General features: G+C 37.3%; 45 protein-coding genes, 1 tRNA gene and 1 riboswitch (1 of these 47 only partly in view). Of the genes, 45 read left to right on the forward strand and 1 reads right to left on the reverse strand.

What is annotated here, in order from left to right; genetic code table 11:
- From pyk to glnA (J5J05_RS00875), 24 genes are all read left to right on the forward strand, one after another.
- Positions 1-263 carry the 3' end of a pyruvate kinase gene (gene pyk / locus J5J05_RS00760; RefSeq protein ID WP_208558748.1) on the forward strand. Its footprint begins 1495 nt before the window's first position, so the window shows 263 of its 1758 coding nt (coding positions 1496-1758); its start codon lies beyond the left edge, outside the window; its stop codon occupies positions 261-263.
- Positions 264-443: 180 nt separating this feature from the next.
- Entirely contained in the window at positions 444-1328 is an 885-nt protein-coding gene (locus tag J5J05_RS00765; protein WP_208558749.1) for a CvfB family protein, read from the forward strand.
- A gap of 103 nt (positions 1329-1431) precedes the next feature.
- A complete protein-coding gene (locus tag J5J05_RS00770) occupies positions 1432-1890 on the forward strand; it encodes a Fur family transcriptional regulator (protein WP_208558750.1) in 459 nt (152 codons plus the stop codon).
- 13 nt (positions 1891-1903) lie between these two features.
- Positions 1904-2812 carry a site-specific tyrosine recombinase XerD gene (gene xerD, locus J5J05_RS00775; protein WP_208558751.1) on the forward strand — a complete coding sequence of 303 codons (909 nt, stop codon included), beginning with the start codon at positions 1904-1906 and terminating at the stop codon, positions 2810-2812.
- Positions 2813-2853: 41 nt separating this feature from the next.
- Positions 2854-4023 carry a phosphopentomutase gene (gene deoB / locus J5J05_RS00780; RefSeq protein WP_208558752.1) on the forward strand — a complete coding sequence of 390 codons (1170 nt, stop codon included), beginning with the start codon at positions 2854-2856 and terminating at the stop codon, positions 4021-4023.
- A gap of 47 nt (positions 4024-4070) precedes the next feature.
- The gene (locus J5J05_RS00785) at positions 4071-4892 is read left to right on the forward strand and encodes a purine-nucleoside phosphorylase (protein WP_208558753.1); all 822 of its coding nucleotides are present in this window, start codon (positions 4071-4073) and stop codon (positions 4890-4892) included.
- Between the two features lie 253 nt (positions 4893-5145).
- The gene (gene lysA, locus J5J05_RS00790) at positions 5146-6486 is read left to right on the forward strand and encodes a diaminopimelate decarboxylase (protein ID WP_208558754.1); all 1341 of its coding nucleotides are present in this window, start codon (positions 5146-5148) and stop codon (positions 6484-6486) included.
- Positions 6487-6507: 21 nt separating this feature from the next.
- Positions 6508-6864, forward strand: a complete 357-nt coding sequence (locus J5J05_RS00795; RefSeq protein WP_208558755.1) for a GNAT family N-acetyltransferase — start codon at positions 6508-6510, stop codon at positions 6862-6864.
- A gap of 27 nt (positions 6865-6891) precedes the next feature.
- Complete coding sequence (locus J5J05_RS00800; RefSeq protein ID WP_208558756.1) at positions 6892-7638, forward strand: segregation/condensation protein A; 747 nt, start codon at positions 6892-6894, stop codon at positions 7636-7638.
- Between the two features lie 26 nt (positions 7639-7664).
- Complete coding sequence (gene scpB / locus J5J05_RS00805; RefSeq protein ID WP_208558757.1) at positions 7665-8228, forward strand: SMC-Scp complex subunit ScpB; 564 nt, start codon at positions 7665-7667, stop codon at positions 8226-8228.
- Between the two features lie 20 nt (positions 8229-8248).
- Positions 8249-8980 carry a pseudouridine synthase gene (locus J5J05_RS00810; RefSeq protein WP_208558758.1) on the forward strand — a complete coding sequence of 244 codons (732 nt, stop codon included), beginning with the start codon at positions 8249-8251 and terminating at the stop codon, positions 8978-8980.
- Between the two features lie 151 nt (positions 8981-9131).
- The gene (locus J5J05_RS00815) at positions 9132-9893 is read left to right on the forward strand and encodes a response regulator transcription factor (RefSeq protein ID WP_341868487.1); all 762 of its coding nucleotides are present in this window, start codon (positions 9132-9134) and stop codon (positions 9891-9893) included.
- Positions 9894-9902: 9 nt separating this feature from the next.
- A complete protein-coding gene (locus J5J05_RS00820) occupies positions 9903-11726 on the forward strand; it encodes a HAMP domain-containing sensor histidine kinase (RefSeq protein ID WP_208558760.1) in 1824 nt (607 codons plus the stop codon).
- Positions 11727-11802: 76 nt separating this feature from the next.
- A riboswitch (FMN riboswitch) is annotated at positions 11803-11924 on the forward strand.
- A 186-nt stretch (positions 11925-12110) separates the two neighbouring features.
- Positions 12111-12722: an ECF transporter S component gene (locus J5J05_RS00825; RefSeq protein WP_208558761.1), complete on the forward strand. Its 612-nt coding sequence runs from the start codon at positions 12111-12113 to the stop codon at positions 12720-12722.
- Between the two features lie 110 nt (positions 12723-12832).
- A complete protein-coding gene (locus J5J05_RS00830) occupies positions 12833-13894 on the forward strand; it encodes a YpbB family protein (RefSeq protein WP_208558762.1) in 1062 nt (353 codons plus the stop codon).
- The gene (locus J5J05_RS00835) at positions 13884-15338 is read left to right on the forward strand and encodes a RecQ family ATP-dependent DNA helicase (protein WP_208558763.1); all 1455 of its coding nucleotides are present in this window, start codon (positions 13884-13886) and stop codon (positions 15336-15338) included. The genes J5J05_RS00830 and J5J05_RS00835 overlap by 11 nt, the downstream gene beginning before the upstream one ends.
- Before the next feature lie 48 nt (positions 15339-15386).
- A complete protein-coding gene (locus J5J05_RS00840) occupies positions 15387-15989 on the forward strand; it encodes a LysM peptidoglycan-binding domain-containing protein (protein WP_208558764.1) in 603 nt (200 codons plus the stop codon).
- A gap of 35 nt (positions 15990-16024) precedes the next feature.
- Entirely contained in the window at positions 16025-16711 is a 687-nt protein-coding gene (gene cmk, locus J5J05_RS00845; protein WP_208558765.1) for a (d)CMP kinase, read from the forward strand.
- 88 nt (positions 16712-16799) lie between these two features.
- Positions 16800-18200 (forward strand): 30S ribosomal protein S1, encoded by a 1401-nt coding sequence (rpsA, locus tag J5J05_RS00850; RefSeq protein WP_425270338.1) that lies wholly within the window; start codon positions 16800-16802, stop codon positions 18198-18200.
- A 138-nt stretch (positions 18201-18338) separates the two neighbouring features.
- Positions 18339-19652: a ribosome biogenesis GTPase Der gene (gene der / locus J5J05_RS00855; protein ID WP_208558766.1), complete on the forward strand. Its 1314-nt coding sequence runs from the start codon at positions 18339-18341 to the stop codon at positions 19650-19652.
- Between the two features lie 324 nt (positions 19653-19976).
- The gene (locus J5J05_RS00860) at positions 19977-20252 is read left to right on the forward strand and encodes an HU family DNA-binding protein (RefSeq protein WP_208558767.1); all 276 of its coding nucleotides are present in this window, start codon (positions 19977-19979) and stop codon (positions 20250-20252) included.
- 132 nt (positions 20253-20384) lie between these two features.
- Positions 20385-21542 (forward strand): NAD(P)-dependent malic enzyme, encoded by a 1158-nt coding sequence (locus J5J05_RS00865; protein ID WP_208558768.1) that lies wholly within the window; start codon positions 20385-20387, stop codon positions 21540-21542.
- 162 nt (positions 21543-21704) lie between these two features.
- Entirely contained in the window at positions 21705-23045 is a 1341-nt protein-coding gene (gene glnA, locus J5J05_RS00870) for a type I glutamate--ammonia ligase (RefSeq protein WP_208558769.1), read from the forward strand.
- Positions 23046-23351: 306 nt separating this feature from the next.
- Complete coding sequence (gene glnA, locus J5J05_RS00875; protein ID WP_208558770.1) at positions 23352-24695, forward strand: type I glutamate--ammonia ligase; 1344 nt, start codon at positions 23352-23354, stop codon at positions 24693-24695.
- A gap of 166 nt (positions 24696-24861) precedes the next feature.
- On the opposite strand, the gene J5J05_RS00880 is transcribed toward glnA (J5J05_RS00875), so the two are convergent.
- Positions 24862-24935 (reverse strand) — tRNA-Arg (locus J5J05_RS00880).
- A 153-nt stretch (positions 24936-25088) separates the two neighbouring features.
- Between J5J05_RS00880 and J5J05_RS00885 the strand changes: the two genes are divergently transcribed.
- From J5J05_RS00885 to clpX, 21 genes are all read left to right on the forward strand, one after another.
- Positions 25089-25577 (forward strand): hypothetical protein, encoded by a 489-nt coding sequence (locus J5J05_RS00885; protein WP_208558771.1) that lies wholly within the window; start codon positions 25089-25091, stop codon positions 25575-25577.
- 125 nt (positions 25578-25702) lie between these two features.
- Positions 25703-26263 (forward strand): CDP-alcohol phosphatidyltransferase family protein, encoded by a 561-nt coding sequence (locus J5J05_RS00890; RefSeq protein ID WP_208558772.1) that lies wholly within the window; start codon positions 25703-25705, stop codon positions 26261-26263.
- Positions 26264-26341: 78 nt separating this feature from the next.
- Positions 26342-26914 (forward strand): NADPH-dependent FMN reductase, encoded by a 573-nt coding sequence (locus J5J05_RS00895; protein WP_244244542.1) that lies wholly within the window; start codon positions 26342-26344, stop codon positions 26912-26914.
- An 85-nt stretch (positions 26915-26999) separates the two neighbouring features.
- Positions 27000-27440: a MarR family winged helix-turn-helix transcriptional regulator gene (locus tag J5J05_RS00900; RefSeq protein ID WP_208558773.1), complete on the forward strand. Its 441-nt coding sequence runs from the start codon at positions 27000-27002 to the stop codon at positions 27438-27440.
- An 18-nt stretch (positions 27441-27458) separates the two neighbouring features.
- Positions 27459-28076 (forward strand): alpha/beta hydrolase, encoded by a 618-nt coding sequence (locus J5J05_RS00905; protein WP_244244543.1) that lies wholly within the window; start codon positions 27459-27461, stop codon positions 28074-28076.
- Between the two features lie 117 nt (positions 28077-28193).
- Entirely contained in the window at positions 28194-28559 is a 366-nt protein-coding gene (locus J5J05_RS00910) for a DUF2187 family protein (RefSeq protein ID WP_208558774.1), read from the forward strand.
- Between the two features lie 241 nt (positions 28560-28800).
- Positions 28801-29256 carry a fatty acid biosynthesis transcriptional regulator FabT gene (fabT, locus tag J5J05_RS00915; protein WP_208558775.1) on the forward strand — a complete coding sequence of 152 codons (456 nt, stop codon included), beginning with the start codon at positions 28801-28803 and terminating at the stop codon, positions 29254-29256.
- Complete coding sequence (locus tag J5J05_RS00920) at positions 29253-30239, forward strand: beta-ketoacyl-ACP synthase III (RefSeq protein ID WP_208558776.1); 987 nt, start codon at positions 29253-29255, stop codon at positions 30237-30239. Before fabT ends, J5J05_RS00920 begins: the two co-directional genes overlap by 4 nt.
- 21 nt (positions 30240-30260) lie before the next feature.
- Positions 30261-30488 carry an acyl carrier protein gene (locus tag J5J05_RS00925; RefSeq protein WP_208558777.1) on the forward strand — a complete coding sequence of 76 codons (228 nt, stop codon included), beginning with the start codon at positions 30261-30263 and terminating at the stop codon, positions 30486-30488.
- Positions 30489-30513: 25 nt separating this feature from the next.
- On the forward strand, positions 30514-31467 hold the full coding sequence (gene fabK / locus J5J05_RS00930) for an enoyl-[acyl-carrier-protein] reductase FabK (protein ID WP_208558778.1): 954 nt from the start codon (positions 30514-30516) through the stop codon (positions 31465-31467).
- Between the two features lie 154 nt (positions 31468-31621).
- Positions 31622-32557: an ACP S-malonyltransferase gene (fabD, locus tag J5J05_RS00935; RefSeq protein ID WP_208558779.1), complete on the forward strand. Its 936-nt coding sequence runs from the start codon at positions 31622-31624 to the stop codon at positions 32555-32557.
- Positions 32558-32574: 17 nt separating this feature from the next.
- Positions 32575-33312 (forward strand): 3-oxoacyl-[acyl-carrier-protein] reductase, encoded by a 738-nt coding sequence (fabG, locus tag J5J05_RS00940; RefSeq protein WP_208558780.1) that lies wholly within the window; start codon positions 32575-32577, stop codon positions 33310-33312.
- 16 nt (positions 33313-33328) lie between these two features.
- Positions 33329-34570 (forward strand): beta-ketoacyl-ACP synthase II, encoded by a 1242-nt coding sequence (gene fabF, locus J5J05_RS00945; RefSeq protein ID WP_208558781.1) that lies wholly within the window; start codon positions 33329-33331, stop codon positions 34568-34570.
- A 3-nt stretch (positions 34571-34573) separates the two neighbouring features.
- Entirely contained in the window at positions 34574-35059 is a 486-nt protein-coding gene (accB, locus tag J5J05_RS00950) for an acetyl-CoA carboxylase biotin carboxyl carrier protein (RefSeq protein ID WP_208558782.1), read from the forward strand.
- 33 nt (positions 35060-35092) lie between these two features.
- Positions 35093-35524: a 3-hydroxyacyl-ACP dehydratase FabZ gene (fabZ, locus tag J5J05_RS00955; RefSeq protein ID WP_208558783.1), complete on the forward strand. Its 432-nt coding sequence runs from the start codon at positions 35093-35095 to the stop codon at positions 35522-35524.
- Between the two features lie 73 nt (positions 35525-35597).
- Positions 35598-36971 carry an acetyl-CoA carboxylase biotin carboxylase subunit gene (locus tag J5J05_RS00960; RefSeq protein ID WP_208558784.1) on the forward strand — a complete coding sequence of 458 codons (1374 nt, stop codon included), beginning with the start codon at positions 35598-35600 and terminating at the stop codon, positions 36969-36971.
- 2 nt (positions 36972-36973) lie between these two features.
- Complete coding sequence (gene accD / locus J5J05_RS00965; RefSeq protein WP_208558785.1) at positions 36974-37849, forward strand: acetyl-CoA carboxylase, carboxyltransferase subunit beta; 876 nt, start codon at positions 36974-36976, stop codon at positions 37847-37849.
- Positions 37850-37884: 35 nt separating this feature from the next.
- Positions 37885-38667 (forward strand): acetyl-CoA carboxylase carboxyltransferase subunit alpha, encoded by a 783-nt coding sequence (locus tag J5J05_RS00970; RefSeq protein ID WP_208558786.1) that lies wholly within the window; start codon positions 37885-37887, stop codon positions 38665-38667.
- A 118-nt stretch (positions 38668-38785) separates the two neighbouring features.
- Positions 38786-39724: a tetratricopeptide repeat protein gene (locus J5J05_RS00975; RefSeq protein WP_208558787.1), complete on the forward strand. Its 939-nt coding sequence runs from the start codon at positions 38786-38788 to the stop codon at positions 39722-39724.
- 209 nt (positions 39725-39933) lie between these two features.
- Positions 39934-41241: a trigger factor gene (tig, locus tag J5J05_RS00980; RefSeq protein ID WP_208558788.1), complete on the forward strand. Its 1308-nt coding sequence runs from the start codon at positions 39934-39936 to the stop codon at positions 41239-41241.
- 202 nt (positions 41242-41443) lie between these two features.
- Positions 41444-42700: an ATP-dependent Clp protease ATP-binding subunit ClpX gene (gene clpX, locus J5J05_RS00985; RefSeq protein WP_208558789.1), complete on the forward strand. Its 1257-nt coding sequence runs from the start codon at positions 41444-41446 to the stop codon at positions 42698-42700.
- The last annotated feature ends 100 nt before the right edge of the window (positions 42701-42800 follow it).

The following is a 42800-nucleotide window of genomic DNA, read 5'->3' on the forward strand; positions in this document are numbered from 1 at the left end:
AAGCAAACGAAAAAGCAGTAGAAGGCGGTATCTTAGTTGTTCAAAACACAGACAAAGATTACCTTCCAGCTATTGAAAAATCAGCAGCAATCGTTGTTGAACAAGGCGGATTGACTTCTCATGCAGCTGTTATCGGAATCGCAATGGGTATTCCTGTAGTTGTATCTGCTGAGAACGCAACAAGCTTAGTTGAACAGAATGAATTGATCACTGTTGATGCTCGTCGTGGTATTATCTACCGTGGCGCGACAACTGCCATTTAAAGTTAACAATTACGAACAAGTAAATTAAAGATGATCACAATCAGACGATGAGATTATAAAGATCTTGAAGTAAGTTGAGTTTCAGATGGGTTAACTGATCTGGAGTAGAAACAAGACTTACTTCGGGATTTAATCTCATCGTCTTTTGTAGTATTTAAGTAAGAGAGAAAAGGGAGTGGAATGATGTCTATTTTAGGTAGTAAGATTATGGGAATCGTTACAGATAAAAATGAAAAAGCAACATTTGTGCAAAATAATGGGATGACTTACCAAGTAGTCTCTGAGAATGAAGAAGAACTAGTATTAGGACAAACAGTCGAAGGGTTTTGTTATATCGATAAAGACAACAATCAATTATTTACCACTGAAATACCAGAAGTTAGAGTGGGCAGTTTTGGTTGGGGAGAAGTGATTGATATTAAGCGATCACTTGGTGTTTTCGTCAATGTAAATTGGCACAATAAAGACTTAGTGATTTCTTTGGATGATTTACCCTTTGAGGGACATCTTTGGCCTAAAAAAGGTGATAAGGTCTATCTTACAGTTACTGTCGATGATCAAGACCGCATGTGGGGCCAATTAGCAGAAGAAGAAGATTTCTATGCTATTTCTCAGACAGGTGAAAAAGAAGCACATAACAGCGAGATTAATGGTTATGCCTTTAAGTTGAAAAAAGCCGGCACATATTTTATTACAGAAGATCATTTCATTGGATTTGTTCATCCATCTGAACGTGAGCGTGAACCTCGTCTTGGAGAGTATATCAGTGGCCGTATTATCGGTGTTAGAGAAGATGGTGTTTACTATGTTTCTTTACTTCCTAGGGCTTACGAAGTACTTGATGATGATGCAGCTATGTTGCTAGAAGTATTACGGCGATCTGGTGATCAGTACTTCAAATTCAATGACAAGAGTGACCCGCAAGCAATTAAAAATCAGTTTGGCATTAGTAAAGGACAATTTAAACGCGCTTTAGGTAGACTAATGAAACAACGTCTGATTGAACAAGATGCTCATGGTACTAAACTCATCAAAGACCCACTTGAAGAAGAGACTGAAGATTAAAAGGATGATGGTTGTAACTGAGTTCTTTCTAGATTATACTGATTATAATTAAACTGAATGTTTATGAGATAGATTATAATGGTTCTGATCTAAGGGGATAGCGATGGAAAAGACGGGAATGGCAATACAAGTTATCAAGGAGAAATTATATCAATCTGGATTCAAACTGACACCTCAGCGAGAAATCATCGTAAAGGTCTTGATTGAAAAAGAGCATTTGAGTGCAGAGGAGATCTATATGGCTGTTCGAGCAAAGCATAGCGGTATTGGATTAGCCACAGTGTATCGAACAGTAGAATTGTTGACTGATCTAAAACTCATCAACAAAATTACTTTTCAAGATGGTATTGCTCGATATGATTTGAATCATAATGAACATCATCATCAGCCTCATTATTTGTTATGTCTTAATTGTGGAAAAATAGATGAAGTTGAACAAGATATGCTGATTGATATTGAAAAAGAAATAGAAAAGAACCATCAGTTTAAAATTAAAGATCATCGATTGACCTTTCATGGTATATGCCAAGATTGCCTTAAGAAAACGGATAGCAATCAATAAGGAGTAATGCTCAGTGACGGCTGAATTAGGATTAGAAGCCTTAGAAGAATACTTGACCTTTCTTAAAATAGAGAGAGGTCTTTCTAAAAATTCAATAGAAAGTTACCAACGCGATCTGATGCAGTATATTGTCTTTTTAAGAAAAGAAGCAGTAACTGATTGGGATCAAATTGATCGATATCTGATATTGAATTTTTTAGAAGCCCAAAGGAATGGACACAAATCGGATAACTCACTTATTAGAATGATTTCAAGCTTAAGAAGATTTCATCAGTTCCTTAAACAAGAGAATATCGCTACAGAAGATCCTATGCTGTATATTCAAACGCCTAAAAAAGCACAGACATTACCAAAAGTTATTTCTGCCAAGCAAGTGGAGATTCTCTTAGCTATACCAGACGTTTCAAATAAAATCGGGATCAGAGACCGTGCGATACTAGAAGTCATGTATGCCACCGGAATCAGAATTTCTGAACTTGTTAACTTGCGTTTGGATGAATTACACTTATCTATGAATCTGATCCAAACAATCGGTAAAGGCGATAAAGAAAGAATTTTGCCGATTGGAGATCAAGGAGTTAAGTGGCTGGAATACTATCTTGAGTATAGCCGTCCTAAATTGGCTATGAAATCTGCACAGATTTCTCCCTATGTTTTTTTGAATCCGCGCGGGACGCAATTGAGTAGACAAGGTGTCTGGAAGAAAATCAAGAAAATGGTTCTAGAAGCAGGGATTACACAAAACGTTACACCTCATACATTGAGACATTCATTTGCTACACATTTATTAGAAAATGGTGCCGATCTTCGTGTTGTCCAAGAATTGTTAGGGCATTCGGATATCTCTACCACTCAAATTTATACCCATATCACAAAACATAGACTGAAAGAAGTTTATGATACGTATCACCCAAGAGCTTAGGCAAAATAGCTTAAGCAAATAATCAATAGGAGGAATTAAGCATGAGCTTTAATCGTGTACATTTAATCGTAATGGATTCAGTTGGAATCGGAGAAGCACCAGATGCTAAGGACTTTAACGACGAGGGGTCACATACATTAGGACATATAGCAGAACAAACAGACTTATCATTGCCAAACTTAAAGACGTTAGGTTTAGGAAATATTGCTCCGTTAGAAGGTATTGAAGAAACCCCAACAAGTATTGGTTATTACACAAAACTTGAAGAAAAATCAGTTGGTAAAGATACAATGACTGGGCACTGGGAAATTATGGGATTGCATATAAAAAAACCTTTCCGCGTTTTTCCAAATGGTTTTCCAGATGACCTGATCAATCAAATCGAAGAGCATACAGGCAGAAAAATCGTTGCGAATAAACCGGCGTCGGGTACTGCGATTCTAGATGAATTCGGTGAACACCAAATAGAAACAGGGGACTTGATCGTCTATACTTCAGCAGATCCTGTTTTACAGATTGCGGCGCATGAAGATGTCATACCATTAGAAGAGCTTTATGAAATTTGTGAGTATGTTCGTGAAATTACAAAAGATGACCCATATATGATCGGCCGTATCATTGCTCGTCCTTACGTTGGGGAACCTGGCGCGTTTACAAGAACAAGCAATCGCCATGACTATGCATTGAGCCCATTTGGCGATACAGTCTTGGATTCGTTAAAAGCTAACGATAAAGATGTTATTGCGGTTGGTAAGATCGACGATATCTTTAACAGCCAAGGAATCACTGAATCTGTTCGTACAAAATCTAATATGGATGGCGTAGATCAACTGATTAAAGTCATGAAAAAAGATTTCAACGGATTGAGTTTCACGAACTTGGTAGATTTCGATGCACTCTTCGGTCACCGTAGAGATGTTGAAGGATATGCTAAAGCGTTAGAAGAGTTTGATGCTAGAATCCCTGAAATCATTAGCGAATTGAAACAAGATGATTTGCTGATCATCACTGCAGATCATGGTAATGATCCGACACATCCAGGAACGGATCATACTAGAGAATATGTACCATTGATGATTTATTCCCCAAGTTTTAGTCGTAATGGTGCATTATCACAAGGTTATTTTGCTGATATCAGTGCAACGATAGCAGAAAACTTTAACGTTGAAGGAACAGGTTTTGGTACTAGTTTCTTGGGAGAATTAAAGTAGCCAGTGCTCATGAAAAAATGAGCATCATGTCATAGGAGGAACGATAGATGGAAAAAGAATATATTGAAAGTGTTCAAAAAGCAACAGACTATTTGAAAGAGAACGGGATGGATCAACCAGTAGTTGGATTGATTCTAGGTTCTGGTTTAGGAGAGTTAGCGGAAGAAGCTGCTGATCCTATTGCGATACCTTATGAAAAAATACCAGGATTCCCTGTCTCAACTGTTGAAGGCCATGCAGGACAATTAGTTTACGGAGAACTAGGTGGGAAAATGGTCTTGGCTATGCAAGGACGATTCCATTTCTATGAAGGATACGCTCTTGAAGATGTTACTTTCCCAGTACGAGTAATGAAGGCTTTAGGCGTGGAAACGCTAGTTGTTACAAATGCTGCTGGTGGTGTTAACGCAGACTTCAATCCAGGCGACTTGATGATTATCACTGATCATATTAATTTTACAGGCGTTAATCCATTAATGGGTAAAAATGATCCTCAAGTTGGCCCAAGATTTACGGATATGTCTGAAGCATATGATAAAGGCTATCAAAAATTGATTCGTAGTTGTGCTGAAGCCAATGGAATAGACATTAAAGAAGGGGTCTACTTCGGTCTGACTGGACCAACATACGAAACACCAGCCGAAATCCGAATGATTCGTACGATGGGCGGAGATGCAGTAGGCATGTCTACTGTTCCTGAAGTAATCGTGGCACAACACGCAGGACTGAAGGTAGCAGGAATCTCTTGTATTACAAATTATGCGGCAGGTATGCAGAGCAATTTGAATCATGATGAAGTTGTAGAAGTGACGACACGTGTTAAGGAATCCTTTAAATCACTTGTGAAAGATTTCGTTTCTAAGGTTTAATACGTTACAAGTCTATAAGAGCGTAATTTCTTTAAAAGATAGATAAAGATGCTTCTAATGTATCTTTATCTATCTTTTGCTATGTGTTCAGTTAAATAAGAAGATGATGGATACAGTGTTTTTTTAATGTGCGTTTGATTTTTCGCGTATATATCTGTATTATTGTCATGAGTATGTAAAATTAAAAAGTACTGAAAAACGTCTAGAATATAGCTTTTCAAATTCGAGACTAAAGAAATGTGGGAATAAAATAATGGATCAGTTTAATCATCAACAATTTCCTGAATTTCCAGGAAATATGAGAATCAACGATAAGAATCATCTAGAAATAGGTGGTGTAGACACAATATCTCTTGCTGAAAAGTATGCAACACCATTATATGTCTATGATACTGGACTCATCAAATCTAGACTAAATGAATTCAAAGATGCATTTTCTTCATATGAGAAGGCAACGCAAGTAGCTTATGCAAGTAAAGCTTTTTCTTCGCTTGCACTTTACGAATTATTAGCGAAAGAATCAATTTCACTAGACGTTGTTTCTGGAGGCGAGTTATTTCTTGCTATAAAAGCAGGATTTCCTGCTTCGAAAATTCATTTTCATGGAAATAACAAATCGCATCATGAACTAGTGGAAGCTTTGAATGCAGATATTGGTTGTATAGTAGTTGATAATTTCACTGAATTAGATATGATCAATCAATTAACAACTTTACATCAAAAACAAATGAAAGTACTCATAAGAATCACGCCGGGTGTAGAAGCACATACACATGAATATATTACTACCGGTCAAGAAGATTCAAAATTTGGATTTGATTTAGCATCTGGACAAGCCAAAGAAGCAATCGAACTCGCACAATCTTTGAAATACATTGATCTTATCGGTTTGCATGCGCATATCGGATCACAGATTTTTGAAACGGTTGGGTATGAAGTGGTTATCGAACGGTTATTACAGCATACTGTAGATTGGAAAAAACAATTTGGATTTGATTTGAAAGTGTTAAACGTTGGTGGAGGTTTTGGTATTCGTTATACGAAAGAAGATGCGCCTTTACCAATTAAAGATTATGCAATGAGTATTATGAATAGCGTGAGAAAGCAGGCAGATAATTTCGAATTAGAGCTTCCAGAAATTTGGGTTGAGCCAGGTAGAAGTATCGTTGGTGAAGCTGGTACGACGCTATACACTGTGGGAACACAGAAAATGATTCCAAACGTTAGAAAATATGTTTCTGTTGACGGTGGTATGGCAGATAATATTAGACCCGCTCTTTATGATGCGAAATACACTGGTGTATTAGCGAATAAAGTATACGCAAAATATGATTCAACGGTTTCTATTGCAGGAAAAGCTTGCGAAAGTGGCGATATGTTGATTTGGGATCTGGACCTTCCAGAGATTGAACAAGGAGATTATTTGGCGGTATTAAGCACCGGAGCATATGGCTATTCAATGGCAAGCAACTATAATCGACTACCACGTCCAGCGGTTGTGTTTGTAGAGGATGGTATTGATTTTCTAGCGATCAGAAGAGAAACCTATGAGGATTTCTTGAATCTGGAACAATCGTTTGAGATAAAATGCTGATCCACTTTAAGGAGGTAGAAGATGCTAACAGATTATAAAGCGGATTATAATAAAATCACAATGGGATTATTGTCTTACGTTCCCGATTTAAAAGATACCGTCAGACTGACCAAAGAAGTCGATTGGTACAAACAAGCAGATAATCGACAGTTGTTTTTATGGAAAAGTGATGAAACGAATGACTTTGCCGGTGTGTTGGGCATTGAAATCGAAGATGAGTTTGTACTTGTTAGACATATCGCGATTAATCCTTCTTATCGAGATGAAGGACTCGCACACGAAATACTAAACGCACTAGCTGCTAAGTATGCACCACGTCAATTAGTGGGTACCATTGAAACAGGATCCTTAATTACTAAATGGCATACAGAACATTAATGTCAACTAACTAAAAGGAAAATCAGCATGAGTGAAAACTGGGAAGTTAACTTAGACGTATTTGAAGGGCCATTGGATCTATTATTACATTTGATCAATAAATATGAAATTGATATATATGATATACCAATTGCTAAAATTACGGCTCAATATATGGATTATCTACAAGCTATGAAGATCTTGCAGCTAGATGTTGCGGGAGACTATTTGGTGATGGCAGCAACTTTGATGTCTATAAAAAGCCAGCTTTTAGTACCGAGAAACGACGGATGGGATGATGAAGGAGAAGATTTTATCCCAGAGCAAGAAGATCCTAGAGAAGAATTAATGGAAATGTTGATTGAATATAGGAAATTTAAGCATGCAGCTGTTCAGCTAGATCAGAAGCAATCTGAAAGATCTGTTTTTTTCACAAAAGAGCCAGCAGATGTATCTGAGTTTCAAAAAAATGTGCCTTTAAAAAATGGGGAAGTTCAACTCCAAGATTTAATCGCAGCTTTTAAGACGGTCATGAAAAGAAGCGAGATGAGAGAACCAGAGCAAACTACGATCGAAACTGAAGAAGTTACGGTAGCCGATCGTATGGAGTGGATCGAACTTGAGTTGACGAATAGTGTGCAGAAGAAAAGAACTTTTCATCAGCTCTTTCGCTACTATTCTCGAAAAGATATCGTTGTCACTTTTCTTGCACTGTTAGAATTGATTAAAGAAAACAAAATAACATTCACACAAGAGGATACTTTCTCGGATATTGAATTATTTTTTGTTGGATAAAATAAAATTGAATAGGAGGGGATTGAATGAACGAAACGGCAGTATATGAAGCGTTACTCTTCGTGGCAGGAGATGAAGGCCTGACATTGAAGGAAATGGCTAAGCTGACCAATGCCACCACTGAACATGTGCTTGTTTCACTAAAGAAATTATTGCATGACTACAATACAAAAGAAACAAGTGCATTAACGATTATTGAAACGGCAAACAAGTACCGCTTAGTCACCAAAGAAAGCTATTCTTCTGTTGTTAGTGCTTATGCTCAATCTCCTTTAATGCAGAAACTGAGTAAAGCATTGCTAGAAACGTTAGCGATAATCGCGTACAAGCAACCCATTACCCGCATGGAAATCGAAGAAATTCGTGGCGTACAGCTAGCAACAGCACTGCATAAACTAAGGATTCGTGATTTGATTCAAGAAGTTGGTAGATTGGAAGCACCAGGGAGACCTGTATTGTATGGGACGACAGATTATTTTCTTGACTACTTCGGTTTGAATGCATTATCTGAATTACCTGAGTTGAGTATTGAGGAAGAAGTAGAAGAAACATCACTATTTTTTGAAAGTTTCCAACAGTCATTTGAATAGAAAATAGAAGGAGGAGTTACATGGATAGATTACAGAAAGTCATGGCGCATGCAGGCATAGCTTCAAGAAGAAAATCTGAGAGCATGATCGAAGCAGGGCGCGTAAAAGTAAATGGAGAACTCGTTACAGAACTAGGTTATCAAGTTAGAAAATCAGATACGATTTCAGTAGATGATATTCCTATTCAAAAAGAGAAACCAGTTTACTTTTTATTAAACAAACCAAGAGGGGTCGTTTCAACAGCAAATGATCCTAAGAATAGAGAAACAGTAGTAGAGTTGCTACATGAAGTTGAAGAACGTATATATCCAGTAGGTCGTTTAGATTACGATACGACAGGCGTACTATTGTTAACAAATGATGGAGAATTAGCGAATAAATTAATGCATCCGAAATATGCAGTCGAAAAAACATATATCGCAAAAGTGAAAGGTCGAATGACCCGAGAAGACATCATGCATTTAGAAAAAGGTGTAGTGTTCGATAAAGTGAAATCGTCTCCTGCTAAAGCAAGAATCATCAATTATGATAGAAAAAAAGATTTTTCGACAGTAGAGTTGACGATTCACGAAGGTAAAAATCATCAAGTCAAAAAAATGATGCAAGCAATTAAACATCCGGTAGAGAAATTGACAAGAACCCAATATGGATTCTTAACTGTTGAAGGCATGCAATCAGGCGTTTGGAGAGAACTGAAGCAGTTTGAAGTCAACAAATTAAAACAATTAGTTGATGAAGAAGAAACATATTAGTTCAATCATTAGATAAGTTCTAAGGTAAAGTTGGAAATAGTGGCACTATATCCTTATCTTAGTTATAATTAAACTTAAGCAACGTACCCAAGTTTTATCAATGTATTTTAATCTTAAGTCAATAGTATCGAGCGCTAAGGAGTGTCTAATCGTGACGGATGAAAAATTACAAGACAGTGTAGAGCAGCAAGCAAAAAAATTACTGGTAGTAGATGACGAAAACCGAATTAGAAGATTATTAAGAATGTATTTAGAAAAAGCTAATTATGAAATCGATGAAGCTGAAAATGGCAAAGTCGCCTTACAGTTAGCTTTAGAAAATGATTACGATCTAATATTACTTGATTTGATGATGCCTGAAATGGATGGCATTGAAGTTGCAGAAGAATTACGTAAAGAAAAAGAAACCCCTATTATGATGTTGACAGCAAAAGGTGAAGAATTAAATCGTATACAAGGATTTGAAGTGGGTGCTGATGATTATATCGTCAAGCCATTTAGTCCTAGAGAGATCGTGCTCAGAGTATCTGCGATTTTGAAAAGAAGTCAGACAGGTGGCGGCAGTGTGAATAAATCTGCTGAAGTGTCAGACACCCTTACTTTACCGCATCTTGAAATTGACAATGATTCTAGACGCGTGACAGCAGATGGACGATCGGTCAACTTAACCCCTAAAGAATATGACTTATTACATTACCTTATGTCTTCACCAGATCAGATTTTTGGTAGAGAACAGTTACTCAGAGAAGTATGGAAATATGAGTTTTTTGGAGATTTGAGAACAGTTGATACACACGTTAAACGCTTACGTGAGAAATTGAAAAAAGAGTCTCAAATAGCTGCTAAAATGATTGAAACTGTGTGGGGGCTTGGCTATAAACTTAATTCATACCCTCATGAAGAAGAGGAGTAGGAGCAGAGTATGAAGCTGAATATCGTAGCCATTAGAATTTGGCTGATTACTTCTGGACTAATCCTTTTTTCACTTATTGCCACATCGCTATTTTATGCCCACTTTTATTCTGAACAAATCAAGCAAAATTATTTGAATGACTATGAATCTTTTATGCAAAATGTAGAAGAACTTTCAAATAGCGATCCTGATTATATAATTGAATATCTTCAGGAAGCTAATGTCATCCATTCGAAACTGAATTTTGCCATGCGTTCTGATAGTCAAGATGTTCATAACGAAGCAGAGTGGAACCTCCAGTTTTCTGATGATGTTTATCAGAGAGTAATCAGCAATCCAAAATTGGTAGCAGACATCGAAGCAAACCAAGAAATTCATGTACGATCTGATTCAAACCCCGAGTACAAAAGCAAGATTCCATATATTTTCCATATCAAACATATTGAGTATCAAAATGAACAATTGACTTTTTATGCTTATGCAGATCTTTCTTTCGTTGCTGCGATTGAACGAACAGTCGCGATTGCATTAGTTATACTTATCTTATTTAGCATTTTCTTGAGTTATCTTTATTACCTTTATCTTCGCAGAAATATTTCTGAGCCAATCAATGCAATGACGAATATCGCTTTTGATTATGCCAGAGATGATTTCAGTCATCAATTACCTGTTTCTGGAAGAGATGATTTGTCTGAACTTGCAATGGCCATGAATAAAATGGGTCATTCACTTGAAACAAATCGAACGGTTGTTAGACAAGAAAAAGAGCTTTTGTCTCATATCATGACGAGTATAGATACAGGTATATTGTACTATGATTCTGATCAAACCTTGATTCTTTCTAATCCTGCTGGCGAACTATTTCTTACTCAATATCAAGTTGAAAAAGGGAATTTTTCTAGTAAAGATGATTATGTAGATATTGAACTTAATCTTAAAGAAGCTGTTGAAACCAAAAAATTCTCTCAATTCAATATAGAAATGGTTGAATTCTATTATGAAGTAACGATTTTACCGCTCATAGAAGATGATACGTTAGAAATTCGTGGAATCCTGGTTTCTACAAAAGATTTAACACATGAACATCGATTAGATAAAATGCGTGTAGATTTTATCAATAACATTTCACACGAGCTGAGAACACCATTAGTAATGGTCCAAGGATATAGTGAGGCAATTATTGATGATATTGCTGAAACGATTGATGAGAAAAAAGAAATGGCTCAAATCATTAGTGATGAGTCACAACGTATGAATCGAATGGTTAATGAAATGCTTGATCTATCAAGAATGGAAGCAGGATTTATTGAGATTGAGAAAGATTCGATTGATTTAAACCGATATCTTAGCACATTAGTTGCTAGGTTCAAGAAGATGGCGTCTGAAGTAAATGTTACGATTAATTTAGATGTTCCAGACGAAACCATTTTATTATCGATCGATAAAGATAAAATGGATCAAGTTTTTGTGAATTTAATCAATAATGCCATCAGACATACGGGTATGACCGATAAAGCCGCTAAGACTGTTACTTTGAGACTTTTTGAGGATACGAACCTTGAAGAGATCATCTTGGAAGTTAGTGATACTGGCACAGGTATCCCTAAAGAAGATGTACCTTATATTTTCGATCGTTTCTTTAAAGCAGACAAATCCAGAAAAAATTATTCAGACAATGCTACTGGTACGGGTATAGGATTGTCCGTGGTACAAAGTATTATCGAAGCACATGGGGGAAGATTAAGTGTTGAGTCAACACTTGGAAGAGGCTCGACTTTCATCATTCATCTACCGATTCATCCAGACGGAATGAATCCATATGATACCTTTTAAAGTATGCTATTGACTTTTTCAATGGTTCTTGTATAATATAAGTGTGCTTATAAAATATAAGTAAAAAAATAATATGATTCATCTTCAGGGGCAGGGTGCAAATCCCGACCGGTGGTAAAGTCCACGAGCGAAACAGTGTTTTGCTGAACTGGTGTAATTCCAGTACCGACAGTATAGTCTGGTATAAAGAAGATGGAGCTTTTTGACTGATATACTACGTCTATTTAGCTCTGTTCATTTCCTGAAGTGGATTTGAACAGAGTTTTTGTATTTCTAGAGTACAATAGCTCTTTTAAATCCATTTCGGATTGACAGGAACAATAGATGTAAGCATCAATAAGTTCAATACCCTAACCAGGATGAATCCTTCTAGGAGGATTTTTAATGTCAAGCAATAAAACACAAAAAGTAGTCGGTATCGCAGTATTAGCTTCACTGGCATGGATCATCTCTATGTTTGCATTTCCTATTTTACCAACAGCATCATTTCTTAAGATCGATTTTAGTGATCTACCTATTCTGTTTGGCATGTATATGTATGGTCCAGTAGGTGGGATAGCGATAGCATTTATTCGTTCGCTATTATCCTATGCACAATCTGGTGGAGAAGCAGGCTTACCTATCGGAGATGCTGCACAATTTATCGCTTCATTGTCCTTCACATTACCGATGTATTTAATTATTACAAAACTTGGTATGAGATTGAGACATAAAATTGTTGCTACGATTGCGAGTACATTGTCTTTGAGTGCGGTAATGGCACTCTTGAATTATGTATTTTTGATTCCAGCTTATCTTGCTGTGATGGGATTTTCAGTTGGACCGATAAGAGAATACTTACTTCTATCAATCGTTCCTTTTAATCTGATTAAAGCACCGATTGTATCAGTTGTCTTTTTCGTAGCATTCCAAAAATTGAAACCTTGGTTAGTTAAATCAAGAACAAAGCTATATATAAAGCATAATAAACATTATGTATTTGATAACGAGAATTAATGAGTATCATTCAACTAACACGATTTAAAAGGTGGGTCTTTATGACCGCCTTTTTTTATTGAAATCAAGTAAGAGAGCGTGTATTCTGAAAAGAAGAAGGAGGCGTAAAGATGAAACAGTACCGTTATTTCTTGATGTTTATACTCAAATTATTCAATAAAGATTATCCTTCGAAAAGCTCTCAATTGATTCATGTCTTTAACGGTAGAAGAACCCCTTCTATATTGTACAAAGTAGAAAATGAGCAGTTGCATCCCGCATTTGGGCTATTTAAAGAACTCACTAAAGAACAACTTCAAAAGTTGATCAATCAACTTGTCAGAGAACAGTTGCTTGAAGGTACAGAGCAAGATGGCTACATAAAAACGGAAAAAGGAATAAACCAAGTAGCCCAGTATTTTAATCAGCACGCTTTTCCAGACTCAATCACATCTTTAGAAAATGCAACGCTTAGAACACCTTTTTATTACCAGTTTCAATTACTAGGACAGATATTTTCTGAAAAGCGATATGAAAATAATAAATATAGTCCAACAATAAAGGATCCAGTCCATCAAGAATCAATAAAAATGTGGTTATCTAATCAACCTGAAAAAATGGATCAACTAGCACAACAATGGTCAAATGAGTTGTATCGTCTGCTGAATGCACTCTCTGAAGAAGAAGCATACATAGTTGTGGGGAAATTAACTGGTCATCCATTTGTAGGTAGAACCAATCGACAATTAGCAGAAGAGCTCGATATGGAACCATTCGAACTAATTATTCGAACCGAACAAGTAATGGAAACAATCATTAAGAAAAGTCGATCTGAAAAAGGAACGTTACTAAACGACTTCGTTGACTATCTCGATAAAAGAACTTACTTTGGTCTATCCAAGAGTACACTTGATACCTACTACATGATAGGAGAAGGTAAAGGTTTAGAAGAAGTTTCAGAAATAAGAAAGTTAAAAATCAGTACGATACGTGAGCATATATTGGAAATCTATTTGATTCATCCAGATTTCGACTTCACACCTTTTATTCCGAAAGAAATTTACATGAAGTTAAAACAATCATTCCTTCAGCAGCCATCTTATATGTTTAAGCAAGCGAAAGTCGAACAACCTGATATGTTATTTATGTGGTTCAGACTGATTGAAATCGAAAGGATTCGAAATGGTAGATAAAACACTAGAACAAATACTTTTAAAAAAATTCAACTATCGTACTTTTAGACCAGGTCAAGAAGAAGCTATTTTAGCCGCGTTACAAAGTCAAGACTCTTTAGTCATGTTGCCAACTGGAAGTGGTAAATCGATTTGCTATCAATTACCAGGGTATATGAAAGAAGGGCTAGTGGTTATTGTTTCTCCATTATTGTCATTAATGCAGGATCAAGTTGAAAAACTCAAAGCTAATGGTGAAAGACAAGTAGCGGCTTTAAACAGCCTTTCCTCAAGAGCTGAGAAGAATCGAATCTTCAAGCAACTTCACTTACTAAAATTTTTATATATTTCGCCTGAAATGATTCAATTCGACTTCCTGATGCAGAGATTAAAACAATTAAAAATAGCGCTGTTTGTAGTAGATGAAGCCCATTGTATATCCCAATGGGGAATGGATTTCCGACCAGATTACCTTAAAATGGGCGAGATCAGACGTAAATTGAATAATCCAACGACGATGGCTTTGACTGCGACTGCCACTGAGTCTGTTCGTAATGAAATTAAAGAATCTTTGCATATGAATCATGAAGAAACTCAAGAAATCATACATTCAGTAGATCGGAAGGCCATTAAACTAAAAGTAGCTATTTGTGATGGTAATAAAAAAGAACGACTAACAGAACTAGTAAACCAACTGAAAGGCGCTGGGGTCATTTATTTCTCTAGTAAAAAATTAGCTGATGAAATTGCTGAAACCCTTCGCACTGATCATGGTCTCAAAGCTGAAAGTTACCATTCAGATTTGACTGTAGATGATAAAGTGAAAGTTCAACAACAATTTATAGATAACACAATTCAACTTATCTGTGCTACGAGTGCTTTTGGTATGGGTATTGATAAACCGGATATTCGTTTTGTCATCCATTACCATATGCCTGCTAATCCAGAAATGTATCTGCAAGAAATTGGCAGATGTAGTCGAGATGGAAAAGAAGGGATAGCAATTTTGTTATTCGAAGCTGGAGACCAATACTTGCAGATGCGGCTGCAAGAAAATGCCTTACCGGACGAATCGCTATTGAATTATATCTATAAAAATAACCTTAAAATCAAAGCCGAACAAGCTGATCCAAAAGTGCAGATTGGGCAGTTTTACGTTAATGCAGAGATACCATACAATGTTGCACTTTATCAAATACAAAACAGGGAAAAACTAAAACAAAACCAGCTTGATTATATGTTGAAATATGTCTATCATACTGGATGCAAAAGAGCTTTTTTACTCCATTATTTTGATGAAGCTGTCATGAATAAACCAGCTAATTGTTGCAGCAGTTGTGACCCTAGCCTTGAGCAACATTTTTTTAGTGAAGATATAGAACGGACGAATAAAAACACTGAAAAACTAGACTGGAAAACACGCTTTAAACAATTGTATAAAATTGATGAAGAATCTATGAATTAAGCTAAAATATGATACAATAACTATGATAGAATTGAAGGAGGAAAAACCATGAGTAAGAAAGATCGCGAGTCAATGGAAGAACTCTGGTCAAAACGATTTGATGATGAAGTCGATTACGACGAGCAAGCTATGTCTCGAAAAGCTAAAAGAGAACGCGAGAAAAGCATTTCTCCTATATTGACGGTTACGGTCGTCTTTTTGGTTTTAATTATTGTGGTTACTTTAGGTACATATGCTTGGTATAGTAGCAAGGAACCTAATTATGGTACACCTGATGAACCTAACGTAGCACAAAAAGGAAATGAAAAAGAAGATACAGATTCTGAAGCTGATCCAGAACCAGAACCAGATCCCGAACCAGAACCAGATCCCGAACCGGAGCCAGCACCAGATCCGGAACCAGAACCAGAACCAGAACCCGAGCCAGAACCCGAACCGGAGCCAGCGCCAGAACCGGAGCCAGCACCTGAACCCGAACCCGAACCCGCAGAAGAAACACCAGCACCAGTCGGAGAAACGTACACGGTTAAAGCAGGCGATAATATGTACAGAATTGCATTAAATCATGGCATGACTACACAAGAATTAATGCAATTGAATGGTTTATCAAGTGAAACAGTGTTCGTTGGTCAAGTATTAAAAGTTCGTTAATCCTTTTAAATTAAATGTGAAAGTGTGAAGATGTATTGAATAATCAATTGACTGTTGCTATTGATGGACCTGCCTCATCAGGGAAAAGTACGGTAGCTAAAAAAATTGCAGACGACTTGAATCTGATTTATGTGGATAGTGGTGCAATGTACCGTGCAATAACATTAATGGCACTTAGAAAGAGTATTGCCTTAGAAAATCAAGAAGCGCTTGTGAATGAATTGAAACATTCCTCGATTGATTTCAAAAGAACAGAAGATGGACAAAGAGTCTATTACAATGAAGAAGAAATCACGATGGCAATCAGACAGAACGACGTAACCAACGCCGTGTCTGTAGTGGCAGCTCATCCAGACGTTCGAACTGTTCTAGTTGAAAGACAAAGAGAAATGGCATCAAGCAAAAGCGTGATTATGGACGGTAGAGATATTGGGACGGTCGTTCTACCAAAGGCAAGCCTAAAAATCTTTTTAATCGCCAGTGTCGATGAAAGAGCAGAAAGACGATATAAAGAGAACAAAGAAAAAGGAATCGATTCTGATTTAACAATATTAAAACAAGAAATCAGTGAACGGGACTACAAAGATTCAACTAGAGAAGTATCCCCTTTGAAAAAAGCAGAAGATGCTATTGAGATAGATACGACTGCCATGTCGATAGAAGAAGTTGTTGAAAAAATCAAGAAAATAATTTTTGAAAAACATCCTGAATTCGACAAATAAGCTGCTCCAAATGTTTTAGTGGAAAAATAAGCTTATTTTATGTACAATTAAAAGAGTAGAAATATTGGTATTGGGAGGCACAATTATAATGACAGACAAAGAAAATTCAAACGAATTAGAAAATAACGCAGTAGATCAAGAATCACAAGATGTTGCAGAAGATCAAGTGATCGTTAATTCTCCTGAAGGTACAGATCCAGAAGACGTACTTGCAGAGAATGAAGATGCACAAGTTCAAGCAGCTGTTGGTTCATCAGATGCTGACTCAGAGTCAATGTCTGATGTGTTGAGAGATGTAGTAGATATTACACCAGGTGACTTAGTGCAAGGCGAAGTTCTCGTTATCGACAATGACAAACAAGTTATCGTAGGACTTGGTGGAGGACAAGAAGGAATCATTCCTCCTAAAGAACTATCAACTGAACGCTTCGAACATCCTTCTGACGTTGTTAGTGTTGGAGATGTTATCGATGTAGTGGTTTTACGTGATGTTAAAGATAAAGAGCAAGGCAGTTTCGTTTTATCTAAAAAACGCGTAGACCAAAGAAAAGTCTGGGAAGAACTACAAACTGTATATGATAATGGTGGAACGATCGAAGCACCTGTTACACGTGTTGTAAAAGGTGGTTTAACTGTAGATGCCGGCGTGAGAGGATTTGTTCCTGCCTCACAAATGGACGTTTCATACGTTAGCGACTTGAATCAATTTGAAGGTCAAACGTATACATTTAAAATTCTTGAAATTGATCCAAATGAACGTCAATTGATTCTTTCTAGAAAAGCATTGATGGCTGCAGAACAGTCTAAAATGAAAGAAGAAGCATTTGATGCATTAGAAGAAGGTTCAACAGTCAAAGGGACAGTCGTTAGATTGACAAACTTTGGTGCTTTCGTCAATTTAGGTGGCGTTGATGGACTCGTTCATATTTCTGAGATTTCTCACGAAAGAATTGGACATCCAAAAGAAAAATTAGCTACCGGTGATGAAGTAGAAGTTAAAGTATTAGGTGTAGACAGAGACAAAGAACGTATCTCTCTATCTATTAAAGATACTTTAGCTGGACCTTGGGATAATCTTGAAGAAGAATTACCTGAAGGATCTGTTGTCACAGGAACGGTTAAACGTGTAACTGACTTCGGTGCTTTTGTTGAAGTTAAACCTGGCGTTGAAGGTCTTGTTCACATTTCTGAAATGGCACACAAACATGTTGAAACACCACATGAAGTTGTCGCTAAAGACGAAGAAATCCAAGTGAAGGTATTAAGCGTTAGTCCTTCAGAAGAACGTATCTCTTTAAGTATTAAAGCACTTGAAGAAGCGCCTGAACAAGCACCAAAACCAGCAAGTAAACCAAAAAAATCTGCATCGCCTAAACCACAAGCAGCAAAATCTTCATTCGGTGATGATGACGAAGATGGTTCATTCACTTTAGGTGACCAAATCGGCGATCAATTATCTAGCCTTATGAACAATGACGATCAAGAGTAAGCATACTTTATCTTTTAATTCATTAAAATGATAGCACCCAAACCCGCTGAAACGATTTTCTGTTTTGCGGGGTTGGGTGTATGTTTTTGAAAACCGATATTTATCCTACACAAAATTCAAGAAAGAAGGTGAACGTTTATGACAAAACCTGTAGTAGCAATAGTAGGACGTCCGAACGTTGGAAAGTCTACAATATTTAATCGTATAGTTGGAGAACGTATCTCCATAGTTGAAGATGTTTCAGGCGTAACACGTGATAGAATTTATGCAAGTGCAGAGTGGTTAGGAAAAGAATTTACGTTGATTGATACTGGTGGAATCACAATGGAAGATGAGCCATTGAACGCGCAAATTAGAAACCAAGCTCAAATCGCTATTGATGAAGCAGATGTGATCATCATGCTAGCAAGTATACGCGAGGGTGTCACTGATGCAGATGAACAAGTTGCACCGATGCTTTACCGTTCTGGGAAACCAGTTGTCTTGGCCGTCAATAAAGCAGACAATCCTGAATCAAGAACATATAGTTACGAATTCTATTCTTTAGGTCTAGGAGATCCATTTCCTATATCAGGTTCCCATGGTTTAGGTCTAGGAGATTTACTGGATGCGGTTATTAAAGAGTTTCCAGAAGATTTGGAAGATGATTTTGATGAAGGAACGATTCGTTTCAGTTTAATTGGTAGACCTAATGTAGGGAAATCTAGTTTAGTGAATGCAATTATCGGTGAAGACCGCGTGATTGTTTCAGATATAGCTGGTACGACAAGAGAAGCTGTTGATACGAAATTTGAAACAGAAGATGGTAGAGAATTTGCCATCATCGATACAGCCGGTATCCGTAAAAAAGGTAAGGTTTATGAGAGCACAGAGAAATATAGTGTGTTACGAGCAATGAGAGCGATTGAACGCTCTGAGGTCGTCCTTTGTGTCATTAATGCTGAAGAAGGTATTAGAGAACAAGATAAAAAGGTATTCGGTTATGCGCATGAAGCGGGTAAAGGAATCATCATTGTTGTAAATAAATGGGATACAGTGGAAAAAGAAACGAACACACTGAGAGACTTCGAATTAGAAGTAAGAGAAGAATTCAGATACTTGAGTTATGCGCCTGTGGTATTTGTATCTGCGCTGACCAAAAAACGCTTAGATAAATTACCTGATTTGATTGAAAAAGTTTATACGAATCAGCACTTGCGTATTCAGTCTTCTATTTTGAATGATGTGGTAATGGATGCCGTTGCAACGAATCCTACACCGACAGATAAAGGACGTAGATTGAAAATCTACTATACAACACAAGTTAGTGTAAGCCCACCGACCTTTATCATTTTTGTTAATGACCCTGAATTACTTCATTTTTCATATAAACGATATCTAGAGAACCGTTTCAGAGCTACTTTTGATTTTGAGGGAACGCCGATACACATTATAGCCCGCAGACGTACGTAGAGACTAGTCTAGCTATTTTAGGCAATCTTCAATATCAGACTAGGTTAATGCGATTAAGACTGTCTATGCTTGCAATCGAAAGAATAAGAAATCTTTCAATAAGTCAAGAGAAAAACACTAAGTCAATTAAAATAAAGTTTAATGATTCTTTTCAACAAAATCATTGCAGTATCAACGTTTCTATGGTATCTTTTTAAATGAAATGTCGTAAGAAGACTATTTCACCCAACACATTCATTTTTTTATTAAAGGGATGTTTTGAAAGATCGTGAGTCACATTTGAGGGCTTACATGGATCTTCTTATGAGGAGGTGAAAATGTACGATGGCTAATAAAGCAGAATTAATCGAAAAAGTTTCAGCAGCTACTGACCTTACTAAAAAGGACGCTACTGCTGCAGTTGAATCAGTATTCGAAACAATCAAAGAATCACTAGCTAACGGAGAGAAAGTTCAAGTAATTGGCTTTGGTAACTTTGAAGTTCGTGATCGCGCTGCACGTAAAGGACGTAATCCTCAAACTGGGGAAGAAATCCAAATCCCTGCAAGCAAAGTACCTGCATTCAAAGCGGGTAAAGCGCTTAAAGATGCAGTGAAATAGTACGTAGAAAAAGTAGATACTTTTATAGAGTCTCTGTTCCCTTGTGGAACGGAGCTCTTTTTGTTTTAGTGAAGTATTGATAAACACATGAAAATTAGTATACTGAAAACAGTAGTATGAAAATGAGGAGAGATGAAAATGGATGCGAAAGAAAAAGCACTTGAAATCAGTAAACAATTAGGTGGTAAAATAGAAGTTACATCTAAAGTCAGTATCAATTCAATGGAAGACCTAGCGATTGCATACACACCCGGAGTAGCCGCTGTAAGTGCAGAGATCGCTAAAGATAAAGAAAAGGCTTATACATATACATCCAAAAAAAATCTTGTAGCGGTTGTTACAGATGGCTCTGCCGTCCTTGGTCTGGGTAACATTGGTCCTGAAGCGGCGATACCGGTTATGGAAGGAAAAGCAGCACTTTTCAAGCGTTTTGCTGGGGTAGATGCGGTGCCACTTTCTTTGGACACCCAAGATGTTGACGAAATCGTTGCACATGTCAAAGCGATTGCACCTTCTTTTGGTGGGATCAATCTCGAAGATATTAGTGCACCAAGATGTTTTGAGATTGAGCGTAGATTAAAAGAAGAACTCGATATACCTGTATTCCATGATGACCAACATGGTACGGCTATCGTTGTATTGGCAGCAACAATCAATGCTTTAAAACTGGCTGATAAAGAGATCAGTAAAGTGAAAATCGTTATTAACGGTGCTGGTGCAGCTGGAATAGCGATTGCTAAAAAGTTGTTGCTTGCTGGTGCAGAGAATTTATTACTTGTTGACCAAAAAGGAATCATCGCTTCAAACGACTTACAAATTGATGATCGTCATATAGAAATAGCGGAGATGACCAATCAGAAAAATATTCAAGGTGATTTAAAGAAAGCGCTGGAAGAGGCTGATTTGTTTATTGGTGTTTCAGCACCGAATGTTCTGAAAAAAGATTGGATAAAATCAATGAATCAAAAACCCATTATCTTCGCTATGGCAAACCCTCAACCTGAAATTGATCCAGCGGAAGCAAAAGAAGCGGGTGCCTATATCGTAGGAACGGGGAGAAGTGACTTTCCAAACCAGATCAATAATGTATTAGCCTTTCCTGGGATATTCAGAGGGGCATTAGATGCTAGAGCTAGAGACATTACAGACAGCATGCAATTAGCAGCTGCAAAAGGAATCGCGCAAGCCATTCCCGATAATGAATTAACAACTGAAAATATTATTCCGAACGTATTTGATGAGCAAGTAGTAGAAATTGTTGCGAAAAGTGTCATGGAGGCTGCCGATTGAATCCACTAGAGGATAATGCGTAAACTAGCGTTCTAAAAAGCAACAGGAATGAAATTAGTGAAAACGTGTTAAATAAACATATGATTTGACAACGGGGGTGCGCATCCTTTAGTCTAATAAAGGATAAAATTAAAGGAAATTCGAAAGGATGAGTGTTGACCAATGTCCTCCATAACCAAAGAGGAAATTCTAAAACAAGCTAAAAAAGCAGAGGTGCGCTTTTTAAGGCTAATGTTTACAGATATCGACGGAATTATTAAGAATGTAGAAGTGCCTGTAAGTCAGTTAGAAAAAGTAATGGATAACGAAATCGCTTTTGATGGTTCTTCAATCGATGGATTTGTAGATATCGATCAAAGTGACATGAAGTTGCATCCAGATCTGGATACATGGTTAGTTTTTCCATGGGAACTAGAAACAGTAAAAGGTACCATCGCACGATTCATTTGTGATGTTTACAATCCAGATGGGACACCTTTCGCAGGTGACCCAAGAAGTAATCTACGTCGTGTGCTAACGGAGATGAATGATGCTGGATTTACTGAATTCAACTTAGGGCCAGAACCAGAATTTTTCTTATTCAAGCTTGATGAAAATGGAAATCCAAGTAAAACACTGAATGATAACGGTGGATACTTTGACTTAGCACCAACTGACTTGGCAGAAAATTGCCGTAGAGATATTGTTTTAGAATTGGAAGCACTTGGCTTCGAAATCGAAGCAAGTCACCATGAAGTTGCACCAGGTCAACACGAAATCGACTGGAAATATGCAGATGCTATTGAAGCATGTGATAACATCCAGACATTTAAATTGATTGTTAAAACAGTTGCTCGTAAGCATGGCTTGCACGCTACCTTTATGCCTAAACCAACTGCTAATATTAGTGGTTCAGGTATGCATTTCAACATGTCTCTCTTTACAGAAGAAGGAAATGCATTTTTTGATGAGAATGATGCTGAACAACTCAGTAGCACAGCTTATCAATTTATCGCTGGGATTTTAGACCATGCGAAATCTTATACTGCCATTTGTAATCCAATCGTTAACTCATATAAACGATTAACACCAGGATTCGAAGCGCCTGTATATGTCGCTTGGTCTGGGACGAACCGTACACCGCTTGTTCGTGTACCGGCTTCTAGAGGCATGTCTACTCGAGTAGAGTTAAGAAGTGTCGATCCTAGTGCGAATCCTTACCTAGCTTTAGCTGTGTTACTTAAAGCTGGATTAAAAGGAATTAGCGAAGCGAAAACAGCGCCTAACCCAGTAAACAGAGATATATTTAATATGGATCAAATCGAAAGAAATGAAAATAATATTGAATCCCTTCCAAGAACGCTTTACGAAGCGGTTCAGAACCTTAAGCAAGATCAAACGATTCAAGATGGGTTAGGACAACACATCTACGAACGATTTGTTTCAGCTAAGGAACAAGACTGGGCTAATTACTCGCTAGCAGTTTCAGAGTGGGAAACTAAGCGCTATTTTGAACTATACTAATAATCAAATTGACTTGAATTAAATAAATTAGGCGACGTAATAGATGAAAGTGGTTTAATCGTTAAATCACTGAATATTCTATTATGTCGCTATTTTTGTATGCTGGAAAATAAGTGGTATAGCTCGGTTTGGTTAATTATCGAAACGTGATAGGGCTTTCATTCTAATTAAGTAAGGTAAATGCTCCTTTGCCTTTTACTTGTTCAGTTGGTGTTGATTCTGTTATAAGAGGGTGCTATTCTTCGTAAGTACTCATTAAGCACTCATAAAATTAAATGAACCATTCAACTATTAGGAGGAAATAAATTGACAACGACCACTAAAGAATACATAAAAGACCAGGTAAAAGAAAAAAATGTACGCTTTTTAAGACTGATGTTTACAGACATTTTGGGGATCATCAAAAACGTAGAAGTACCTATCAGTCAGTTAGATAAAGTTTTAGACGGCCAAATGATGTTTGATGGCTCTTCTATTGAAGGATTCGTTAGAATTCAAGAATCAGATATGTACTTAAGTCCCGACTTAGATACTTGGTTAGTATTCTCATGGGAAACAGATTCTTCTAAAAAAGGAAAAGTTGCAAGATTGATTTGTGATATTACCAATCCAGATGGTACACCATTTGTTGGAGATCCACGTACGAACTTGAAACGTATTTTAAAAGAAGCGGAAGATATGGGCTTCACTGAATTCAACTTAGGACCTGAACCAGAATTCTTCTTGTTTAAATTGAACGAAAACGATGAAGTAACAGAAAACCTAAACGATAATGGTGGTTATTTCGATTTAGCACCAAATGACCTTGCGGAAAATTGTCGCAGAGATATTGTGCTTGAATTAGAAGATTTAGGTTTTGAGATTGAAGCAAGTCACCACGAGGTTGCACCAGGACAACATGAAATTGACTGGAAATATGCGAATGCTGTAGAAGCTTGTGATAATATCCAGACATTTAAATTGATTGTAAAAACTGTTGCTAGAAAATATGGTCTTCATGCTACATTCATGGCTAAACCAATCTTTGGCATCAATGGTTCAGGTATGCACTGTAATATGTCATTATTTAATGAGAGTGGCAATGCCTTCTTTGACGAAAATGGTCCAATGCAGCTAAGTGATACGGCTTATAAATTTATGGCTGGACTAATGGAACATGCTGCTGCTTTCACTGCGGTGACGAATCCAACGGTTAACTCATATAAACGTCTTGTACCAGGATACGAAGCGCCTGTTTACATCGCTTGGTCTGGGAGAAACAGAACACCAATGATTCGTGTTCCAGAGTCAAGAGGACTTTCTACTCGTTTAGAAGTACGTTCAGTAGATCCTACAACGAATCCTTACCTAGCATTAGCCGTAATGCTAAAAGCTGGCTTAGACGGAATCAAACGCGATTTGAAAGCTGTCGACCCAACAACAGATAATATTTATGAAATGGATACTGCAGAGTTAGATGATAAAGGCATTGAATCTTTACCAGGAAGCCTTCATGAAGCCGTTCAAAATCTAAAAGAAGATGCTGTTATTATTGAAGCACTTGGTGAACATATCTTTAAAAACTTTGTCGCAACAAAAACAGTAGAATGGGATCAATACAAAGCAACAGTAAGCCAATGGGAAAAAGATCAATATTTAAATCTATATTAATCGAATATTCTGATGGAAAAGAGGATGCCAATAGAGGTATCCTCTTTTTGCTTTTTCAACCATTCATAAGATGAATATTTATTAATCTAATAAATCAAAAAAAAGCCCTCTTCAATAAAGAAGAGGGCTAACATGCTTACTATAGAATGTCTATAGTATATATTGACGTTCTGAGAGGGATTCGAACCCCCGACCGTTCGCTTAGAAGGCGAATGCTCTATCCAGCTGAGCTATCAGAACAATAACAGCAACAGAGATTATTATATAAGGTTATTGGATAAAAGTCAACAGATATTCAAGAATTTTATTTTATTATACAAGTCTTCTGATTTGTTGGAGGGAAATTACTCTGATAGTATTGAGTTAACAACAGTATTATTAGGAGGAAACAAAATGAAATTAATCTCAACCTTTCAGTTAGTCGATGACGTTTCGGCAAAAATCAACGATCTAACCATTGAGAATCAAATGGTCAAGAAACACTTGACGGTATTTACGAAGGAAGAACAAGTGGAATCATTACATGAAGCGGTAGATGTTAAAGTAGAGGCGATAGATAAAAATGAAACTTCAGCTACTAGTGCTGGAGATGCTTACAAATTGAATGACTCAGATGCAACACTATTTGCAGATACGATTCAAAGAGGCGGGTATGTGATTCTTCAAGACGAAACTGTGAATAAAGAGAAAACGTTAGATAACCAGAAAGAACCTGCTAGAGAAGATGAAGATGAGAAAGGCGATTTTGAAAAAGCGATGGATGACCACCTATCTGCACCAGGTTTCGGCGTCGATTTTAAAGAACCAGGAACAGACGCTGAAACGCATGAAGATAATTTTAATCCTGACAATCGCAGTCAAGAGCGTACAGGCGACGAATAAGATCTTGATGAACTTAGAGACTGAACAATGCTAATAAGAAAAATCTATACTGTGACCAAGATTTTGGAGAAGGAGATACCGTTTGGTGTCTCCTTTTTTGATATCAAATAGAGGTGATTATAGTGATGAAAATCAATAAAGAAGAATGGTTGAAAGTACCGAATCTATTATCTTATTTTAGACTGGTTTTAATTCCTATCTTTAGCTATACCTATGTGCAAGCAGAGTCTGTGCAAGATTATTTTTTAGCAACAGGTATTTTATTCTTATCAGGATTAACAGACGCACTGGATGGTATCATCGCTCGTCGATTTAATCAGATAACGGTCTTAGGTAAAGTACTTGATCCGATTGCAGATAAGCTAACGCAATTAGCAGTTGCGGGTGTACTAATGATCAGATGGCCCATTATCCGCTATTTATTTATATTGTTTATAGTCAAAGAAATGAGTATCTTTTTAATCAGTTATTTTCTTTTGAGAAAAGGTTTGATGATGAATGGTGCCAAATGGTTTGGAAAAATAGGTACAATCGTCTTTTATGGCTGTATGTTTATTTTGGTGAGTATGCCTGAGATGAGTTCATCAAATGTGTTAACGGTCGTCATAATCACAAGTTTCTTTCAAGTGGTCGCCTTCTTAGGGTATTTGAGCGTATTATATAGAATGTTCGCTGGAACAAAATAACCTTATTTCGATGGATAAGTTTTTAATATTTTTTTATAGAATGTTATACTATAACCGATAATTAAAGGAGGAAGTAAAATGTTGGAAATTGGTATAGTAACAGGATCAATTAGAGAAAACCGAGTCAATCTGGATGTTGCAAAATGGGTTAAGCAATTAGCAATTGAACAAAGTGACGTAGAGTTTGAAATCGTTGACATAAAAGACTATGATTTACCGGTCTTCGCGGAGCCGACTTCTCCAGCTTTTACAGATGAGTTAGTGGAGCGTGAAAAACAGTTGCCATGGTCCAAAAAGATGACTGAAAAAGATGGGTATATCTTCATTACCCCTGAATATAATCATGGTATACCGAGCGCTTTGAAAAATGCATTAGACTTTTTATACGAAGAACTGAATGATAAAGCAGCCGGAATCGTTAGTTATGGTTCGTCAGGAGGCGTACGCTCAGCAGAACAGCTAAGAAATGTTCTTTCTGAATTCCAAGTTGCACATGTTAGAACGAATCCAGCATTATCTATTTTTTACGATTTTGATTACCCTGAGTTAAAACCAACTGATGCGCAAACTAAAACAGTCATCACGATGATCGAACAGTTAATACCTTGGACAGAAGCCATGAAAGGTGTCCGTGAAAAGAAACAAGCTTAAGTAGATAAAGCATTTACGCGTAAATAGCTGTTGTAAATTATTACGAATTCATATATTATTAAGCATAAAATGAGTAGGTGAAGAGATGACTAGAAATGAAGATTCTTTGAAAGCTTTAACAACTATCTTAAGAGCTGCTTCAAGTGTTGAAAGAGTTGTAAAAGAAGACATGACTTCTTATGACTTGAATGCAACAGAGTTCACAGTGATGGAGTACCTATACAATAAAGGAAAACAGCCTATACAGATGATTGGTAAAAAAATCCTTCTCGCATCAAGTAGTATCACATATGTGATTGACCGATTGGAAGAAAAGGGATTGGTCAAGCGTGTAGCAGACGTCAAAGATAGACGAGTGACTTTTGCGGAACTGACGGAAGATGGCCATAAGAAAATGGCAGAAATTTTTCCGCAACATGCTGAGACGATTGAAAAGTTATTTAAAGAGCTTTCTGATAGTGATCTTAATAAGTTGAGAGCTCTATTGAAAGAAGTCGGATACAAAGCAGCTAAACTATTAGAGTAAGTAGCAGGAGGAAAATGCATGTCTATTGATTCATTCAAACATATTTACAGCGAGCCACTTATGGGGAATAAAACGATTTTTCTTCTATTGCATGGTACTGGCGGAGATGAGAATGATCTTATTCAATTAGCAAAAATGATCGATCCTCAAGCGGGCATTTTAAGTTTGAGGGGAAACATTGACGAGAATGGAATGAATCGATTCTTTAAAAGAAAAGCAATGGGTATTCTAGACGAAGATAGTTTAAAAGCTGAAACGATTAAATTGAACACATTTCTAGAATCTGCTTCAAATGAGTACGGTTTTGATAATCGCCAACTTGTAGCGATAGGGTATTCTAATGGTGCGAATATTGCTGCTAGTTTACTGTTCCACTTTAATGATACCCTTTATCAAGGCATGTTCCTTCATCCGATGGTACCTACAAGATCACTAGCCTTACCCGATCTGTCCAATCAAAGAATATTTATTGGAGCAGGAGAAAATGATCCGATTTGTTCACCAGAAGAGACAGAAGAACTTGAATCTATGCTTAAAAATGCAGGTGCTTCCGTTCAAACCTATTGGGGTCAAGATGGCCATCGTTTATCAAATCCAGAAGTTGATGCAGCTTCCATATGGTATGAAAATCTATAGTTTCAACGTGGTTCGAAAATCTTAAGTCGGCATTGATCGATTTCACCTTTGTTTTATGTTATAATAGATGAGAAACATTTAATAAAGATCTGAAATTATAAGACTAAGGAGATTTTTATGGCTAAAGAAAAAATTACCGATGAAGTTCAGGTTCTCGTTGAAACAGAACTTCGAAAAGGTGCCAGCAACTCCCGAATTGCTAATTTACTGGATTTGCCTTATAAAGAAGCTGTCGAGATTATTGAAACGATCAAAGAAGATTTAAGACCAGACATTGGAGATGAAATCATCTTTTTCTTTAGAGATGAACCGATGGAAGGTATAATCGAAAAATTGCTCACGAACAGTGCTATCGTTAAAATCAACTGGGATCAATCAGCAGAAAGAATGCATGATTTGATGGAAGAGAAAACAGTTGTCAATTTTAAGGATATCGAAGGCTTCAAAAAGCAAGTAAGCGATGATACTGATGAAACTGAATAATGATAGATCTAAGCTATCTAGGGTGAAACTTCTAAAAGAAGTCTCACTCTAGATAGCTTTTTTTTATTAAAATACTTTTAATTTAAATCATTTAAAACTTGTTATAGAGGTGTTTTTAAAGTGAGTAATTTTCCATAATCATTTTTTTCTTGACAGTGATTAAAATGTATATTATATTTTGATAGTCAAATAGTTTGATAATCAAAGTATATTGACTAAGCATAGAAATGGGGGAGCTGGTGTGGATCCGTTAGTTAATGAAATCAATAGATATTTGGTCACGATATTCAATGATGTACTGATGATTGAAGAAAAAACGTTACAGTCGAGTCGATTTAAAGATGTCTCTATTAAAGAGATGCACACAATTGAAGCAATAGGCATGTATGATCAGCTGACAACGAGTGAAGTAGCAAAAAAGCTAGGTGTGACAGCAGGTACATTAACTGTCTCAGTTAATAATCTAGTTCGTAAAGGCTATGTAGAACGCGTTCGAACAGATCATGATAGAAGAGTTGTGAAATTGTCTTTGAGTCAAACGGGTCGTCTATTGTTTAGACTTCATGATAAGTTCCACAGAGATATGGTGAAAGAAACAATTGCGGAAATGGATAAGGAACAATCAGAGATTTTAACGCTAGGCTTAAAAAATCTACATGATTTCTTAGAGCGTACAAAGGAGCAGTTACCGAAGTGAGTAATCAGGCAAAAGTTAGAATTTGTTCAGTTGGAAAGTATGTTCCAGAAAAGATTCTCTCTAACGAGGATCTGACAAAATGGTTAGATACATCTGATGAATGGATTAGTTCACGAACAGGTATAAAACAACGACACATCAGTACAACTGAGAACACATCTGATCTGTGCACAAAAGCGGCCGAATCAATTCTTGAAAAAAGTGGTGTAGATGCTAGTGAAATAGGTTTGATTATTGTCGCTACTATGTCACCCGATTCTCAGTCACCTTCAGTTGCCTGTAAAGTTCAGGGAAATATTCAAGCAGTCAATGCACTCGCATTTGATTTAAATGCTGCTTGTTCAGGATTTGTTTATGCGAGTTCAGTTGCGGAAAAGATGTTGTCTGTTGCGCCTTATCGTTACGCGCTTGTAATCGGTGGAGAAGTCATGTCGAAGGTAGTCAATTGGGAAGATCGTTCTACAGCGGTTCTTTTCGGAGATGGTGCAGGGGGTATGTTGCTAGAAAGAAACGAACATACGCATAGTTTTGTCAGTGAAGATATTCATGCTGATGGAACGAGAGGCAGTGCGCTTACCTCAGGGGAGCAAGCAGTCAATAACCCGATAACACCTAAGACAACTTCAGATGCTCATTTAAAAATGAGCGGTCGAGACATCTTTGACTTTGTTGTTAGATCTGTTCCCAAGAGTGTCAAAGATGTTGTAGAAGATAGTCAAATCGAGTTAAACGATGTTGATTACTTTATCTTGCATCAAGCGAATGCTCGACTCATTAAAGCAGTTTCTAAAAAATTGAAACAGCCAATAGAGAAGTTTCCTCAAAATATTCAACATTATGGAAATACATCTGCGGCGAGCATACCAATACTATTAGAAGAATTAATTGAACAAGGAGACATTCAGCTCGGATCAAATCAAACAATCGTGTTAACTGGCTTTGGAGGCGGGTTAACATGGGGATCATTATTAATAAAACTATAAAAACATTTGGAGGAACCAATTATGTCAACTTTCGAAACTATTCAAGAAATCATCGTGGATCAATTAGATAAAGAAAAAGAAGAAGTACAACCAGCAACGAACTTCCGTGAGGAACTAGAAGCAGACAGTTTAGATTTATTCCAAATCATTAACGACATCGAAGATGAATTCGACATCAAAATCGAAACTGAAGAAGGCTTAAACACTGTACAAGATATCGTTAAATATGTAGATGAGCAACTAGCTTAATTTATTATTAGAAAGGAGCTCCTATATGAGTCAAGCACTAATGGAAAAAATTGGAATTAACTATCCTATTATTCAAGGAGCAATGTCATGGGTTGGTACGCCTAGCTTAGCAGCAGGTGTATCCAATGCTGGTGGATTAGGCATGATAGGAGCTGGTCATGAGCCGGGAGAATTTGTACGTAAACTGATCCGTGAAACGAAAGAAATGACAGATAAACCTTTTGGTGTAAATGTTCTTCTTTTATCGCCTTATGTCGATGAAGTTGTTGAAGTGGTTTGCCAAGAAAAAGTTAAAGTGATTTCTACTGGTGCGGGTAGTCCGGGTAAATACATGAAGAAGTTCAAAGATGCTGGTATCGTGGTCATTCCTGTTGTCGCTTCAGTGGCTTTAGCGAAACGAATGCAAAATGACGGCGCAGACGCAATTATCTGCGAAGGGATGGAAGCAGGGGGACACATCGGTAAATCTACTACTATGACACTTGTACCGCAAGTGGTTGACGCAGTTACGATTCCTGTTATCGCTGCAGGTGGTATTGCAGACGGTAGAGGTGTCGCGGCTGCAATCATGCTAGGGGCTTCTGCTGTACAGTTAGGGACTAGATTCGTTGTGGCAAACGAAAGTATTGCGCATGACAATTTCAAAAAGAGAGTCATAAAAGCTAGAGATATCGATACTGTCGTAACTGGTCAAATAACCGGTCACCCTGTTCGTGTATTAAGAAATAAATTAACACGAGAATATCTGCAAGTTGAAAAAGAAATTACGAGCGACAAAAATCCTGATTTTGCTAGATTAGAAGAATTAGGAAGAGGCGCACTAAGACGAGCAGTTGTTGAAGGGGATAAAGATACTGGTTCATTCATGGCAGGACAAAGTGCAGGATTGGTGACAAAAGAACAATCATGTGAAGATATCGTACAAGAATTGATGCAAGAATATCGAGCATTGACTTCAAACCCTGTTGTGTTTGCTTAAGTAGCATCTACAGATTGAAATCAGCATTCAATTGATAATGAAGAAAATGAAGATGAACAAAATAGAAAGATGAAATTATCTTTTTTAGTAACGCGTCTTCGTTTTCTACATTGATCAATTAATTATTTGTTATAACAGAAAGGATATCTCTAATATGTCTACAGCATTTTTATTTAGCGGACAAGGTGCTCAATACGATGGTATGGGCAGAGAATTATATGAGCAATATGACAGTGTAAAGCGTACATTTGATAAAGCAAGTGAAATCTTAGAAATTGATATGGCAGAATTGGCATTCAATCAAAATGAAAAATTGAACTGGACACCGTTGACACAGCCAGCAATTTTAACGTTGAGTCATGGAATTGAACAATTAATGCTAGAAGCCGGAGTCAAACCCGATATGGTAGCAGGGTTAAGTCTAGGTGAGTATACTGCACTGGTTTCCTCAGAGGTTTTTACATTTGAAGATGCAGTAAAGCTAGTCCATAAGAGAGGTCAATTTATGGATCAAGCCGTTCCAGAAGGTGTGGGCGCTATGGCCGCAGTGATGGGATTAGAGTCTGAAGTCGTTGAAAAAATATGTGACGAGATCAGTGAGACGCATTATGTACAAGTTGCAAATTATAATATGCCAGGTCAAATTGTAGTAGCAGGGATTAAAGAAGGGGTTCAAGTCGCCATTCAAAAACTTGAAGAAGCTGGAGCTAAAAAGGTTATTCCACTAAACGTAAGTGGGCCTTTCCATACGAAACTACTCGAACCCGCTGCTAAGAATCTCGAAGTAGAATTGCAGACTATAGAAACAAAGCCTTTTTTATATCCAGTTTATAGCAATACGAATGCTAGAGCATATACATCTTTAGAAGAGGTATCAAATACATTAGTGCAACAAGTAATGTCGCCAGTCAGATTCGAACAAATGATTTGTCAGATGATAGCAGATGGCGCAGATACATTTGTTGAACTTGGACCAGGAAAAACCCTGAAAACATTTGTTAAAAAAATAGATCGTAGTGTTACCGTCATGAATGTTGAGAACGACAAGCAATTGCATAAAGCAATCGAGACGATTGCGCATACCAACTAATTAGTCGAGGTGGAAAAGTGGTAGAGAATATCAAAACAGTTATTGTAACAGGCAGCTCTAGAGGTATTGGAAAAGCAATCGCTCATGCCTTTGCTAAAGAGGGAAATAATATTGTGTTGAATGGTCGTAAGGCTATTTCCGAAGACCAAATTGCAGAACTAACAGCCTTGGGTGCAGAAGTATTTTCTTGTGCGGGCGATATCAGTGATCCGGACTTTGCGGCACAACTGATCAAAGATACGAAAAAGAAATTTGGCAGTGTAGACGTTTTAGTCAATAACGCCGGCATCACTAAGGATAATCTTCTTTTGAGAATGACCGAAGAAGAATTTGACCAAACAATCGATATCAATTTAAAAGGAACTTTTTATACGACCAAAGCTGCTTCAAGATTTATGTTGAAACAAAAAAGCGGTTGTATCATTAACTTAGCTAGCGTAGTTGGTCAAACAGGTAACGCTGGTCAAGCCAACTATGCAGCCAGTAAAGCGGGCATCATTGGCTTTACTAAGTCTGTTGCTAGAGAATTAGCGCCAAGAGGTATTACTGTTAACGCGATTGCACCAGGTTTTGTGGAATCAGATATGACAGATGTATTGGCTGATACAGTAAAAGAAACGATTTTGACTCAAATTCCATTAAAACGATTAGGTCAACCGGAAGATGTTGCAGAGGCAGCATTATTCCTTAGCAAACAAAACTATATCACTGGTCAAGTTCTTAATGTTGACGGTGGAATGGTAATGAACGGATAAATAGGAGGATATTATTATGCGTAGAGTCGTTATAACAGGTTTAGGTGCAGTAACACCTTTAGGAAACAATGTAAATGAATTTTGGGATGGTTTGAAAACAGGTAAGAACGGAATTGGACCATTAACAAAATTTGATGGTACGCCAATCAATGTTCACGTAGCAGGAGAAGTAAAAGACTTCAAAGCTAAAGAAAGAATGGATGGTAAGTTAGCGAAAAGAATGGACGTCTTTTCTCAGTATGGTGTTGTTGCAGCACTTGAAGCGATGGAAGATGCTAAATTATCTGTAGAAGATATTGATGCAAGTCGTTTGGGTGTAATGGTTGGTTCTGGTATCGGTGGCTTGAATGCTATGCAAAACCAAATCATTAAGATGCATGAAAAAGGTTTAGATAGAGTAGCACCTTTCTTTGTTCCTATGGCAATTGGAAACATGGTTGCAGGAAATATTTCAATCGCGACTGGTGCTAAAGGTCCTAACTTATCAATCGTAACGGCTTGTGCCTCAGGTAACAATTCAATAGGCGAAGCGTATAGAAATATTAAACATGGCTATGCAGATTATATGCTTGCCGGTGGTTCAGAAGCGAGTATCAATGAGATCGGTATGTCAGGATTCGCTGCTTTAACAGCATTATCAAATAGCGAAGACAAAGACAGAGCTTCTATGCCTTTCGATAAAGACCGTCAAGGATTTGTAATGGGCGAAGGTGGTGCTGTACTGCTACTTGAAAGCTTAGAGAGTGCACAAGAACGTGGCGCAACGATTTATGCAGAAATCGTTGGTTATGGTGCGACTGGAGATAGTTATCATATGACTGCACCTACACCAGATGGTGAGGGCGCGGCTAATGCGATGATTCATGCAATGAAAGAAGCTGGGATCGAACCTAGCCAAGTTGGTTATATTAATGCGCACGGAACTTCAACGCCAGCTAATGATTCATCTGAAACAGCAGCGATCAAAAGAGCACTTGGAGAAGACGCTGCCCGTAGTGTAGCAATATCAAGTACTAAAGGAAGCACGGGTCACTTATTAGGTGGTGCTGGAGCCATCGAAGCTGTAGCTTGTATCAAAGCTTTACAAGAAGGCATTTTACCACCAACAATTGGCCTTGAGACTTCGGATGAAGATTGTGACTTGGATTATATTCCTAAAGAAGCGAGACAAAAAGACATCATGTATGCTTTGAATAACTCATTAGGCTTCGGAGGGCATAATGCAGTTACTTGTTTCAAAAAATGGGAGGGTGCTTAATACATGGATTTTGGACAAATCAAAGAACTCATTGAAAAAATCGATGCCTCTAGTTTGAAAGTTTTTGAACTAACCAACGAATCTGGCACGATCAAAATGAGCAAAAACGACACTGCACCTGTTTCAACTGAAGTTGCACAACCTACTCCAGTAGCAGTCGCAAAACCTGCAAGTGTGACACCAACACAAGAAAACACAGTAACAAAACCAGAAACAGTTTCAGAAGAAACAGAAGATCTAGAAGGCATTCACGAAGTAACAGCACCAATTGTTGGTACATCGTATCTTGCTTCTTCACCAGATAAACCACCGTTTGTCAAAGTTGGAGATGTTATTGAAAAGGGTCAACCACTTGTCATTATCGAAGCAATGAAAGTGATGAATGAAATTAAGAGTGACGTGAGCGGGACTGTTCACAAGCTGTTAGTGGAAGACGGACAGCCAATTGAATTCGGACAACCCCTTGTACAAATCAGTGACGCAAATTAATCTAAAATTAAAATTATTGAGGAGCACTTAAAAATGACTACAATGAATATCAAAGAAATTCAAGAATTAATCCCAAACCGTTATCCAATCTATTTTATTGATAAAGTAACGGAAATGATTCCTGGTGAACACGTTACAGCAATTAAAAACGTAACGATCAATGAAGAATTTTTCCAAGGTCACTTCCCTGGAGAACCTGTTATGCCAGGCGTTTTAATTGTAGAAAGTCTAGCACAAGCTGGATCGATTCCGTTGTTAAAAATGGAACAATTTAAAGGACAAACTGCTTATCTTGGTGGGTTAAACAAAGTTAAATTCAGAAAGAAAGTTGTTCCTGGCGATGTCTTGGAATTAAAAGTTGATATTGTTAAGTTAAAAGAATACGCGGGTATCGGTAAAGGTGTTGCCTATGTTGATGGCAAAAAAGTCTGTGAAGTTGAAATGACGTTCATTATTGGCCGTTAAGATACATGGATTTAAAAGTCTCAAAATCTATAGACAATAGATTTACAATTTTGTTTTTAAGGAAGGTCATAAAATGTTTCAAAAGATATTGATTGCCAATCGAGGAGAAATAGCTGTTCGTATCATTAGAGCATGCCAGGAAATGGGGATTCAAACAGTCGCCGTTTATTCTGAAGCAGATGAAGATGCATTACACATGCAACTTGCAGACGAAGCGGTATGTATTGGACCAGCTAAAGCAAGTGATTCATACTTGAACATGCAGAATATTTTGAGTGCAGCTGTGATAACTGGTGCACAAGCCATTCACCCAGGATTTGGATTTCTTTCTGAAAATAGTACTTTTGCGGCAATGTGTGAAGAAGTCAATATCGTCTTTATTGGCCCTGACAAAGAAACGATCGATCAAATGGGTAACAAAGCGAACGCCCGTGAGATGATGCGTAAAGCTAACGTACCAATTGTTCCTGGTAGTGATGGATTTTTAGTAACAGACGAAGAAGTGATTCAAACAGCGTCTGAGATCGGCTATCCAGTGATTGTTAAAGCAGTTGCTGGTGGTGGTGGTAAAGGAATGCGTGTGGTAGAGTCAGAAGCGCAATTATTACAAGCATTTAATCACGCAAAATCAGAAGCAAAAGCGGCTTTTGGTGACGACCGTATGTATATGGAAAAAATCATTTCTCCGGCCAAGCATATTGAGATTCAATTGCTTGGTGATCACTTTGGTCATGTTATTCACATTGGTGAAAGAGATTGTTCGATGCAAAGAAATCATCAAAAAATTCTTGAAGAGGCACCGTCTCACGTACTGACTCAAGAGCAAAGAGAAGACATTGGTGCTGCTGCCGTTAGAGCTGCTCAATATGTAGGGTATAAAAATGCTGGAACAGTTGAGTTTCTGATGGACAGCACGGGTGCTTATTACTTTATGGAAATGAATACGAGAATTCAGGTAGAACATCCCATTACTGAAATGATTTCAAATTTTGATATCGTTCAAGAGCAAATAAAAATTGCAAACAACGAACCGTTGTCAATTGATCAGGAATCTCTACAATTAAGTGGGCACGCTTTGGAATGTAGAATCAATGCTGAAAATCCTGCATTCAACTTTGCCCCTTCACCGGGTGTAATCAGCTATTTGAATTTGCCATCCGGTGGTAATGGACTTCGAGTAGATACAGCTTTATTTGCTGGTGGAGAAATTCCACCATATTATGATGCAATGATCGCCAAAGTTATTACACATGGTAGTACACGTGAAATTGCCGTGGCAAAAATGAAAAGAGCTTTGAAAGAAATGATAGTAGAAGGAATTCAAACGAATTTGCAGTTTCAGTTAGATTTACTTGATGACGAGACTTTCTTGAATGGCGAGTACGACACTGAATACTTGGAAAAGCGTTTTATTCCTAAATGGCAAAATGAGTTAGAGGAGGAATAAACATGCGTCTTTTTAAAAAGCGTCCTTATATATCTTTACAAAAAGTAACGCAGGACACTGAAAGATCGCCTTTTGTTCCTGACGGGATGTTTGTAAAATGTCCCAATTGTAAACAGTCTATTTATTCAAAAGATCTGGGTAATGAACGGATTTGCCCCAATTGCCAATATGCTTTTAGAATCAGCGCGCAAGAAAGACTGAATCTAACAATTGATGAAGGTTCTTTCACTGAATGGGATGAAGCTGTCGTTTCTACAGATCCGTTGAATTTCCCAGAGTATGACGAGAAACTAAAAAAAGCTCAAATCAACTCTGGACTTAGAGAAGCTATCTTAACTGGGGAAGCAAAGATTAGTGACCATCGATTAGCCATTGGTATCATGGATTCTAATTTCATTATGGGAAGTATGGGTCAAGCAGTCGGTGAAAAAGTAACCAGATTGTTTGAAAAAGCGACTAAAGATCGATTACCCGTTGTTTTATTTACTGCTTCAGGCGGTGCCAGAATGCAAGAAGGGATTTTATCGCTCATGCAAATGGCAAAAACCAGTGCGGCTGTGAAAAAACACTCTGATGAAGGTTTGTTTTATTTAACTGTACTGACAGATCCAACAACTGGTGGCGTAACAGCCAGTTTTGCTATGCAAGGAGATGTCATTCTTGCAGAGCCAGGTGCTTTGATTGGATTCGCCGGCAGAAGAGTCATAGAACAGACCATCAAAGAATCCGTTCCTGATGATTTTCAATCAGCTGAAAAAGTGTTGGAAAATGGTTTCGTTGATCATATCGTTCCTCGTACGGCCTTAAGAGAAATGATTAGCAAGCTGCTGAATATGCATCTACCAGCCAAAAATTGGAAAGAAGCAACTCAAGAATAAATTAACGCAAGAATTTATAGGAAAGAGGTGGTCACATGGCGAAAGCGATCGATATCGTATCTATTGCTAGACAAACAGACCGCATCACAACAACTGAAATGATTGAAGCGATATTCGATGATTTTGTCGAACTACATGGAGACCGCTCGTATAAAGATGATGCTGCAATAGTAGGTGGAATCGGAACGTTAAACGGTCTTCCGGTAACAATTATTGGTAACCAAAAAGGACACGAACTAGAAGAGAATCTCAAAAGAAATTTTGGTTCTCCACATCCAGAAGGTTATAGAAAATCGCTGAGACTTATGAAGCAAGCGGAGAAATTCAATAGACCGATTGTCACGCTCGTCAATACTTCAGGTGCCTATTGCGGGGTTGAAGCTGAAGAGCGCGGTCAAGGAGAAGCATTAGCTAGAAACCTACTTGAGATGAGTAACCTTTCAGTTCCCATCTTGTCTATTATTGTTGGTGAAGGTGGGAGCGGTGGCGCTCTTGCTTTAGCAGCAGGTGATCAAGTTTGGATGATGGAATTTGCGATCTATTCTATTTTATCACCTGAAGGGTTTGCTTCTATACTATGGAAAGATTCTAAACGATCTGGAGAAGCAGCTGAAATCATGAAGTTAACTTCTTATGATTTATTAGAACTTGGCGTGATAGATCGAATTATTTATGAAGAAAATAATCAAGAAAAAATAGAGATGGATCAAGTTCTTTCATCGATGAAAAAAGAGATTCAACTTCAACTTGAGGATTTATCGAAATTACCAACTGAACAACTGATCCAAAAAAGATACGAACGGTTCAGAAAATTCTAATAATCATATGGTGAGACCGATGAGCATAAAAGCTCATTGGTTTATTTGCCGTGAAAAAAATCATTTGATGCGGGCAATCATTATTCTTTATAATAGTTAAGAAGAAAGAAGGGATAGCATGGGTGAAAAAATAGACTTTCCAAAGAACTATGAGATTTATATGAATCAAGCTGAAACATATTTAAAAGAAAATGCACTACCTCAAGCAATTGAAGCAATTGAAAAAGCATACGAAATTGAACGGACGGTTGAAGCTAATCTTTTATATGTTTCGATCTTGATCCAAGCAGAACAATACACTACCGCTTACGATATGACTGCGGACTTTGAAAAACTGTATCTTTATGAGCCATCATATGCGTCTATTTTTATCTTTATATTATTAAGAACCGATCAATTAGCAGCAGCAGAAAAACTTATTCAGACACATGAAGAAAAAGGTCTGCTCACGAATGAAGATTTAATCAATATGAAAGAACAAGTTCAAGAGGCGAGAATAGAATTAGAGAAATATCAAGAACAGAAGAAAGAAGAACTGATTAGAAAAATTTACGCTATTGCCGAATACACTCTGTTAGATCAGGCCGACATCATACAAGAAATCGGTATACTAGACCATATGGAAATTAAAAAAATAGAACCAATAGTAATGAATAATCCATATGTCAGTTCATATGTTAAGGCGCTGTTTCTCCAAGTGCTTATCAAGTTGCACTATCCACATGAATTGGTAATACCTGTATTAATGAATCCAGTAACAGTTATACCAGCAGATTTAACAGAATTTAATTTGGATGATTTGGTAAGGAGACTAAATGAGCAGTTAGAGCGTACTTTTGAGAAAGAACCTAGTTTACTTTTGATGATAAAGCCCGAATTGAATAGTCACCTTTTAATGATCTATCCTCTAATACATGAATTTATTACCGAGATAGATTATTGGATTGCATTATATGCTAATCGTTTTGGCAAAGAATTAGTTGATGTGGATGAAACAACTGAAAGTAAAAAAAGAATGAAAAGTTTGTTTGCTCAATTAATGGATGAAAACAGCTGATTTGTGCGCTTTGTATTTACTTTTAGCACAAACTATTGTATGATAACCTAGTATGCGTAATGTGCTAAGTGACTGATAAGTATATAAAATATACACTCGTCTGATTACATGTTGCTTGAAGAAATCAATATGTAGAAACTCGTCAATACTGACGATTAGTTCACTTAATTACAGATAATAAAAAACAATTTTCGGAGGGCAAAATAATAATGACGACTAATTTTGAAAAAACAGGTGCTACATCTGGACGTTTAACGTTTTCAATTGATCAAGAAACAGTACAAGCTGGATTGGATCAAACATTCAAGAAAGTACAAAAAACTCTAAATGTACCAGGATTCCGTAAAGGACGCGTTCCTCGTAAAATGTTCAACCAAATGTATGGTGAAGCAGCATTGTACGAAGATACATTAAACGACTTATTGCCTGAAGCTTATTCAAAAGCTGTTGAAGAAGCTGGAATCGAACCAGTAGCACAACCAAATATTGATATTGAATCTGTAGAAAAAGGACAAGACTGGAAACTGATTGCTGAAGTTACATTGAAGCCAGAAGTTGAACTTGGCCAATACAAAGAAATCGAAGTAACTAAACAAGACCGTGAAGTAACTGACGAAGCAGTAGAGAAAAATCTTGAAACTCGTCGTGAAAATTTAGCGGAATTAACAGTTAAAGACGCTGCTGCTGAAAATGGCGACACTGTTGTTATCGATTTTGAAGGTTTCAAAGGAGATACAGCGTTTGAAGGCGGAAAAGGAGAAAACCATTCTCTAGAATTAGGTTCTAACTCATTTATCCCTGGCTTCGAAGAGCAACTTGTTGGCGTTAAAGCTGGAGAAGAAAAAGAATTAACGGTTACTTTCCCTGAAGAATATCAAGCTGAAGACCTTGCAGGCGAAGAAGCTGTATTTAAAGTAAAAGTACACGAAGTTAAATCTAAAGAACTGCCTGAATTAGATGACGAGTTTGCTAAAGATGCTGACGAAGACGTTGAAACATTAGATGAACTTAAAGCGAAAATCCGTGAAAGCCTTGAAGAAGGTCGCGAAAACTCAGCAAACGACGCTCGCGATGATGAAGCTATCCGTAAAGCAGTAGAAAACGCTAAGATTGAAGAGATTCCTCATGAAATGGCTCACGACGAAGTTCACCGTCAAATGGACATGTTCTTGAATAATCTACAACAACAAGGTATCTCTGCTGAAATGTACTACCAAATGACTAACTCTACTGAGTCTGATCTTCATAAACAATTTGAAGGCGAAGCAGAATTCAACGTTCGTACTAACCTTGTATTAGAAGCAATTGTTGAAGCTGAAAAACTTGAAGCTGACGATGAAGACATCGAAAAAGAAGTGAAAGACTTAGCTGGACAATACAACATGCCTGAAGAGCAAGTACGCAGTGTACTATCTCCAGACTTGTTGATAAGAGATATCTCTCTTAAAAAAGCAATCGATTTGATTACTTCAACTGCTAAAGAAACTTTAGAACCAACTGAAGATTCTGCAGAGTAATTCTGACCGATTTTAAGGCATGCTATAAGCTGTGCTATTTTTTAAATGAAGTGAAAAGGGAATGCTCTTGTAGCATTCCCATTTTTCTTAATATTGTATAAAAAAGGTTTTTTTTAGTAGAGTCACAGTGTTGGCAAGCACACATGTTCTATGTTACTATATAAAAAGTGAAAAGATTTTGAGGAATTGAGGTGAACCTGCCATGTTTGATAACGATGAAGAACAATCTGGGAATATCTCTTGTTCATTCTGTGGTAAATCACAGGATCAAGTCAAAAAGATTGTTGCAGGTCCAGGAGTATACATTTGTAATGAGTGTATAGATCTTTGTAAAGAGATCATGGATGAAGAATTTAATAAACAAGTTTATACAGAAGATACTGAGGTTCCTAAACCTCAAGAGATTCGTTCTATATTAAACGATTATATTATTGGACAAGATGCAGCTAAAAAAGCCTTATCAGTAGCAGTATATAATCACTATAAGAGAGTTAACAATTTATCTAACCTAGAAGACGATATCGAATTACAAAAAAGTAATATTTGCCTTATTGGACCAACAGGTTCTGGTAAAACTTATTTAGCACAAACATTAGCACGCATTTTGAATGTTCCATTTGCGATTGCCGATGCGACAAACTTAACAGAAGCTGGTTATGTAGGTGAAGATGTAGAAAATATTCTACTTAAATTACTTCAATCTGCCGATTACGATGTTGAGCGTGCACAGTACGGCATTATTTATGTTGATGAGATTGATAAGATTGCTAGAAAATCTGAGAATGTTTCGATTACACGCGACGTAAGTGGTGAAGGTGTACAACAAGCCTTGCTTAAAATTCTTGAAGGAACGACTGCTAGTGTGCCGCCTCAAGGTGGACGTAAGCATCCACATCAAGAACTGATTCAAATTGATACAACGAATATCCTATTTATCGTAGGTGGCGCTTTTGACGGAATTGAAACGATGGTCAAAAACCGCTTGGGTGATAAAGTAATTGGATTCGGTGCATCAAATACACGTAAAGGCTTCGCTGAAAATGCAAGTATGATGCAACAAATCATACCTGAGGATTTGCTTAAATATGGTTTAATACCAGAATTTATCGGTCGTTTACCTATTACAGCTGTTCTTGAAAAACTTACGGAAGACGATCTTGTTGAAATTCTTACAAAACCGAAGAGTGCATTAGTGAAGCAATATAAAAAACTAATGCAGATTGATGATGTTGAGTTGGAATTTGAAGAAGAAGCGCTTAGAGGTATTGGTAAAAGAGCCATTGAGCGAGATACTGGTGCTAGGGGACTTCGTTCTATCATTGAGAGTATTATGATGGAAATTATGTTTGAAGTACCAAGTAGAGATGATATCAGCAAAGTCGTGATTACAGAAGATGCTGTCGAAGGTACAGGAGATCCTGTTTATTATAATCATGATGGAGAAGTTGTCGTCGTATAATTTAAGGCTCTGTGTCAACTGGTGTTGGTAACATTAGTTACCCTTAAGAAGATCTATCGGTTTCATTCGATAGGTCTTCTTTTTTTAGGTTTCATTTTTA

Origin of the sequence: Marinilactibacillus kalidii (assembly GCF_017599325.1) — a bacterium.
Classification (GTDB): domain Bacteria; phylum Bacillota; class Bacilli; order Lactobacillales; family Carnobacteriaceae_A; genus Marinilactibacillus; species Marinilactibacillus kalidii.

Coding starts and splice junctions, on each gene's coding strand:
- accD (WP_208558785.1), top strand. CDS start 36,974: ATGCGTCTTTTTAAAAAGCGTCCTTATATATCTTTACAAAAAGTAACG.
- scpB (WP_208558757.1), top strand. CDS start 7,665: ATGAACGAAACGGCAGTATATGAAGCGTTACTCTTCGTGGCAGGAGAT.
- J5J05_RS00925 (WP_208558777.1), top strand. CDS start 30,261: ATGTCAACTTTCGAAACTATTCAAGAAATCATCGTGGATCAATTAGAT.
- J5J05_RS00865 (WP_208558768.1), top strand. CDS start 20,385: ATGAAAATGGATGCGAAAGAAAAAGCACTTGAAATCAGTAAACAATTA.
- fabF (WP_208558781.1), top strand. CDS start 33,329: ATGCGTAGAGTCGTTATAACAGGTTTAGGTGCAGTAACACCTTTAGGA.
- J5J05_RS00765 (WP_208558749.1), top strand. CDS start 444: ATGATGTCTATTTTAGGTAGTAAGATTATGGGAATCGTTACAGATAAA.
- J5J05_RS00885 (WP_208558771.1), top strand. CDS start 25,089: ATGAAATTAATCTCAACCTTTCAGTTAGTCGATGACGTTTCGGCAAAA.
- J5J05_RS00820 (WP_208558760.1), top strand. CDS start 9,903: ATGAAGCTGAATATCGTAGCCATTAGAATTTGGCTGATTACTTCTGGA.
- der (WP_208558766.1), top strand. CDS start 18,339: ATGACAAAACCTGTAGTAGCAATAGTAGGACGTCCGAACGTTGGAAAG.
- J5J05_RS00900 (WP_208558773.1), top strand. CDS start 27,000: ATGACTAGAAATGAAGATTCTTTGAAAGCTTTAACAACTATCTTAAGA.
- J5J05_RS00895 (WP_244244542.1), top strand. CDS start 26,342: ATGTTGGAAATTGGTATAGTAACAGGATCAATTAGAGAAAACCGAGTC.
- J5J05_RS00770 (WP_208558750.1), top strand. CDS start 1,432: ATGGAAAAGACGGGAATGGCAATACAAGTTATCAAGGAGAAATTATAT.
- J5J05_RS00890 (WP_208558772.1), top strand. CDS start 25,703: ATGAAAATCAATAAAGAAGAATGGTTGAAAGTACCGAATCTATTATCT.
- J5J05_RS00795 (WP_208558755.1), top strand. CDS start 6,508: ATGCTAACAGATTATAAAGCGGATTATAATAAAATCACAATGGGATTA.
- J5J05_RS00910 (WP_208558774.1), top strand. CDS start 28,194: ATGGCTAAAGAAAAAATTACCGATGAAGTTCAGGTTCTCGTTGAAACA.
- J5J05_RS00800 (WP_208558756.1), top strand. CDS start 6,892: ATGAGTGAAAACTGGGAAGTTAACTTAGACGTATTTGAAGGGCCATTG.
- J5J05_RS00975 (WP_208558787.1), top strand. CDS start 38,786: ATGGGTGAAAAAATAGACTTTCCAAAGAACTATGAGATTTATATGAAT.
- J5J05_RS00835 (WP_208558763.1), top strand. CDS start 13,884: ATGGTAGATAAAACACTAGAACAAATACTTTTAAAAAAATTCAACTAT.
- glnA (WP_208558769.1), top strand. CDS start 21,705: ATGTCCTCCATAACCAAAGAGGAAATTCTAAAACAAGCTAAAAAAGCA.
- fabZ (WP_208558783.1), top strand. CDS start 35,093: ATGACTACAATGAATATCAAAGAAATTCAAGAATTAATCCCAAACCGT.
- fabK (WP_208558778.1), top strand. CDS start 30,514: ATGAGTCAAGCACTAATGGAAAAAATTGGAATTAACTATCCTATTATT.
- J5J05_RS00860 (WP_208558767.1), top strand. CDS start 19,977: ATGGCTAATAAAGCAGAATTAATCGAAAAAGTTTCAGCAGCTACTGAC.
- lysA (WP_208558754.1), top strand. CDS start 5,146: ATGGATCAGTTTAATCATCAACAATTTCCTGAATTTCCAGGAAATATG.
- J5J05_RS00825 (WP_208558761.1), top strand. CDS start 12,111: ATGTCAAGCAATAAAACACAAAAAGTAGTCGGTATCGCAGTATTAGCT.
- J5J05_RS00970 (WP_208558786.1), top strand. CDS start 37,885: ATGGCGAAAGCGATCGATATCGTATCTATTGCTAGACAAACAGACCGC.
- J5J05_RS00960 (WP_208558784.1), top strand. CDS start 35,598: ATGTTTCAAAAGATATTGATTGCCAATCGAGGAGAAATAGCTGTTCGT.
- J5J05_RS00810 (WP_208558758.1), top strand. CDS start 8,249: ATGGATAGATTACAGAAAGTCATGGCGCATGCAGGCATAGCTTCAAGA.
- rpsA (WP_425270338.1), top strand. CDS start 16,800: ATGACAGACAAAGAAAATTCAAACGAATTAGAAAATAACGCAGTAGAT.
- J5J05_RS00785 (WP_208558753.1), top strand. CDS start 4,071: ATGGAAAAAGAATATATTGAAAGTGTTCAAAAAGCAACAGACTATTTG.
- J5J05_RS00905 (WP_244244543.1), top strand. CDS start 27,459: ATGTCTATTGATTCATTCAAACATATTTACAGCGAGCCACTTATGGGG.
- clpX (WP_208558789.1), top strand. CDS start 41,444: ATGTTTGATAACGATGAAGAACAATCTGGGAATATCTCTTGTTCATTC.
- deoB (WP_208558752.1), top strand. CDS start 2,854: ATGAGCTTTAATCGTGTACATTTAATCGTAATGGATTCAGTTGGAATC.
- fabD (WP_208558779.1), top strand. CDS start 31,622: ATGTCTACAGCATTTTTATTTAGCGGACAAGGTGCTCAATACGATGGT.
- J5J05_RS00830 (WP_208558762.1), top strand. CDS start 12,833: ATGAAACAGTACCGTTATTTCTTGATGTTTATACTCAAATTATTCAAT.
- accB (WP_208558782.1), top strand. CDS start 34,574: ATGGATTTTGGACAAATCAAAGAACTCATTGAAAAAATCGATGCCTCT.
- tig (WP_208558788.1), top strand. CDS start 39,934: ATGACGACTAATTTTGAAAAAACAGGTGCTACATCTGGACGTTTAACG.
- J5J05_RS00840 (WP_208558764.1), top strand. CDS start 15,387: ATGAGTAAGAAAGATCGCGAGTCAATGGAAGAACTCTGGTCAAAACGA.